This is a genomic window from Streptomyces sp. NPDC032198, assembly GCF_040636975.1.
Classification (GTDB): Bacteria; Actinomycetota; Actinomycetes; order Streptomycetales; family Streptomycetaceae; genus Streptomyces.
Genome location: NZ_JBEZVL010000010.1, coordinates 378,398 through 431,952, shown reverse-complemented (window position 1 = coordinate 431,952; position 53,555 = coordinate 378,398). Strand labels below are relative to the sequence as shown.

Annotated in this window: 53 protein-coding genes (1 of these 53 cut by a window edge); 27 read left to right on the top strand and 26 right to left on the bottom strand. The window is 70.7% G+C overall.

What is annotated here, in order from left to right:
• Positions 1–136 precede the first annotated feature (136 nt).
• Complete coding sequence (locus tag AB0E78_RS27820; protein ID WP_272902837.1) at positions 137–265, top strand: hypothetical protein; 129 nt, start codon at positions 137–139, stop codon at positions 263–265.
• 79 nt (positions 266–344) lie between these two features.
• Complete coding sequence (locus tag AB0E78_RS27815; protein ID WP_361837729.1) at positions 345–971, top strand: nucleoside triphosphate pyrophosphatase; 627 nt, start codon at positions 345–347, stop codon at positions 969–971.
• A gap of 12 nt (positions 972–983) precedes the next feature.
• On the opposite strand, the gene AB0E78_RS27810 is transcribed toward AB0E78_RS27815, so the two are convergent.
• Positions 984–1,460, bottom strand: a complete 477-nt coding sequence (locus AB0E78_RS27810) for a hypothetical protein (RefSeq protein ID WP_361837726.1) — start codon at positions 1,458–1,460, stop codon at positions 984–986.
• 381 nt (positions 1,461–1,841) lie between these two features.
• On the opposite strand from AB0E78_RS27810, the gene AB0E78_RS27805 reads away from it, so the two are divergent.
• On the top strand, positions 1,842–3,614 hold the full coding sequence (locus AB0E78_RS27805; RefSeq protein ID WP_361837723.1) for a biotin carboxylase N-terminal domain-containing protein: 1,773 nt from the start codon (positions 1,842–1,844) through the stop codon (positions 3,612–3,614).
• 104 nt (positions 3,615–3,718) lie between these two features.
• Positions 3,719–4,354, top strand: coding sequence for a TetR/AcrR family transcriptional regulator (locus AB0E78_RS27800; RefSeq protein WP_361837721.1), 636 nt, complete (start codon positions 3,719–3,721; stop codon positions 4,352–4,354).
• Here the strand turns inward: AB0E78_RS27800 and AB0E78_RS27795 are convergent.
• The gene (locus tag AB0E78_RS27795; RefSeq protein ID WP_361837718.1) at positions 4,340–5,317 is read right to left on the bottom strand and encodes a DeoR/GlpR family DNA-binding transcription regulator; all 978 of its coding nucleotides are present in this window, start codon (positions 5,315–5,317) and stop codon (positions 4,340–4,342) included. The two genes, AB0E78_RS27800 and AB0E78_RS27795, sit on opposite strands and share 15 nt — an antisense overlap.
• A gap of 210 nt (positions 5,318–5,527) precedes the next feature.
• The gene (locus AB0E78_RS27790; RefSeq protein ID WP_361837715.1) at positions 5,528–6,976 is read right to left on the bottom strand and encodes an NAD(P)H-quinone dehydrogenase; all 1,449 of its coding nucleotides are present in this window, start codon (positions 6,974–6,976) and stop codon (positions 5,528–5,530) included.
• A gap of 118 nt (positions 6,977–7,094) precedes the next feature.
• Here AB0E78_RS27790 and AB0E78_RS27785 point away from each other — a divergent pair, with 118 nt between their 5' ends.
• From AB0E78_RS27785 to AB0E78_RS27770, 4 genes are all read left to right on the top strand, one after another.
• Entirely contained in the window at positions 7,095–7,532 is a 438-nt protein-coding gene (locus AB0E78_RS27785; protein WP_249588135.1) for a gamma-glutamylcyclotransferase, read from the top strand.
• A gap of 145 nt (positions 7,533–7,677) precedes the next feature.
• Positions 7,678–8,502 carry a purine-nucleoside phosphorylase gene (locus tag AB0E78_RS27780; RefSeq protein ID WP_361837711.1) on the top strand — a complete coding sequence of 275 codons (825 nt, stop codon included), beginning with the start codon at positions 7,678–7,680 and terminating at the stop codon, positions 8,500–8,502.
• Positions 8,503–9,260: 758 nt separating this feature from the next.
• A complete protein-coding gene (locus AB0E78_RS27775) occupies positions 9,261–10,907 on the top strand; it encodes a phospho-sugar mutase (protein WP_361837709.1) in 1,647 nt (548 codons plus the stop codon).
• A gap of 152 nt (positions 10,908–11,059) precedes the next feature.
• The gene (locus tag AB0E78_RS27770) at positions 11,060–12,304 is read left to right on the top strand and encodes a hypothetical protein (protein WP_361837706.1); all 1,245 of its coding nucleotides are present in this window, start codon (positions 11,060–11,062) and stop codon (positions 12,302–12,304) included.
• A 36-nt stretch (positions 12,305–12,340) separates the two neighbouring features.
• Here the strand turns inward: AB0E78_RS27770 and AB0E78_RS27765 are convergent, their stop codons facing one another.
• On the bottom strand, positions 12,341–12,991 hold the full coding sequence (locus tag AB0E78_RS27765) for a PH domain-containing protein (RefSeq protein ID WP_361837703.1): 651 nt from the start codon (positions 12,989–12,991) through the stop codon (positions 12,341–12,343).
• 118 nt (positions 12,992–13,109) lie between these two features.
• Here AB0E78_RS27765 and deoC point away from each other — a divergent pair, with 118 nt between their 5' ends.
• Genes deoC through AB0E78_RS27750 form a run of 3 tightly spaced genes read left to right on the top strand, consistent with a single transcriptional unit; the run spans position 13,110 to position 16,404 of the window.
• Complete coding sequence (gene deoC / locus AB0E78_RS27760) at positions 13,110–14,072, top strand: deoxyribose-phosphate aldolase (protein ID WP_361837701.1); 963 nt, start codon at positions 13,110–13,112, stop codon at positions 14,070–14,072.
• Between the two features lie 3 nt (positions 14,073–14,075).
• A complete protein-coding gene (locus AB0E78_RS27755) occupies positions 14,076–15,524 on the top strand; it encodes an aldehyde dehydrogenase family protein (RefSeq protein WP_361837698.1) in 1,449 nt (482 codons plus the stop codon).
• Positions 15,517–16,404 (top strand): aldehyde dehydrogenase family protein, encoded by an 888-nt coding sequence (locus AB0E78_RS27750; RefSeq protein WP_361837696.1) that lies wholly within the window; start codon positions 15,517–15,519, stop codon positions 16,402–16,404. Before AB0E78_RS27755 ends, AB0E78_RS27750 begins: the two co-directional genes overlap by 8 nt.
• Before the next feature lie 93 nt (positions 16,405–16,497).
• Here AB0E78_RS27750 and AB0E78_RS27745 read toward each other — a convergent pair whose 3' ends face one another.
• Positions 16,498–17,235, bottom strand: a complete 738-nt coding sequence (locus AB0E78_RS27745) for a TetR/AcrR family transcriptional regulator C-terminal domain-containing protein (protein ID WP_361837693.1) — start codon at positions 17,233–17,235, stop codon at positions 16,498–16,500.
• Positions 17,236–17,359: 124 nt separating this feature from the next.
• Here AB0E78_RS27745 and AB0E78_RS27740 point away from each other — a divergent pair, with 124 nt between their 5' ends.
• Both AB0E78_RS27740 and AB0E78_RS27735 read left to right on the top strand, forming a co-directional pair.
• On the top strand, positions 17,360–17,977 hold the full coding sequence (locus AB0E78_RS27740; RefSeq protein WP_361837690.1) for an NAD(P)H-dependent oxidoreductase: 618 nt from the start codon (positions 17,360–17,362) through the stop codon (positions 17,975–17,977).
• A 30-nt stretch (positions 17,978–18,007) separates the two neighbouring features.
• Positions 18,008–19,525, top strand: a complete 1,518-nt coding sequence (locus tag AB0E78_RS27735) for an MDR family MFS transporter (RefSeq protein WP_361837688.1) — start codon at positions 18,008–18,010, stop codon at positions 19,523–19,525.
• A gap of 34 nt (positions 19,526–19,559) precedes the next feature.
• Here the strand turns inward: AB0E78_RS27735 and AB0E78_RS27730 are convergent, their stop codons facing one another.
• Positions 19,560–19,961: a hypothetical protein gene (locus tag AB0E78_RS27730; RefSeq protein WP_361837685.1), complete on the bottom strand. Its 402-nt coding sequence runs from the start codon at positions 19,959–19,961 to the stop codon at positions 19,560–19,562.
• 123 nt (positions 19,962–20,084) lie between these two features.
• Between AB0E78_RS27730 and AB0E78_RS27725 the strand changes: the two genes are divergently transcribed.
• A complete protein-coding gene (locus AB0E78_RS27725; RefSeq protein ID WP_361837682.1) occupies positions 20,085–20,723 on the top strand; it encodes an ATP-binding protein in 639 nt (212 codons plus the stop codon).
• Positions 20,724–20,895: 172 nt separating this feature from the next.
• Here the strand turns inward: AB0E78_RS27725 and AB0E78_RS27720 are convergent, their stop codons facing one another.
• Positions 20,896–21,672, bottom strand: a complete 777-nt coding sequence (locus AB0E78_RS27720) for a SigE family RNA polymerase sigma factor (RefSeq protein WP_361837679.1) — start codon at positions 21,670–21,672, stop codon at positions 20,896–20,898.
• Between the two features lie 212 nt (positions 21,673–21,884).
• Here AB0E78_RS27720 and afsQ1 point away from each other — a divergent pair, with 212 nt between their 5' ends.
• Genes afsQ1 through AB0E78_RS27695 form a run of 5 tightly spaced genes read left to right on the top strand, consistent with a single transcriptional unit; the run spans position 21,885 to position 25,677 of the window.
• Entirely contained in the window at positions 21,885–22,562 is a 678-nt protein-coding gene (gene afsQ1, locus AB0E78_RS27715) for a two-component system response regulator AfsQ1 (RefSeq protein WP_266873095.1), read from the top strand.
• On the top strand, positions 22,559–24,139 hold the full coding sequence (locus AB0E78_RS27710; protein ID WP_361837676.1) for a HAMP domain-containing sensor histidine kinase: 1,581 nt from the start codon (positions 22,559–22,561) through the stop codon (positions 24,137–24,139). Before afsQ1 ends, AB0E78_RS27710 begins: the two co-directional genes overlap by 4 nt.
• Positions 24,136–24,738, top strand: a complete 603-nt coding sequence (locus AB0E78_RS27705; protein WP_361837673.1) for a hypothetical protein — start codon at positions 24,136–24,138, stop codon at positions 24,736–24,738. The genes AB0E78_RS27710 and AB0E78_RS27705 overlap by 4 nt, the downstream gene beginning before the upstream one ends.
• 54 nt (positions 24,739–24,792) lie before the next feature.
• Positions 24,793–25,413 carry a VanZ family protein gene (locus AB0E78_RS27700; RefSeq protein WP_361837789.1) on the top strand — a complete coding sequence of 207 codons (621 nt, stop codon included), beginning with the start codon at positions 24,793–24,795 and terminating at the stop codon, positions 25,411–25,413.
• A 60-nt stretch (positions 25,414–25,473) separates the two neighbouring features.
• Positions 25,474–25,677, top strand: a complete 204-nt coding sequence (locus AB0E78_RS27695) for a PspC domain-containing protein (RefSeq protein WP_361837670.1) — start codon at positions 25,474–25,476, stop codon at positions 25,675–25,677.
• Positions 25,678–25,767: 90 nt separating this feature from the next.
• Here the strand turns inward: AB0E78_RS27695 and AB0E78_RS27690 are convergent, their stop codons facing one another.
• Entirely contained in the window at positions 25,768–26,172 is a 405-nt protein-coding gene (locus AB0E78_RS27690) for an ATP-binding protein (protein ID WP_361837667.1), read from the bottom strand.
• 142 nt (positions 26,173–26,314) lie between these two features.
• On the bottom strand, positions 26,315–27,484 hold the full coding sequence (locus tag AB0E78_RS27685; RefSeq protein ID WP_361837665.1) for an adenosine deaminase: 1,170 nt from the start codon (positions 27,482–27,484) through the stop codon (positions 26,315–26,317).
• Positions 27,485–27,586: 102 nt separating this feature from the next.
• Between AB0E78_RS27685 and AB0E78_RS27680 the strand changes: the two genes are divergently transcribed.
• Positions 27,587–28,351 (top strand): alpha/beta hydrolase, encoded by a 765-nt coding sequence (locus tag AB0E78_RS27680; RefSeq protein ID WP_361837662.1) that lies wholly within the window; start codon positions 27,587–27,589, stop codon positions 28,349–28,351.
• A gap of 6 nt (positions 28,352–28,357) precedes the next feature.
• Here the strand turns inward: AB0E78_RS27680 and AB0E78_RS27675 are convergent, their stop codons facing one another.
• A complete protein-coding gene (locus tag AB0E78_RS27675) occupies positions 28,358–29,356 on the bottom strand; it encodes a LysR family transcriptional regulator (RefSeq protein ID WP_361837659.1) in 999 nt (332 codons plus the stop codon).
• A 62-nt stretch (positions 29,357–29,418) separates the two neighbouring features.
• On the opposite strand from AB0E78_RS27675, the gene AB0E78_RS27670 reads away from it, so the two are divergent.
• Positions 29,419–30,720: an MFS transporter gene (locus tag AB0E78_RS27670; protein WP_361837656.1), complete on the top strand. Its 1,302-nt coding sequence runs from the start codon at positions 29,419–29,421 to the stop codon at positions 30,718–30,720.
• A gap of 108 nt (positions 30,721–30,828) precedes the next feature.
• Positions 30,829–31,836 carry a sigma-70 family RNA polymerase sigma factor gene (locus tag AB0E78_RS27665; RefSeq protein WP_361837654.1) on the top strand — a complete coding sequence of 336 codons (1,008 nt, stop codon included), beginning with the start codon at positions 30,829–30,831 and terminating at the stop codon, positions 31,834–31,836.
• Here AB0E78_RS27665 and AB0E78_RS27660 read toward each other — a convergent pair.
• From AB0E78_RS27660 to AB0E78_RS27615, 10 genes are all read right to left on the bottom strand, one after another.
• Positions 31,723–32,085, bottom strand: a complete 363-nt coding sequence (locus AB0E78_RS27660) for an STAS domain-containing protein (protein WP_361837652.1) — start codon at positions 32,083–32,085, stop codon at positions 31,723–31,725. The genes AB0E78_RS27665 and AB0E78_RS27660 overlap by 114 nt on opposite strands.
• A gap of 130 nt (positions 32,086–32,215) precedes the next feature.
• Positions 32,216–33,493, bottom strand: coding sequence for a thymidine phosphorylase (locus AB0E78_RS27655; protein ID WP_361837649.1), 1,278 nt, complete (start codon positions 33,491–33,493; stop codon positions 32,216–32,218).
• A 109-nt stretch (positions 33,494–33,602) separates the two neighbouring features.
• Positions 33,603–33,992 (bottom strand): cytidine deaminase, encoded by a 390-nt coding sequence (locus AB0E78_RS27650; protein WP_361837647.1) that lies wholly within the window; start codon positions 33,990–33,992, stop codon positions 33,603–33,605.
• On the bottom strand, positions 33,989–35,251 hold the full coding sequence (locus tag AB0E78_RS27645; protein ID WP_361837645.1) for an ABC transporter permease: 1,263 nt from the start codon (positions 35,249–35,251) through the stop codon (positions 33,989–33,991). The genes AB0E78_RS27650 and AB0E78_RS27645 overlap by 4 nt, the downstream gene beginning before the upstream one ends.
• Positions 35,248–36,387: an ABC transporter permease gene (locus tag AB0E78_RS27640; RefSeq protein WP_361837643.1), complete on the bottom strand. Its 1,140-nt coding sequence runs from the start codon at positions 36,385–36,387 to the stop codon at positions 35,248–35,250. Before AB0E78_RS27640 ends, AB0E78_RS27645 begins: the two co-directional genes overlap by 4 nt.
• Positions 36,384–38,105, bottom strand: coding sequence for an ABC transporter ATP-binding protein (locus AB0E78_RS27635; protein ID WP_361837640.1), 1,722 nt, complete (start codon positions 38,103–38,105; stop codon positions 36,384–36,386). The genes AB0E78_RS27640 and AB0E78_RS27635 overlap by 4 nt, the downstream gene beginning before the upstream one ends.
• Before the next feature lie 55 nt (positions 38,106–38,160).
• Entirely contained in the window at positions 38,161–39,216 is a 1,056-nt protein-coding gene (locus tag AB0E78_RS27630; RefSeq protein WP_361837637.1) for a BMP family ABC transporter substrate-binding protein, read from the bottom strand.
• Between the two features lie 211 nt (positions 39,217–39,427).
• Complete coding sequence (locus AB0E78_RS27625; RefSeq protein WP_361837786.1) at positions 39,428–40,477, bottom strand: BMP family ABC transporter substrate-binding protein; 1,050 nt, start codon at positions 40,475–40,477, stop codon at positions 39,428–39,430.
• Positions 40,478–40,718: 241 nt separating this feature from the next.
• The gene (locus AB0E78_RS27620) at positions 40,719–41,981 is read right to left on the bottom strand and encodes a M20 family metallopeptidase (RefSeq protein WP_361837635.1); all 1,263 of its coding nucleotides are present in this window, start codon (positions 41,979–41,981) and stop codon (positions 40,719–40,721) included.
• Positions 41,982–42,302: 321 nt separating this feature from the next.
• Complete coding sequence (locus tag AB0E78_RS27615; RefSeq protein WP_361837632.1) at positions 42,303–42,860, bottom strand: TetR/AcrR family transcriptional regulator; 558 nt, start codon at positions 42,858–42,860, stop codon at positions 42,303–42,305.
• 207 nt (positions 42,861–43,067) lie between these two features.
• Here AB0E78_RS27615 and AB0E78_RS27610 point away from each other — a divergent pair, with 207 nt between their 5' ends.
• Positions 43,068–44,099, top strand: a complete 1,032-nt coding sequence (locus AB0E78_RS27610; protein ID WP_361837629.1) for an NADP-dependent oxidoreductase — start codon at positions 43,068–43,070, stop codon at positions 44,097–44,099.
• Between the two features lie 28 nt (positions 44,100–44,127).
• On the opposite strand, the gene AB0E78_RS27605 is transcribed toward AB0E78_RS27610, so the two are convergent.
• The 4 genes from AB0E78_RS27605 to AB0E78_RS27590 form a co-directional block, all read right to left on the bottom strand.
• Entirely contained in the window at positions 44,128–45,255 is a 1,128-nt protein-coding gene (locus AB0E78_RS27605) for a hypothetical protein (protein WP_361837627.1), read from the bottom strand.
• 69 nt (positions 45,256–45,324) lie between these two features.
• A complete protein-coding gene (locus tag AB0E78_RS27600; protein WP_361837625.1) occupies positions 45,325–46,257 on the bottom strand; it encodes an N-acetylneuraminate synthase family protein in 933 nt (310 codons plus the stop codon).
• 14 nt (positions 46,258–46,271) lie between these two features.
• The gene (locus AB0E78_RS27595; protein ID WP_361837622.1) at positions 46,272–47,567 is read right to left on the bottom strand and encodes an N-acylneuraminate cytidylyltransferase; all 1,296 of its coding nucleotides are present in this window, start codon (positions 47,565–47,567) and stop codon (positions 46,272–46,274) included.
• 71 nt (positions 47,568–47,638) lie between these two features.
• Entirely contained in the window at positions 47,639–48,982 is a 1,344-nt protein-coding gene (locus AB0E78_RS27590; protein WP_361837619.1) for a DUF6716 putative glycosyltransferase, read from the bottom strand.
• 198 nt (positions 48,983–49,180) lie between these two features.
• Between AB0E78_RS27590 and AB0E78_RS27585 the strand changes: the two genes are divergently transcribed.
• The 3 genes from AB0E78_RS27585 to AB0E78_RS27575 are packed head-to-tail and all read left to right on the top strand — an operon-like array spanning position 49,181 to position 52,655.
• Complete coding sequence (locus AB0E78_RS27585; RefSeq protein ID WP_361837616.1) at positions 49,181–50,158, top strand: glycosyltransferase family 2 protein; 978 nt, start codon at positions 49,181–49,183, stop codon at positions 50,156–50,158.
• Positions 50,158–51,516 (top strand): alpha-2,8-polysialyltransferase family protein, encoded by a 1,359-nt coding sequence (locus AB0E78_RS27580; protein ID WP_361837613.1) that lies wholly within the window; start codon positions 50,158–50,160, stop codon positions 51,514–51,516. The genes AB0E78_RS27585 and AB0E78_RS27580 overlap by 1 nt, the downstream gene beginning before the upstream one ends.
• Complete coding sequence (locus AB0E78_RS27575) at positions 51,513–52,655, top strand: acyltransferase (protein WP_361837611.1); 1,143 nt, start codon at positions 51,513–51,515, stop codon at positions 52,653–52,655. The genes AB0E78_RS27580 and AB0E78_RS27575 overlap by 4 nt, the downstream gene beginning before the upstream one ends.
• Here AB0E78_RS27575 and AB0E78_RS27570 read toward each other — a convergent pair.
• Positions 52,636–52,812, bottom strand: coding sequence for a hypothetical protein (locus AB0E78_RS27570; RefSeq protein ID WP_361837608.1), 177 nt, complete (start codon positions 52,810–52,812; stop codon positions 52,636–52,638). The genes AB0E78_RS27575 and AB0E78_RS27570 overlap by 20 nt on opposite strands.
• Positions 52,813–52,821: 9 nt before the next feature.
• Positions 52,822–53,478, bottom strand: a complete 657-nt coding sequence (locus tag AB0E78_RS27565; protein ID WP_361837605.1) for a TetR/AcrR family transcriptional regulator C-terminal domain-containing protein — start codon at positions 53,476–53,478, stop codon at positions 52,822–52,824.
• A gap of 38 nt (positions 53,479–53,516) precedes the next feature.
• On the opposite strand from AB0E78_RS27565, the gene AB0E78_RS27560 reads away from it, so the two are divergent.
• Positions 53,517–53,555, top strand: partial view of an FAD-dependent oxidoreductase gene (locus AB0E78_RS27560; RefSeq protein WP_361837602.1) — the start only. Its footprint extends 1,476 nt past the window's final position; only the first 39 of its 1,515 coding nucleotides appear in the window; the start codon lies at positions 53,517–53,519; its stop codon lies off the right edge, out of view.

Below are 53,555 nucleotides of genomic sequence, written 5' to 3'. Positions count from 1 at the left end.
GACCGCCGGGGGGGGCGCGCCCGACGTGCCCGGGCGCCCCGGGGGGGGCCGCCGCGCTATTTGGGGGGCCGGGGGGGGTGCGCCTGAGTACGCGTACTCAGGCGCACCCGCCGTCGCCGCGCGCAGTATCGGATTCATGCTGTGGTCCGACCCGGAGAACAACCCGCCCAAGGACATGCGGGACATGCAGGCGAAGATGCGCCGTGCGGGACTCGTCCTCGCTCTGGCCATGGTCGTCGCGATGTTCGTCCTGGGCATTCACTGAGGATTCCGCTGAGGCGCCCTCCGAGGCACCCGCTGACGCATCCGCTGAGACATCTCCCGCGGCTCGCTAACCTGACCGCATGAGTGATCAGCCCCGACAGCCCGGACAGCCGCGCCGTTTCGTCCTCGCCTCCAAGTCCCCCGCCCGGCTCGGCCTCCTGCGCCAGGCCGGTCTCGCCCCCGAGGTGATCGTCAGCGGGGTCGACGAGGACGCGATCTCCGCACCGACCCCCGCCGAGCTCGCCCTTGCCCTGGCCGAGGCCAAGGCGTCGGTCGTCTCGGCGCGCCCGGAGGCGAAGGGCGCCCTGGTCGTCGGCTGCGACTCGGTCCTCGAACTGGACGGAGAGGCGCTCGGCAAGCCCGCCGACGCCGAGGAGGCCACCGCCCGCTGGAAGTCCATGCGCGGGCGTGCGGGCGTCCTGCAGACCGGCCACTGCGTGTACGACACCGCGTCCGGCCGGCATGTGTCGGCGGTCGCCTCGACCGTCGTCCGCTTCGGTGACCCCTCGGACGAGGAGATCGCCGCGTACGTGGCGAGCGGTGAACCCCTGCACGTGGCGGGCGCGTTCACGCTCGACGGCCGCTCCGCCCCCTTCGTCGACTCGATCGAGGGCGACCACGGCAACGTCATCGGCCTCTCGCTGCCGCTGCTCCGGCGCCTCCTGGGTGAATTGGGCGTCGGCATCACGGAGTTGTGGGCGAAGTAGGCCCCAGAGGGCTCAGGCGGGCTGTGGGGCGCCGTTCTCCGGCGCGCCGCCGCCCGCTGCCCCGGTTCCGGTGCGCGGCTCGTCGGCGACCTCGTCGGGCTTCTTGTCGTACGCCACCAGCGTCAGGACGATCAGGCCGAGCACGGCCATCATGAAGACGAAGGCGGGCCAGCCCACCAGGCCGACCGAGAACGCCCCGAGAAGCGCGTGCACGACGGCGGCGCTGATCAGCAGCAGCCGGCCGAAGCGGCCCGGCGTGCGGTCGAGTATCGCCGCGCGCAGCATGATGAAGGCGCACAGCGCGAGGTAGAGGCCGAAGAGGCCGCCCGCGATCCACGTCGACACGGACATCGCGTGCGGGTCGAGGCCTGCGAGCGACATGTCCTGCTTGTTCACGACAAGCCCGAGGAACCAGTTGAGCAGCGCGATGCCCACCGCCTCCACCAGGAGCACGATCGCGCCCACCCAGGCAACCGGTCTACGCGCCACGGCGCCCACCCTCTTCCGCTGTTACCGCTAGTACGTCCCAGACATCGCGAACGCTACATGGGGGCACCCCCTGCTCGTTAAGAGCTTGGGGGAGGGTAAACCCGGGGACAAGGGCTCCGCCGTAGGCAAAGAATCATTGGGCCATTCGTAGGGACTCGACAAAGAATGGCCCCCTGCCGCAGCACGCTCTCACAGAGACCTTGGCCACATCGGCGCGTTAGTCTGCCCGCAAGGGACCCTGCGTACCGTGGTGCGACAAGGGATTTCGCGGACGGGCAGGCCCCGGATCACGCTCCGTGTGGGCAAGCTCACCACTGGGGACGGGTCGAAAGGTCGTGTCGGCAGTCCCTAAACTCGGCTTGTTTCAAGGAGGGAGCCATCGTGCGCAAGGTGCTCATCGCCAACCGTGGCGAAATCGCTGTCCGCGTTGCTCGGGCATGCCGGGATGCAGGGATCGCGAGCGTAGCCGTCTACGCAGATCCTGACCGGGATGCTCTGCATGTACGTGCGGCAGATGAGGCGTTCGCGCTGGGCGGTGACACTCCGGCCACCAGCTACTTGGACATTTCCAAGGTGCTGGCAGCGGCCAAGGACGCGGGGGCGGACGCGGTCCACCCCGGCTACGGCTTCCTTTCGGAGAACGCCGACTTCGCGCAGGCCGTCATCGACGCGGGCCTGATCTGGATCGGCCCGCCGCCGCAAGCCATTCGTGACCTGGGGGACAAGGTCGCCGCCCGGCACATCGCGCAGCGCGCGGGTGCCCCCCTGGTGGCCGGTACGCCGGACCCCGTGAGCGGCTCCGACGAGGTCGTGGCCTTCGCCCAGGAGCACGGCCTGCCGATCGCGATCAAGGCCGCCTTCGGTGGCGGCGGACGCGGTCTGAAGGTGGCCCGGAACCTCGAAGAGGTGCCCGAGCTGTACGACTCCGCGGTGCGCGAGGCCGTCGCGGCCTTCGGCCGTGGCGAGTGCTTCGTGGAGCGCTACCTGGACAAGCCGCGGCACGTGGAGACGCAGTGCCTGGCCGACAAGCACGGCAACGTGGTCGTCGTGTCGACCCGTGACTGCTCGCTGCAGCGGCGCCACCAGAAGCTCGTGGAGGAGGCGCCCGCGCCGTTCCTGAGCGAGGCCCAGAACGCCGAGCTGTACGCGGCGTCCAAGGCGATCCTGAAGGAAGCCGGCTATGTCGGCGCCGGCACCGTCGAGTTCCTCGTCGGCACCGACGGCACGATCTCCTTCCTGGAGGTCAACACCCGTCTGCAGGTGGAGCACCCGGTCACCGAAGAGATCACCGGCATCGACCTGGTCCGCGAGATGTTCCGCATCGCCGACGGCGAGGAACTGGGCTACGGCGACCCGGAGATGCGCGGTCACTCCTTCGAGTTCCGCATCAACGGCGAGGACCCGGGCCGCGGCTTCCTGCCGGCGCCGGGCACGGTGACCCTGTTCGCCCCGCCGTCGGGTCCGGGCGTGCGCCTGGACGCGGGCGTGGAGTCCGGCAGCGTGATCGGCCCGGCCTGGGACTCGCTCCTGGCCAAGCTGATCGTCTCCGGTGCGACGCGCCAGCAGGCGCTCCAGCGGGCCGCGCGCGCCCTGGAGGAGTTCACCGTGGAGGGCATGGCCACCGCCATCCCCTTCCACCGCGCGGTCGTCAAGGACCCGGCGTTCGCCCCTGAACTGACCGGCTCCACCGACCCGTTCACGGTCCACACCCGGTGGATCGAGACCGAGTTCGTCAACGAGATCCCCGCGTTCGCCGCGGCGGCCGACACCGAGACGGACGAAGAGCCCGGCCGCGAGACGGTCGTCGTCGAGGTGGGCGGCAAGCGCCTCGAGGTCTCGCTCCCCTCCTCGCTGGGCATGACCATCGCCCGCACCGCGGCGGCGGGCGGCGCCCGCCCCAAGCGGCGCGCGGCGAAGAAGTCGGGCCCGGCGGCTTCCGGTGACACCCTCGCCTCTCCGATGCAGGGCACGATCGTCAAGATCGCTGTCGAGGAGGGCCAGGAGGTGCAGGAGGGCGACCTGGTCGTCGTCCTGGAGGCCATGAAGATGGAACAGCCCCTGAACGCGCACCGGTCGGGAACGATCAAGGGCCTCACGGCGGAGGTGGGCGCGAGCCTGACCTCCGGCGCGGTCATCTGCGAGATCAAGGACTGACACCCCCGCTGAGCGGACCCCGGACGGGCTGGAGGATTCCAGCCCGTCCGGCGTCTTTCTCTTCGGGCAGACTTGAGGCACGCGTACGTTCAGGGAGGCACGCCATGGCAGAGAGCCCGCAAGAGCGCCCTCGCTTGAAGAGAGCCGACGCGCGCCGCAATTACGACCGGCTCCTCGCGCAGGCCCGCGCCGCCTTCGCGGAGCACGGCACGGACGCCTCCCTGGAGGACATCGCCCGCCACGCGAACGTGGGCATCGGCACCCTCTACCGCCACTTCCCCAACCGCCACGCCCTGATGAGCGCCGTCTTCGAAGAGGCGGTGAGCGACCTCCTGGACCGCTCCCGCGCGCTGCTCGACGATCCGCGGCCCTGCTCGGCCCTGGTGACCTGGCTCCGCGCCATCATCACTCATGCGGGTGAGTACCGCGGGCTCTCCCGAGCCCTCATGTCGGCGTCGCACGACGACAGTTCGGCACTCTCCCGATGCAGCAGGCCCATGCGTGAGGCGGGCACGGCCCTGCTCGTACGGGCGCAGCAGGCCGGTGCCGTACGCCCCGGCGTGTCGATCGGCGATCTGATGCAGCTGACCAACGCGATCGCGCTGGCCGCCGAAGAGACCCCGGACGAGCCCGAGTTGGCCGACCGGCTGCTGATGCTGACCCTGCGCGGCCTGAAGCCCGAAGGATCGGCACCCGACGACTGCGGTACCGGGCCGACGGCCGGTTCAGCGGCGGCGTAGATCCGCCACCCGCGCGGCCCGCTCCCCGGGCTGCTGCTCCCCGAGCACCGCACTGCGCAACTGCGCCCCGGGGCTCTGCCCGTGACCGCCGTGGTTACGGCGCTGCCCCGGCAGTGGCACGTCCCGGCGCGGCTGTCGCGCCGGGACGGGATCCACCCCTGGTCCGGAGTTGGGATTCGCGGTCCCGCCCGCGACAGCGATCTGCACTCCCTGGTCCGCCAGGGCCTGCAGTTCGGTGGCCGCGCGGTCGTCGTGCGTGGGCGGTTCGTCCGTGACCAGGCGGGTGATGACGTCCGTCGGCACCGTCTGGAACATCGTGTCGGTGCCGAGCTTGGTGTGGTCGGCGAGGACCACGACCTCGGCCGCGGCCTGGACGAGCGCCCGGTCCACGCTCGCCGAGAGCATGTTGGACGTGGAGAGCCCGCGTTCGGCGGTCAGACCACTGCCCGACAGGAAGGCGCGTGAGACCCGCAGGCCCTGCAGGGACTGTTCGGCCCCGCTGCCCACGAGGGCGTAATTGGAACCGCGCAGGGTGCCGCCGGTCATGACGACCTCGACGCGGTTGGCATGGGCCAGGGCCTGTGCCACCAGGAGGGAATTGGTGACGACGGTCAGACCGGGTACCCGCGCGAGCCGTCGGGCCAGCTCCTGCGTGGTCGTACCCGCCCCGACGACGATGGCTTCGCCTTCTTCGACGAGTCCCGCCGCGAGATCGGCGATAGCCGTCTTCTCGGCGGTCGCGAGATGTGATTTCTGCGGAAAGCCGGACTCCCGCGTGAATCCGCCCGGCAATACCGCACCGCCATGTCTGCGGTCGAGGAGTCCTTCTGCCTCCAGCGCGCGCACGTCCCGCCGTACGGTCACTTCGGAGGTCTGGACGACGCGGGCGAGCTCCCGGAGCGATACCGCTCCGTTGGCCCGCACCATTTCGAGGATCAATTGGCGACGTTCTGCAGCGAACACGAAACTGACAGTAACCCCAACGACCGTCTGCTTTCAGCAGTTTGCGCCGAATTACAGAAGTTGTTCGCACGGCAGGGTGGGAAGTGGTATAGGTGCCTACTCGCCCCGCCTATGCCGGGCGAATGGGCGACAACAGCCCGTGACCTGCGCAGAGTTGATACCCCGTGCGAACCCCGGTCAGTCGGCGTTCAACCGACGATCGGTCCGCGATCAGGCTTCGCCGGCCGACTTGCGCGTGTGGAGCTGGCGCGCGACCTCGGCGATCGAGCCCGAAAGGGATGGATACACGGTGAACGCATTCGCGATCTGCTCGACCGTCAGATTGTTGTCGACCGCGATCGAGATGGGGTGGATCAGTTCCGAAGCGCGCGGTGCGACGACCACACCGCCCACCACGATGCCCGTACCGGGGCGGCAGAAGATCTTGACGAAGCCGTCGCGGATGCCCTGCATCTTCGCGCGCGGGTTGCGCAGGAGCGGCAGCTTGACGACGCGGGCGTCGATCTTGCCGCCGTCGACGTCGGACTGGCTGTAGCCGACGGTCGCGATCTCGGGGTCGGTGAAGACGTTCGACGACACGGTCTTCAGGTTCAGCGGCTGCACCGCGTCGCCCAGGAAGTGGTACATCGCGATGCGCCCCTGCATGGCGGCGACGGAGGCCAGCGCGAAGATCCCGGTCACGTCACCGGCGGCGTACACACCCGGCGCGGACGTGCGCGACACCTTGTCGGTCCAGATGTGCCCCGAGTCCTTGAGCCGGACCCCGGCCTCCTCCAGGCCCATGCCGCTGCTGTTCGGGATGGCGCCCACGGCCATCAGGCAGTGCGTGCCGGAGATGACGCGGCCGTCGTCGAGCGTGACCTCCACGCGGTCGCCCACGCGCTTGGCGGAGGCGGCGCGCGAGCGGGACATGACGTTCATGCCGCGGCGCCGGAAGACGTCCTCCAGGACGGCGGCGGCGTCCGGATCCTCGCCGGGCAGCACGCGGTCGCGGCTCGACACGAGCGTAACGTTCGACCCGAGCGCCTGATAGGCGCCGGCGAACTCGGCACCGGTGACACCGGAGCCGACCACGATGAGCTCCTCGGGGAGCTCGTCCAGGTCGTACACCTGGGTCCAGTTCAGGATCCGCTCGCCGTCGGGCAGCGCGTCGGGAACCTCGCGCGGGTGCCCGCCGGTGGCGATCAGGACGGCGTCGGCGACAAGGGTCTCCTCGGTGCCGTCGACCGCGCGCACGACGACCTTGCGCGAGCCGTCCGTGTCCTGCTGGCCCTCCAGACGGCCACGGCCGCGCAGCACGCGGGCGCCCGCACGCGTGACGGACGCGGTGATGTCGTGGGACTGCGCGAGCGCGAGGCGCTTCACACGGCGGTTGACCTTCCCGAGGTCGACGCCGACGACGCGCGCCGGGGTGTCGATGTGCGGGGTGTCGTCCGCGACGATGATGCCGAGCTCCTCGTACGAGGAGTCGAAGCTGGTCATCACCTCGGCCGTGGCGATCAGAGTCTTGGACGGGACGCAGTCGGTGAGCACCGACGCCCCGCCCAGACCGTCGCAGTCGACGACGGTCACCTCCGCGCCGAGCTGGGCGGCAACGAGTGCCGCCTCGTATCCGCCGGGTCCGCCGCCAATGATCACGATCCGAGTCACGTACTCCATTGTCCCGCACGCTTCAAGGTGCTTCGCCCCGGGGGCTCCATCCGGGCCGTTCTCCCTACGAGAAGGGCACTTCCGTTACGGGAGGGACGCACGCGTCGCCTGCCGTACCCTCGATCACATGTCGCTCTACGCCGCGTACGCCGGCAATCTGGATCCGCGGCTCATGTCACGCCGCGCCCCGCACTCGCCGCTGCGCCAGACCGGCTGGCTGAACGGCTGGCGGCTGACCTTCGGCGGGGAGCACATGGGGTGGGAGGGCGCGCTCGCCACCATCGTGGAGGCGCCTCGCTCGCAGGTCTTCGTGACGCTCTACGACGTCGCCCCCATGGACGAGGACTCCATGGACCGGTGGGAGGGCGTGGGGCTCGACATCTACCGCAGGATGCGGGTGCGCGTGCACACCCTCGACGGCGAGGAACCCGCCTGGGTGTACGTGCTCAACGGGTACGAGGGCGGCCTGCCGTCGGCGCGATATCTGGGGGAGCTGGCCGACGCGGCGGAGACCGCGGGAGCGCCCCACGACTACGTGATGGAGCTCCGCAAGCGCCCCTGCTAGGCGCGCGCCGGGCTGCGGTGAGCCTGCTTCGGGCCGCTGTGACACCTGCCGGCTCACCTCTCGTCGGAAACGACAAGACAACGATCCGAATCCCGTGAGCATCGTCATCTACGCGCGTAGGGCGTGAGCGGCTACTCTCGTCCGCGTGAACGCTTCAGTTATTCCGGACGACATCCAGGGCGACCCCTACGCCGCCGCCGACGCCGCCGCCGCGCGCCTGCGTGAGCTGACGGGCGCCGAGACCCACGACGTAGCCCTTGTGATGGGCTCCGGCTGGGCACCGGCCGTGGACGCGCTCGGTGTGCCCGACGCCGAGTTCCCCGTCACCGAGCTCCCCGGCTTCCCGCCGCCGGCGGTCGAGGGACACGGTGGCCGCATCCGTTCCTTCCAGGTCGGTGACAAGCGCGCCCTCGTCTTCCTGGGCCGCACCCACTACTACGAGGGCCGTGGCGTCGCCGCCGTCGCGCACGGCGTGCGTACGGCCGTGGCCGCGGGCTGCAAGACGATCGTGCTGACGAACGGCTGCGGCGGTCTGCGCGAGGGCATGCGTCCGGGCCAGCCGGTCCTGATCAGCGATCACCTCAACCTGACGGCCACGTCGCCGATCGTCGGCGCGAACTTCGTGGACCTCACGGACCTCTACTCCCCGCGTCTTCGCACCCTCTGCAAGGAGATCGACCCCTCCCTGGAGGAGGGCGTCTACGCGCAGTTCCCCGGCCCGCACTACGAGACTCCGGCGGAGATCCACATGGCCCGCACGATCGGTGCGGACCTGGTGGGCATGTCGACGGTCCTCGAGGCCATCGCCGCGCGCGAGGCGGGTGCGGAGGTGCTCGGCATCTCCCTGGTCACGAACCTCGCCGCGGGCATGACGGGCGAGCCGCTGAACCACGAGGAGGTCCTCCAGGCGGGCCGCGACAGCGCCACCCGCATGGGCGAGCTTCTTGGCCAGGTGCTGGGCCGCATCTAACGGGCGGGGGCGCCTTGAGTGGCGGGGCGTCTTACCCGGCGGGTTCCTCGCTGGGCGGGGCCTTGCCCGGCGGGGCTTTGCCCGGTGGGTTCCTCGCTGTGGGCGGGGCCTTGCCCGGCGAGGCTTTGCCCGGCGGGGGCTTTGCCCGGCGGGTTCCTCGCTGGGCGGGGGCTTGCCTGGCGGAGGGCTTCCCCGGGTGGGGCGCCTCCGCGCTGTGCCTTGCCGACCCGCGGCGCACGCTCCCGCAAGGGCCTTTCCCGCCCACCCACCCGTTTGCCCGGCAGCACCGAGCGGGCGCACAGGCCCTCCCGGGATGGGCGCCCAGGTGGGTGGGCGGGAAGAACCCGCAGGACCGGACGAGCCCCAAAGCCTTCCGACGGCCGGATGCTCCCCTTCGCACCGCGGGTGCTCGGGCGGGTGGGAGAGAAGACCCGCAACACCAGCCCAGCCCGCAAGCCCTTCGCACCGCCGGGTGATCGGGTGATCGGGTGGGTGGGTGGGAAAGTCCGCAGGACCGGGCCGGGCCGGCCCGCAACCCCTTCCCGCCGCCGGGCGCTCGGGCAGGGGCGAGCGAGCCGCCGCGCACCGGCGGTGCAGGAACTGCCCGGGCCGGACCGGCCCGGAAGGTGTGCCCCGTGGGGGTGGGGAAGCTCCCGCAGGGCCGCGCCGGACAGAAAAGCTCCCCACAAGGGCGTACCCCGGGTAGGAGTAACCCGGACGCCCGCCATAGAACTCCGCACACGAGAGGCTGAAGAAACGTGCCGGACGACTCTGAACTCATCGCGCGAGCCCAGGCCTGGCTGGCCGAGGACCCGGATCCCGAGACCCGCGAGGAACTCGCGAAGCTCATCGACGCCGCGGACACCGAAGAGCTGACCGCCCGCTTCAGCGGCACCCTCCAGTTCGGCACCGCGGGCCTCCGCGGCGAACTCGGCGCGGGCCCCATGCGCATGAACCGCTCCGTGGTCATCCGCGCCGCCGCCGGCCTCGCCGCGTATCTCAAGGACAAGGGCCAGGCCGGCGGTCTCGTCGTCATCGGCTACGACGCCCGCCACAAGTCCGCGGACTTCGCGCGCGACACGGCCGCCGTCATGACCGGCGCCGGACTCAGGGCGGCGGTGCTCCCCCGCCCGCTCCCCACCCCCGTACTCGCCTTCGCCATACGGCACCTCGGTGCCGTCGCGGGCGTGGAGGTGACGGCGAGCCACAACCCGCCGCGCGACAACGGCTACAAGGTCTATCTGGGCGACGGCTCCCAGATCGTCCCGCCCGCGGACGCGGAGATCGCGGCGCACATCGACGCCATCGCCACGCTCCACGACGTCCCCCGCCCCGACAGCGGCTGGGAAACCCTCACGGACGACGTCCTGGAGGCCTACCTGGCGCGTACGGACGCCGTCCTGTCCCCGGGCTCCCCCCGTACCGCCCGCACCGTCTACACGGCGATGCACGGCGTCGGCAAGGACACCCTCCTGGCCGCGTTCGCCCGAGCCGGTTTCCCGGCCCCCGCCCTCGTCGCCGAGCAGGCGGAACCGGACCCGGACTTCCCCACGGTCGCGTTCCCCAACCCGGAGGAGCCGGGCGCGATGGACCTGTCCTTCGCGAAGGCGCGCGAGGTGGACCCGGACCTGATCATCGCCAATGACCCGGACGCGGACCGCTGCGCGGCGGCGGTCAAGGACGGCCCGGGCGAGGCGGACTGGCGCATGCTCCGGGGCGACGAGGTCGGCGCGCTCCTCGCGGCCCATCTCGTGCGCCGGGGCGCCACCGGCACGTTCGCCGAGTCGATCGTGTCCTCCTCCCTGCTCGGCCGGATCGCCGAGAAGGCGGGCCTCGCCTACGAGGAGACCCTCACCGGCTTCAAGTGGATCGCCCGCGTGGACGGCCTGCGCTACGGCTACGAAGAGGCCCTCGGCTACTGCGTGGACCCCGAAGGCGTACGCGACAAGGACGGCATCACGGCGGCGCTCCTGCTCGCGGAGCTGGCGTCCGAACTCAAGGAGGAGGGGCGCACGCTGCTCGACCTCCTGGACGATCTGGCCGTGGAGCACGGCCTGCACGCCACCGACCAGCTGTCGGTCCGCGTCGAGGACCTCTCCCTGATCGCGGACGCGATGCGCCGCCTGCGCGAACAGCCGCCGACGGCGCTCGCGGGCCTGCCCGTGACGAAGGCCGAGGACCTGACGCGGGGCACGGACAAGCTGCCTCCCACGGACGGCCTGCGCTACACGCTCGACGGGGCCCGCGTCATCGTGCGCCCGAGCGGCACGGAGCCGAAGCTGAAGTGCTACCTGGAGGTGGTGGTCCCGGTGTCGGCGAAGCCGGGCCTGCCCGCCGCCCGCACCGAGGCGGCGGACCGTCTCGCGGCGATCAAGCGCGACCTGTCCGTGGCCGCGGGCATCTAGCGGTCGCCCGGCGGGCTTTCGGGGCGGGTGGCCGCAGGGCCGCCACCCGTCCGAGTGGTTGAGCCGGCGCAGCTGCCGCAGCGATCCGGTGCGCTGCCGGTCCCCCAGGAAGGGTGACCGGCAGCGCACGATCACGTTCAGGAGCTGCCGCAGTGCCGTACGGACCGACCCCAGAGACCTCGACCGCATCGACGTCCGCCGCCGCACCCCGGATCGTCTCCCCGGCCCGGCGCCCCCGCACCGCTCCGGGCAGTCCCCCGGGCCGCCCCGCACGCGCCGCCCGCGCCCTGCGGCACGCCTCGCCCGCACTCCTCGCGTACGCCGCCGTACGTCTCTTCGGCGCCCTCGTCTTCGCCCTCTGGGCCCGCAGCGAGCACCGGGACGTCTGGCATCTGCTTGCGGAGTCGTGGGACTGCGACTGGTATCTGAGGATCGCCGGCCAGGGGTACGCGCACACCCTGGGCACCCAGGTCGACGCGAACAACCTCGCCTTCTTCCCGCTGCATCCGCTGCTGATCAGGGCGGGCAGCGTGCTCGTCCCGGAGCCGCGCGGGGCCGTGGGGCTCGCGATCGCCGTCGGCTGCTCGTTCCTCGCGGCGTGGGGGATGTTCGCGGTGGGCGACCATCTGTACGGCCGCAGGACGGGCGTCCTGCTCGCCGCCCTCTGGGGTTCGCTCCCCGTCGCTCTGGTGCAGTGGATGGGCTACACGGAGTCGCTCTTCACGGCGCTCACCGCGTGGTCGCTGTACGCCGTGCTCACCGGCCGCTGGGTCTGGGCGGGTGCGCTGGCCGCGCTCTCGGGCCTGACCCGTCCGACGGGTGTGGCGCTCGCGGCGGCCGTCTCCCTGACGGCGCTGCTCACGCTGCTGCGCCGGTGCCGGCCGATGCGCCGGGGAGAGGTCACGCGCCTCCTCCTGGGCGCCCTGCTCGCGCCGCTCGGCTGGCTCTCGTACGTCGGCTGGGTGGGGTTCCGGCTGGGCCGCTGGGACGGCTATTTCGCCGTGCAGAAGCTGTGGCACAACGAGTGGGACGGCGGGGTGGGGACGTGGCGGACCGTGCGGGACCTGCTGTCGGCCAAGGGTCCGCAGCTGTTCCTGATCATGGTGACGGCGACGCTGCTGGCGTCGGTGGCGCTGTTCGTCCTGTCGGTGGGCGACCGGCAGCCGCTGCCGCTGCTGGTCTTCACGGGACTGCTGCTGCTGATCGTGCTCGGCAGCAAGGGGGTCTACTTCCCCCGGGCCCGCTTCCTGCTCCCCGGCTTCCCGCTGCTCCTGCCGCTCGCGGCGGCCCTGGCCCGCGCCCGCCCGCATGTCGCCGTGACGGTGATGGTGACCGCGGCCGTGACGTCGGCGGCGTTCGGGGGCCACATGCTGCTGGCGTGGATGGGCCCGCCGTAGGGACAGGCGCGGGGAGCCGCGTCGGCTCACGTACTCCTAGGCGACGGCGAGGACCACGGCGAGCAGCACCGCTCCGGCCACGGCGGGCGCGATGATCTCGTAGCCCCAGCGCACCACGGGCTCGCCCTGCGCGGACTTCGCCCCGGCGCGCCGCTCGGACAGTTCGCGCAGGTCGTCCATGATCTGGTCCCCCGCGGCGCGCAGGGACTCCGGGTGGGCGGGCCGCCGCGATGCGCCCGTGCCGATGCTCGGGTCGCCCGACGCGACGCCCTGCGTCTTCCTGCGGGCGACCTTCTTGCGGCCGCGGAGGGAGACGGGGACGGCCCAGAGCTGGTACTTGGTGCCGGACTGGGTGAAGACCTCGTTCGAGTACCCGGAGCGCAGCCCCGAGACGGACGCCCACGGCAGCGTGATCGTCCGGAAGGGGTTGCGGATGCGCATCCGGTCGTCGTTGGCGTACACGGCGGGGCGCACCGTGAAGGCGACGACGAGCGGCACCGCGAGGAGCAGTCCGGCGAGCGCGAGCCACGGGGTGCGGCCCTCCCCGCGGATCATCGCGTCGATGCCGAGCCAGCCGCCGAGGGCGAGCAGCAGGACGCCTCCGGCGATACCGCCGGACGACCGGAAGGTCCGGTCCTTGTACTCGGGGTCCTGGGGCTCCGCCATGGGGGGCTCGGGGTGGGTCATGCCCCTGATTCTGCCTGAACCCGCGCGGGGGGCCGCCGGTGCGCCCCCGGAGAGGACGGACAACCCGGTCGGTACCCACCCCCTGTACAGCCGCTACGCGCGTAGATATGCTCCCCTCGTGACCATGCCCACTGCACCCGCAACTCCGCACGCACTGACTGACGCCACCGCGTCGGACCGCACGCTGCGCCGCTTCCTCCACGGGCTGCCAGGCGTCGACACGGTCGGCCTGGAGGCGCGCGCCTCGGCGCTCGGCACCCGTTCGATCAAGAGCACGGCGAAGGCGTACGCCATCGACCTCGCCATCTCGATGATCGACCTGACGACGCTGGAGGGCGCCGACACCCCGGGCAAGGTCCGGGCGCTCGGCGCGAAGGCCGTGAACCCGGACCCGACCGACCGCGGCACACCGAGGACCGCCGCCGTCTGCGTCTATCCGGACATGGTGGCCACCGCCAAGGAGACCGTCGGCGACAGCGGCGTCAAGGTCGCCTCCGTCGCGACCGCCTTCCCCGCGGGCCGTGCCGCCATCGACGTGAAGCTCGGCGACGTCCGCGAGGCCGTCGCGGCGGGTGCCGACGAGATCGACATGGTCATCGACCGCGGCGCCTTCCTCGCGGGTGACTACATGACGGTGTTCGAGCAGATCCGCGCCGTGAAGGAAGCCTCCGGCGAGGCCCGGCTCAAGGTCATCTTCGAGACCGGTGAGCTGTCCACGTACGACAACATCCGCCGTGCCTCCTGGATCGGCATGCTCGCGGGTGCGGACTTCATCAAGACCTCGACCGGCAAGGTCGGCGTCAACGCGACCCCCGCGAACACCCTCCTGATGCTGGAAGCCGTGCGCGACTTCCGCGAGCAGACCGGGGTACAGATCGGCGTGAAGCCCGCGGGCGGTATCCGCACCTCCAAGGATGCGATCAAGTTCCTCGTCCTGGTGAATGAGACCGCGGGCGCGGACTGGCTGGACAACCACTGGTTCCGCTTCGGCGCCTCATCGCTCCTCAACGACCTGCTGATGCAGCGCCAGAAGCTGGCCACGGGCCGCTACTCCGGCCCCGACTACGTGACGGTGGACTGACCCATGACTTCCACGACTTCCGCAGCTTTTGAGTACGCCCCCGCACCGGAGTCCCGCTCCGTCGTCGACATCGCGCCGTCGTACGGCCTGTTCATCGACGGCGAGTTCGTGGAGGCGGCCGACGGCAAGGTCTTCAAGACCGTCTCGCCCTCCACCGAAGAGGTCCTCTCCGAGGTCGCGCAGGCATCCTCCGAGGACGTCGACCGCGCGGTGAAGGCCGCCCGCAGGGCCTTCGAGAAGTGGTCGGCGCTGCCGGGCGCCGAGCGCGCCAAGTACCTCTTCCGGATCGCGCGGATCATCCAGGAGCGCAGCCGCGAACTGGCCGTCCTGGAGACGCTCGACAACGGAAAGCCCATCAAGGAGACGCGCGACGCGGACCTCCCGCTGGTCGCCGCGCACTTCTTCTACTACGCGGGCTGGGCCGACAAGCTCGACCACGCCGGGTATGGCGCGGACCCGCGGCCGCTCGGCGTCGCGGGCCAGGTCATCCCATGGAACTTCCCGCTCCTGATGCTGGCCTGGAAGATCGCCCCGGCTCTCGCGACGGGCAACACGGTCGTCCTGAAGCCCGCCGAGACCACTCCCCTGAGCGCCCTGTTCTTCGCGGACATCTGCCGCCAGGCGGGCCTGCCCAAGGGCGTCGTCAACATCCTTCCCGGGTACGGCGACGCGGGCGCCGCCCTCACCGTCCACCCGGACGTGAACAAGGTCGCCTTCACCGGCTCGACCGCCGTCGGCAAGGCCATCGCGCGCCAGGTCGCGGGCACGGACAAGAAGGTCACGCTCGAACTGGGCGGCAAGGGCGCGAACATCGTCTTCGACGACGCCCCCATCGACCAGGCCATCGAGGGCATCGTCACTGGCATCTTCTTCAACCAGGGCCAGGTCTGCTGCGCCGGTTCGCGTCTCCTCGTACAGGAGTCGGTCCAGGACGAGGTGCTCGACGCCCTGAAGCGGCGTCTGACGACCCTGCGCCTGGGCGACCCGCTGGACAAGAACACGGACATCGGCGCGATCAACTCCGCCGAGCAGCTCGCCCGCATCACCGCGCTCACCGAGACGGGCGAGGCGGAGGGCGCCGAGCGCTGGTCCGCCCCGTGCGAGCTGCCCTCCTCCGGTTACTGGTTCGCGCCGACGCTCTTCACGAACGTCACGCAGGCGCACACCGTCGCCCGCGACGAGATCTTCGGCCCGGTGCTCTCGGTCCTCACCTTCCGCACGCCGGAAGAGGCCGTCGCCAAGGCCAACAACACGCAGTACGGCCTCTCCGCCGGCATCTGGACGGAGAAGGGCTCGCGCATCCTCGCGGTCGCCGACCGCCTGCGCGCGGGCGTCATCTGGGCCAACACGTTCAACAAGTTCGACCCGACCTCGCCCTTCGGCGGTTACAAGGAATCGGGTTACGGCCGCGAGGGCGGCCGCCACGGCCTGGAGGCTTACCTCGATGTCTGAGCGACTCACGGTCTTCAAGACCTACAAGTTGTACGTCGGCGGGAAGTTCCCGCGTTCCGAGAGCGGCCGGGTGTACGAGGTGACCGACTCAAAGGGCAAGTGGCTGGCCAACGCCCCGCTCTCGTCCCGCAAGGACGCGCGTGACGCGGTCGTCGCCGCGCGCAAGGCGCAGGGCGGCTGGGCGGGTAAGACGGCCTACCTGCGCGGTCAGATCCTCTACCGCGTCGCGGAGATGCTGGAGGGCCGGGGGGACCAGTTCGTCCGCGAGGTCGCCGAGGCGGAGGGCCTGTCCAAGTCCAAGGCCGCCGCGGTCGTCGACGCGGCGATCGACCGCTGGGTCTGGTACGCGGGCTGGACCGACAAGATCGCCCAGATCGTGGGCGGCGGCAACCCGGTCGCGGGCCCCTTCTTCAACCTCTCCTCGCCGGAGCCGACGGGTGTGGTGACGGTCGTCGCCCCGCAGAAGTCGTCGTTCCTGGGCCTGGTCTCGGTGATCGCCCCGGTGATCGCGACGGGCAACACGGCCGTGGTGATCGCCAGCGAGGACTCCCCGCTCCCGGCGCTCTCGCTGGGCGAGGTGCTCGCCACCTCCGACCTGCCGGGCGGCGTCGTGAACATCCTGTCCGGCAGGACGGCGGAGATCACCCCGTCGCTCGCCGCGCACCAGGACGTGAACGCGATCGACCTCGCGGGCGTCGAGGACGACGTACTGGCCAAGGAGCTGGAGGTCGCCGCGGCGGACAACCTCAAGCGCGTCGTCCGTCCACAGCCTGTGGACTGGTCGGCGGATCCGGGCACGCACCGTCTGACGGCCTTCCTGGAGACCAAGACGGTCTGGCACCCCACGGGTTCGCTCGGCGCGTCCGGCTCCTCGTACTGAGGCCCGCCCGCACACCGGACCACTCCCCGCACGACGAAGCCCCGGCCCTCCTCCGTCCAGGAGGGCCGGGGCTTCGCCCTTTTTCGTCCCGGGTCAGATGCCGAACCGTGCCGCGATCCCGTCCAGGACGCATGCGAGGCCCGTCTCGAACATCCAGGTGGCGTCGTCCTTGCGGCGCGCCCGCAGGCCGTAGCGCCGGTAGGTGGGGTAGCGGCCGGTGCCCATGAGGTACGTCATCTGCGGCGCGAGGCCCATCCGGGTCTCGTCGCCCGACGACCAGCCCTCGGCCTGCGTCCACTCCCGCAGGGCCGTCTCGGACGAGGCCGCGCCGTGCGCGTAGGCGCTGACCGTACGGAAGACCGTCATCATCGTGTCCTCGTCGAGCCCGAGGCCGTCGAGCGCCGCCAACTGCCGCTCGGCGATGGCCATCCGGCCCGGCGTGAGCACGAACAGAGCCGTCGGCAGCTGACCCACCCACGGGTGGCGCAGCATCATCTCCCGCGTCAGCACGGCGAAGGCGTGCAGCACCTCACGCCATTCGGTCAGCTCATCGGGGATCCGGTGCTCGGCCGCCACCCGCTCGGCCATCAGCGCCCACAGGTCGTCCTTGCCCGAGACGTGCCGGTACGCCGCCATGGGCGCGACCCCCAGCTCGGTGGCGAGCCGTCGCATGGTGACGGCGGCGAAGCCCTCCGCGTCGGCGACCCGCACCGCCACGGCGCCGATCCGCTCCAGGGACAGCGAGGCGCGGGGCGCGGCGGCGGGCTGTTCGAGGCGCTCCCAGAGCGACTTGTCCGGTGCCGCCTTGCCGTCCTTCTTCTGGCCAGCCACAGCCGGGCTCCTCTCGTCGAAGGATGAGCGTACAACGTATCCCTCTGTAGACGCTGTACACATTGCGCGTGTACGTTGTACGCAGCTCGATACGCCGTACACATCCGCGTTCCAGGGGGTCCCCATGTCCAGCGCCAGTTCCCGCACCAGTTCCAGCAGCAGTCCTCTTCGCGTGGCCGTCGTCGTCGCCAGCACCCGCGAGGGCCGGTTCGCGCCCGTCGTCACCCGGTGGCTCACGGGACACCTCGACCAGCGCGACGACATGACCACCGATGTCGTCGACCTCGCCGAGACCCCGCTGCCGACCGTCTTCCCGGCCTTCGGACAGCCGCCCGCACCCGGCACCGAGGAGGCCCTCGCCCTGGTCTCGCCGCGCCTCGCGGCGGCCGACGCGTTCCTCTTCGTCACGCCGGAGTACAACCACAGCTTCCCGGCGTCCCTGAAGAACGCCGTCGACTGGCACAACACGCAGTGGCACGGGAAGCCGATCGGCTTCGTCTCCTACGGCGGCCTCTCCGGGGGCCTGCGCGCGGTGGAGCAACTGCGCCTGGTCATGGCCGAGTTGAACGCCATGACCATCCGCAACACGGTCAGCTTCCACAACGCCTTCGGCAGCTTCGGCGAGGACGGCGCCGTCGACGACCCCATGGTCGACACCGCGGCCAAGGCGCTCCTCGACCAACTGGCCTGGTGGGCGCACGCCCTGCGGGACGCCAGGGCCCACACCCCGTACGCCGCCTGACCCGACGCCGCTTCACACCAGGGGGGACCCATGACCCGGACCACGGCCGCGACGCACACCCCGGGCGCCGATCCCACGGGCGCCGGACCACCGCCCACGGACGAGGGCGGGCCGTCGAAGCTCGTCCTCTTCGGGCTGCTGCTCGGCCTGATGCTCGGACTGCTCGACGGCACGATCGTGGGCACCGCCCTGCCCACCATCGTCGGCGACCTCGGCGGCCTCGACCACCTCTCCTGGGTGGTGACGGCCTATCTGCTCACCGCCTCGGTCTCCACGCCCATCTGGGGAAAGCTCGGCGACCTGTACGGACGCAAGGGCGGTTTCCTCTGGTCGATCGCGGTGTTCCTCGCGGGCTCGGTCCTCTCCGGGCTCGCCCAGGACATGGGGCAGCTCATCGCCTTCCGCGCCGTGCAGGGCCTCGGCGCGGGCGGTCTGATGGTCGGCGCCATCTCGATCATCGGCGTCATGCTGCCGCCGTCGCAGGCGGGCCGCTCGCAGTCGATGGTCGGCGCGATGATGCCCGTGGCCCTGGTGGGCGGACCCCTGCTCGGCGGTTTCCTCACCGACCAGCTGGACTGGCGCTGGGTCTTCTACGTCAACGTGCCCCTCGGCGGGCTCGCCCTGCTCATCATCGGCCTGTGCCTGGACCTGCGCACCGAGCGGGTCACGGCCCGCATCGATATCGCGGGGGCCGCCCTCCTCTCCACGGGCATCCTCGCCCTGACCCTGCTCGGCAGTTGGGGCGGGACGACGTACGGCTGGTCGTCGCCGCAGATCCTCGGGCTCGGCGTGCTCGGCGCGGGCTCCCTGGCCTGGTTCGCGCGGGTGGAGCGGCGGGCGGCCGAACCGATCATCCCGCCCCGGCTCTTCGCCGACCGCAACTTCACGCTCGCCCAGGTCCTCAGTTTCCTGGTGGGCGCGGCCATGCTCGCGGCGTCCTCGTACCTGCCGCAGTACATGCAGTTCGTGCGCGGCGCCTCGTCCACGGCCAGCGGCATGCTGCTGCTCCCGCTGATGGGAGGCATGTTCGGGGCGCAGCTCCTGCTGGGCCGGATCACGGCCAACGGCGGCGGCTATCGCGCGTACACCATCGTCGGGGGCGCGTTGACGGCCGTGGGCGGCCTCGCGCTGCTCGCGGTCGGCGCGGACACTCCCACCGCCGTGCCGTCCGTGCTGACGTTCGTGCTCGGCGCGGGCATGGGCTTCCTGATGCAGAGCACCCTGCTCATCACGATCAACAGCGCGGAGCCCCGCGACATGGGCGCCGCCACCGGCACCACCACACTCCTGCGCACGATCGGCGGCTCACTGGGCATCGCCGTCATGGGAGCCGTCTATGCGAGCCGCCTGGCATCGGGCGGCATGCCGGAGGGCGGCACTTCATGGACCCCGGAAGCGGTCGGGACGATGCCGGAAGAGGTGCGGGAAGCGGTGCGCACGGCGGTCACCGGCGGCATGCACGGTGTGGTCCTGGGCGCCGCACTCCTCGGCGCGGCGGCCTTCGCGGTGGCGTGGCTGGTGCGGGAAGTCCCCCTGCGGAAGGAATGACAGAAGGAATGGCAGGGGGATTCCGCGTCAGGGGCTAGCCGGGCAGCAGCGCCGCGGCCGAGCTCACCACCGGCAGGTCGCCCAGCGACGCGCCCTTGGTCAGCGGGGCCGTCAGCGGCGCCGTGGAGATCGGTTTGAAGTCCGCGATCTGGGTGCCCAGGGCGTTGTCCAGCGGGTCGGACCCCGTACCGGCGAGCGGGTTGAGCTTCAGGTCCTTGGTCGGTCCGAGCCCGCCCGCCGCGACCTCCTGCACCGCACGCAGTACGCCCTGGCCGGCCGCGGGCAGGTTGTCGGACGCCGGGGGCACCGGGGCGGGGGCGGCGCTCGCCGTGGCCGCGCCGCCGATGCCGAGCGCCGTGCCCGCGACGGTGACCGTGAGGCCCGCGCGCAGCAGGGCGCGGGAGAGGTGCTTGGAGGCTGTTGCGTGCCGTGCCATGGGTACCGCCCATATCGTCTTGAGTAATCAGATGTACACGTAGCGTAGTTGAGGCGGGTTGCGGGCAGCAAAGCCCTACCCGTCGGGTCGCCTGGGCGGCGCAATGCAGCACACTGGTCTCTCGTGAGTTCCCATCCCCCGATACCCACCCGAGTCGTGCTGCTCGCCGGTCCCTCGGGTTCAGGCAAGTCGTCGTTCGCCGCCCGCTCCGGGCTGCCCGTCCTGTGCCTCGACGACTTCTACAAGGAATGTGACGACCCGACGCTGCCGCAGGTCCCCGGCAGCACGGACATCGACTGGGACTCGCCCGCGTCCTGGGACACGGATGTCGCCGTCGCCGCCATCGACGAGCTGTGCCGTACGGGACGTACCCGCGTCCCCGTCTACGACATCGCCACCAGTTCGCGTACGGGCGAGTCCACGATGGACATCGAGCGCACGCCCGTCTTCATCGCGGAGGGGATCTTCGCGGCGGACATCGTGGAGCGGTGCCGGGAGATCGGTGTGCTCGCCGACGCGATCTGCCTCCGGGGGCGGCCGTCCACCACGTTCCGGCGGCGGCTGCTGCGGGATCTGCGCGAGGGGCGCAAGTCCGTGCCGTTCCTGCTGCGGCGCGGGTGGCGGCTGATGCGGGCCGAGCGCGCGATCGTCGCCCGGCAGACCGCGCTGGGCGCCCACCCCTGCGGGAAGGACGAGGCCCTGGGCCGGCTCGCGGCCGCTGCCGCCGGCCGGTGCGCCAAGGCTCGCGCCGAGGCCGCGTAACTCCGTACGCAGGAAGGGGATCGCGGGAAAAGGAGCGGACACAGCAGAAGGACCGGAAAGACCCCCCGGCCTTCCGGTCCCGCCACTTGATTCCCCCGTGATCCCCGTTTCCCCCGTGGATCCCCCCTGCTACCGCCACTTCCCCCCGGGAGCGGCGGCCCCCCCATGATCCCTAGGCGACCAACTCGCCGAAGGACTCTTCCTGGTCACGGCCGAAGCTGAGGACGTCGTCCTCGCGCATCCGGCGCAGGGAGCGCCAGATGCTGGACTTCACCGTGCCCACGCTGATGTCGAGGATGTCCGCGATCTCGGGGTCCGTGCGGCCCTCGTAGTAACGAAGGACCAGCATCGTCCGCTGCAGTTCGGGGAGGCGGGCCAGGGCCTGCCAGAGAACCGCGCGGAGTTCGGTGCCACGCATCGCGTCCGTGTCGCCCGCCGTCTCCGGCAGCTCCTCGGTCGGGTATTCGTTGAGCTTGCGGCGCCGCCAGGCGCTGATGTGCAGGTTGGTCATGGTGCGGCGGAGGTACCCGCCTACCGCGGCCTTGTCGCTGATCCTGTCCCAGGCCCGGTACGTCGAGAAGAGGGCGCTCTGTAGCAGGTCCTCGGCCTCGAAACGGTCACCGGTCAGGTGATAGGCGGTTGCGTACAGGGAGGCACGACGCTCCTGGACGTAGGCGGTGAACTCCGCCTCCGACACCGATGTGCGCTCCCCCGTGTCCTCCCTGTACGCGGCTCCCCCGTGAGCCCTTTCGCTTCCCCCGTTGTCCCCGCGGGTCTCCCCCGGGAACACGTCAACCACCGTCATGTACGCGGTGTGCTGACGTCCGGTGCCGCGAGCGCACCCCCGCCCGCTCACGGCACCGGACTTCTCGTGCCTCTCGGCAGGCCGGATCACGTCGTGGAGACGCGTGATTACTGCGCTTGAGCTGGTGCTGTGCAGTGTGTTCATCTCGCGCCCCCCGTCGGTGGTGTCCGGCTTTTCCGTGTGACCAGAACTCTGCCCGACCCACTTCATGACGGTGTCCGCCGACTGTCACAGGCCTGCAACAGGCGTTCCATGTGTAGGGGAGATGTGAGGATGGGGCCCCTCCCGGCCCTTTCAGGGCCCGGGGGAGCTCCAACAGTCGAACTGTGCCCCTGCCATGGGACAGAATGACGTCCGTGCCTTCCCTGTTGCTGATCGAGGACGACGACGCCATCCGTACGGCCCTTGAGCTTTCGCTCACCCGCCAAGGGCATCGGGTGGCTACTGCTGCCACCGGCGAGGACGGCCTGAAGCTGCTCAGTGAGCAGCGGCCGGACCTGATCGTGCTGGATGTGATGCTGCCGGGCATCGACGGGTTCGAGGTGTGCCGTCGCATCCGGCGCACCGACCAGTTGCCGATCATCCTGCTGACCGCGCGCAGCGATGACATCGACGTGGTCGTCGGGCTCGAGTCCGGTGCCGACGACTATGTCGTGAAACCCGTGCAGGGACGGGTGCTCGACGCCCGTATCCGTGCGGTTCTTCGCCGCGGTGAGCGCGAGGCCAATGACGCGGCGGCGTTCGGTTCGCTCGTCATCGACCGTGCCGCGATGACCGTCACGAAGAACGGCGAGGACCTGCAGCTCACACCGACCGAGCTGCGGCTGCTCCTGGAGCTGAGCCGCAGGCCCGGACAGGCGCTGTCGCGGCAGCAGTTGCTGCGCCTGGTGTGGGAGCACGACTATCTCGGCGACTCCCGGCTCGTCGACGCGTGTGTGCAGCGGCTGCGCGCGAAGGTGGAGGACGTGCCGTCCTCGCCGACGCTGATCCGTACGGTGCGTGGGGTCGGCTACCGGCTGGACACTCCTCAGTGACCAAACCGCAGGACAAGCTCCGCGGTTGGGCCGCGGCGCGCAAGGCGATAATGGCGGGGCTTCGCTTCACGAGCCTGCGGCTTCGGCTGGTCGTGGTGTTCGGTCTGGTGGCACTGACCGCCGCCGTGACGGCTTCCGGGATCGCCTACTGGCTGAACCGCGAGGCGGTCCTGACCCGCGCGCAGGACGCGGCGCTGAAGGACTTCCAGCAGGAGATGCAGACCCGCGCCGGCGCGCTGCCGCCCAATCCGACCCAGGACGAACTGCAGCAGGCCGCGGGGACGATGGCCAACAGCAGCCAGCGCTACAGCGTGCTCCTGATCGGGGAGAACAACGACGGCGACACGATCGTCGGCTACTCCGACCTGGACGCCTTCACGCTCGCCGATGTGCCCAAGTCGCTGCGCAAGACGGTGAACAAGGAGCAGCCGCTCACCTCGAGCAACAAGAGTCCGTATCACCTGTACTGGCAGCGGACCGTCGACAGCGGCACCCCGTACCTCGTGGGCGGCGCCAAGGTCATCGGCGGCGGCCCGACCGGTTACATGCTCAAGTCGCTCGAACCGGAGGCGAAGGACCTGAGTTCGCTCGGCTGGTCCCTTGCGATCGCCACGGGACTCGCGCTGATCGGTTCCGCGCTGCTCGCGCAGGCCGCGGCGACCACCGTGCTCAAGCCCGTGCACCGGCTCGGTGTTGCCGCGCGGCGGCTCGGCGAGGGCAAGCTGGACACGCGCCTGAGGGTGTCGGGCACGGATGAACTCGCCGATCTGTCACGGACGTTCAACCGGACCGCGGAGAGCCTGGAGAAGAAGGTCGACGACATGAGCGCCCGTGACGAGGCGTCGCGGCGCTTCGTCGCCGACATGTCGCACGAGCTGCGTACGCCGCTGACCGCGATCACCGCGGTGACGGAGGTGCTCGAGGAGGAACTGGACGCGGAGACCGGTTCCGTCGACCCGATGATCGAGCCGGCCGTGCGTCTGGTGGTCAGCGAGACCCGCAGGCTGAACGACCTGGTGGAGAACCTGATGGAGGTCACCCGCTTCGACGCGGGCACGGCCAGGCTCGTCCTGGACCACGTCGACATCGCCGACCAGATCACGGCCTGCATCGACGCCCGTGCCTGGCTGGACGCGGTGGAGCTGGACGCGGAGCGCGGCATCATGGTGCGGCTCGACCCGCGCCGTCTGGACGTCATCCTGGCGAACCTGATCGGCAACGCGCTGAAGCACGGCGGCTCCCCGGTGGAGGTCTCGGTGCGGCTCGCGGGCGAGAAGCTGGTGATCGCGGTGCGTGACGGAGGCCCCGGCATCCCCGAGGACGTACTGCCGCACGTCTTCGACCGGTTCTACAAGGCGAGCGCGTCCCGGCCGCGGTCGGAGGGCAGCGGTCTCGGGCTCTCCATCGCTTTGGAGAACGCCCACATCCACGGCGGGGAGATCACCGCCGCGAACTCGCCCGAGGGCGGTGCGGTGTTCACGCTGTGGCTGCCGCGCGATCCGTCGGAGCTGCTGCCGGAGGACGAGGCCGCGGAGGGCACGGACGGCGACGGCGCCGTCGAGGGAGAGGCACGATGAACCGCCGAAGGCTTCGTGGCGCGCTGCTCGCCGCCGTGCTGACCGCGACCCTGGCGGGCTGCGGGATCCGCTCGACGGAGGTGCCGACGGACTTCGGTCCCGGCCCCTCACGGGTGCCCTGTGTGATGTCCGGGTCGAGCATCGCGTCGCAGTCCACCAGCGGGGTGCCGGTGCAGGTCTTCCTGGTGTGCGCGGCGCAGCTGGTGACCGTCGACCGGTCGGTGCGGATCTCCACCGAGAAGGCGACGACGGACCGGGTCCGGATCGCGCAGGCCCTCCTCGACGAGCTGGCGCACCCGCCGTCGGCGCCGGAGAAGCAGGCGGGCTTCGCCACGGACGTACGTGCCGGGACGGTCGTCAGCGGCCCCGGGAAGGGGGACCCGGATGACGCGCTGCGGTTCAGTACGTCCCCGGAGGACCTGTCGGCGTTCGCACTGGCACAGCTCGTGTGCACGTTCGCGGACAGCGCGGCGGCGGGCGACGACCGTGAGGTGATCATGGGTGGCCCCGGCAGTGATCCGCTGCGCCGCTACGAATGCACCCAGGCGGTCCGCCAGCGGCCCGGGACGGTGGCTCCGCCCACCGAGACGGTGAAGTAGCCGAACAAGACAGTCACGGTGTGCGATCAGGACAGTGCCGCGTACCGGGAGGAGATGCGCGGAACCGATCCTGCCGCCAGGCGCGTCTTGGGGGGCGTGCGTCAAGGCTCGGGCGGCCACGGGGCCGCCATCCGCTTCCGTGCGACAGGAGGATTCCTCCTCGTCGCGCATCTTCTGTTCGTCGGATGGTTCACGCTGCGTCCACTGGACGTGCCCTGGGTCAGCGCGGCGAACCTGCAGCCGTTCGCCGGCATCAAGGCGGATCTGGCGCTCGGTCCCCTGCAGGCCGCCCGGCAGATAGGCGGTGGTGTGCTCCTCCTCGCACCGCTCGGTGTGCTGCTTCCGCTCGCCGGTGGGAGGGTTCACGTGTCACCGCTGGGTTCGCTCGTGCGGACGGTCGCGGCGGGCGCGCTGATCTCGCTCGGCATCGAGCTGCTGCAGACCGGGGTGCCCGGGCAGGTGGTCGACATCGACTCGCTGTTCCTGAACGCGGTGGGCGTGGCCCTCGTGCATCTCGCCGTGGTACCCGCGGCCAGGGCCAGGCTCCGCCGCCGTACCGACGTGGAGCATCGTGCGACCCTCCTGCGGGAGGACGCGTCTCAGGGTCCGACCCCGACGATTCCCAGGGTCGGTATCGCACCCTGGAGCGACGCTTCGCCCGCTTCGCGAACGTAGCTTTGAGTCATCGGGGAAACGCCCCCGGACCTCACAGCACCGGTTCACGAAGGAGCCACCATGACCGCCCTTGCCCGCCCCACCCACGGCCGGATGATCGGCGGAGTGTGCGCCGCCCTCGCCCAGCGTTTCGGTACGTCGGCGACCACGATGCGCGTGATCTTCGTGCTCTCGTGCCTTCTTCCCGGCCCGCAGTTCCTGCTCTACATCGCGCTCTGGGTCCTGTTGCCCTCCGAGGGCAAGGCCAGGCAGGCCGCCTGGTGATCCGGCGGCCCTCGCTGCCACCCGCGTACGCCGATGGGGCGCACCCCTGAGAAAGGGGTGCGCCCCATCGGCATGTGCGCGAGGCCGTGGTCAGCCGAGCGGCAGACCGTTCACGGGCAGGCCCTGCAGGGGCAGCCCCTGCGTGGGCAGGGCGCCGGCGAGCGGCAGGCCGCCGAGCAGCCCGGAGACCGGGTCGCCCGCGGCGGGCTTGCCCCTGTCGGAGGCGTCCTGCATGCTCTGGCCGAGCTTGTCGACGGTCGGCGCGGAGGCCTGCAGGGTGCTGCCGAGCGCGTTCTGGCCCGCGGAGACCGCCTCGGGGCCGCCGGCGGGCAGGTTGTCGGCGACCTGGTCCACGGGGAGCACGGCGGTGGCGGAACCCAGTGCGTCCGTGGCGTCGGGCAGGGCCGGAGCGGCGCTGGCGGCACCCGCGCCCACGGCGGCGAAGGCGGCACCGAGAGCGGCGACACCGAGGGTCTTGGCGGCAGACTGCTTCATCTTCTATGCGTCCTTGATGACGGGGACTTTTGAGCGGCCCACGACCGTAAACATGTGAAGGGGCAGTCCGCAAACAGCGAAACAGCGAAAACGCGGCCGGGAATTAATGTTCCCGGCCGCGCCCATTTTGCTTCAATTGCTGTTACACGTCGACAGAAGCCCTGGTGGAAGCGGTCTGACGGAACAGCCATTCGGACTTCAGCTCGGCATATCCGGGCTTGATCACGTCATTGATCATGGCCAGGCGTTCATCGAAAGGAATGAACGCTGATTTCATCGCATTGACTGTGAACCACTGCATGTCGTCGAGCGTGTAGCCGAAAGTACCGACCAGGTGCTCGAATTCGAGGCTCATGCTGGTGCCGGACATCAGTCGGTTGTCGGTGTTCACCGTGGCCCGGAAGTGCAGTTTGCGGAGCAGACCGATGGGGTGCTCGGCGTACGAGCTCGCGGCGCCGGTCTGGAGGTTCGAGCTGGGGCACATCTCCAGGGGGATGCGCTTGTCGCGCACGTAGCTGGCGAGGCGGCCGAGCTTCACCGTGCCGTCGTCGGCGACCTGGATGTCGTCGATGATGCGCACGCCGTGCCCGAGCCGGTCGGCGCCGCACCACTGCAGGGCCTGCCAGATGGACGGGAGACCGAAGGCCTCGCCCGCGTGGATGGTGAAGTGGTTGTTCTCGCGCTTGAGGTACTCGAACGCGTCGAGGTGACGGGTGGGCGGGAAGCCCGCCTCCGCGCCCGCGATGTCGAAGCCGACGACGCCGAGATCGCGGTAGCGGTTGGCGAGTTCGGCGATCTCCAGGGCGCGAGCCGCGTGCCGCATGGCGGTGAGCAGCGCGCCCACGCGGATGCGGTGACCGCCCGCCTTCGCGCGCCGCTCACCCTCCCGGAAGCCTTCGTTGACGGCCTCGACGACCTCTTCGAGGGTGAGGCCCTGCTCCAGGTGCTGCTCGGGGGCGTACCGGATCTCGGCGTAGACGACGCCGTCCTCGGCGAGGTCCTCGGCGCACTCGGCCGCCACGCGCTTGAGGGCGTCCTTCGTCTGCATCACCGCACAGGTGTGCGCGAAGGTCTCCAGATAGCGCGGCAGCGAACCGGAGTCGGCGGCCTCCCGGAACCAGATCCCCAGCTTGTCGGGGTCGGTCTCGGGCAGACCCTCGTACCCGGACTCGCGGGCGAGGTCGACGATCGTGCCGGGGCGCAGGCCGCCGTCGAGGTGGTCGTGCAGGAGCACCTTCGGGGCGCGGCGGATCTGTTCGGCGCTGGGCGTTTCGCGGTCCGTCTGACCGGCTTTGGTGGTCTGGCTCGTCATCTCGGCACTCTAGCGCCTACGCGCGTAGATCTCACGGGTCGATACGTAACAGTGACCCCGCGGACGGGTGGCGTACACCATCGCTTCTGACACTGTTCTGTCATGGCACAGCAAGCGACGCCCGATTCCGCGCGCGCGGCCAGGCTCGGACGCGTGATCGGCACCCGTCCCTCGGCGGTCAGCGGCGCGGTGCTGCTGCTCCCCGGCGGCCACGAGACCTCCGCCCGCAAGCCGTCGCCGTTCGCCGCCGCCTCGCTGCGCGCGCTCGGCCGCAGACTCGCCCAGGACGGCCGGGAGGAGGGGCTCGCCGCGCATGTCGTGCACTACCGCTGCCGCGGGTGGAACGGCGCCCAGGCGGAGCTCGCGCGGGACGCGGAGTGGGCGGCGGACGAGATCGTCCGGCTGTACGGCGATGTCTCGATCTGCCTCGTCGGCAGGGACATGGGCGGTCGGGCCGCCTTGCGGGCCAGTGGCCACGACGCGGTCAACTCCGTTCTGGCGCTGGCGCCTTGGCTGCCCGAGGACGACGTGGCCGCCACACCCGAGCCGGTGAAGCAGCTCGCCGGGCGCCGAGTCCTGATCGTGCACGGCACGACCGACGAGCGGACCGATCCCGAGCTCTCGTTCCGTCTCGCGGAGCGGGCGAAGAAGGCGAACCGGGAGGTGTGCCGGTTCGAAGTCCATTCCGACGGCCACCGGTTGCAGCAGCACCGGTCCGAAGTCCAGGCCCTGGCATCGGACTTCGTCATGGGCTCCCTGTTCGGACATGCGTACGCGCGCCCCCTGGAGGACGCGCTGGCGGCCCCGCCGCCCCTGGGTCTTCGCATGCCGCTCGCCGCGGGGTTCGGGGATTCGTTACGGCACTGAGGGCCGCTACTCCGGCAGCAGCCGCCCCCTCCTCCCCAGCAGGAACTTCTTGAACGCCGCCACGGGCGGGGTGTCCGGATGGCCGTCGAGCCAGGCCACGCCGATCTCGCGGACCGCCCGCTGGCCCGTCACCGTCAGTTCGACGACTCCCGGGCGGGGAACGGCCGGTGGTGGCAGGAGGGCGACCCCCAGGCCCGCCGCGACCAGGCCCCGCAGCGTCTCCGCCTCCTCCCCCTCGAACGCGATGCGCGGCTTGAAGCCCGCCTCCTGGCAGAGGTCGTCCGTGATGCGCCGCAGGCCGTAGCCCGGTTCGAGGGTCACGAAGGCCTCGTCCGCCGCCTCCGCGAGGCGGACCCTCTTGCGCCCCGCGAGCCGGTGGTCGTCGGGCACCACGAGGCGCAGCCGCTGCTCGTCCAGGCGCCGGGCCACGAGGTCGGGGGCGTCCGGCACGGGCGAGGTGAGGCACAGGTCGAGCTCCCCCGCGCGCAGCCGCTCGATCATCGCCTCCCCGTAGTTCTGTACGAGGCTGAAGCGGATCCTCGGATGGTCCGCGCGGAAGGCGCGGATCAGGCCGGGCACGGTCTCCGAGCCCATGGTGTGGAGGAACCCGAAGGCCACCTTGCCCGACGCCGGGTCCGCGTCCGCCCGTACGGACTCGGCGGCCCGCTCCACCTCGCCGAGCGCCCGCTCCACGGAGGCGAGGAACGTGCGGCCCGCCGGGGTCAGGGACACCGTCCGGCCGTGCCGTGCGAACAGGTCGACCCCCAGGTCCTGTTCGAGGCGTACCAGCGCACGGGACAGCGTCGACTGTGGCACCTGCATCTCCTGCGCGGCCCGCGTCACGTGCTCCGTCCGCGCGACCCCCGCGAAGTACGCGAGCCGCGGCGAGAGCAGCGCGGACCACGACTCCGGGGTGAGCCCGGCGGGCGCCGCGGCGGCCGTCCCGATGTCTCCTACGTAACTGCTCTGCGACAGACGCCGCTCTGAACTGCGCTCATGCACCATGGGAACGATTATGGCCAATCCATGCATTGGACGGATGAGTCGTGTGTGCCTACGTTCGATGCATGCCTCCTGCCAGTAGCGGGGCGTCCGCCACCCACGCGGCCGCCCTCACCCCGTCGTCCCCTCTCTCTGATCTCACTGATCCCGCCGGCACCCGCCTGACCCCCGGTGGTCCGGGCTACCGCCGGATGAGCTTCGCCCTCTTCCTCGCGGGTGTCGCCACGTTCGCCCTCCTCTACTCGACGCAGGCGCTGCTCCCCCTGGTCTCCGCCGACTTCGGCGTGAGCGCGAGCTCGGCGAGCTGGACGGTGTCGGCGGCCACGGGCGCGCTGGCCCTCTTCGTGCTGCCCCTGAGCGCGCTCAGCGAACGGTTCGGTCGGCGGACGCTGATGACGGCGTCGCTGACCGTCGCCGTGACCGTGGGGCTGCTCGTGCCCTTCGCGCCGTCCATCGGGGCGCTCATCGCACTGCGCGCCGTGCAGGGCGCGGCGCTCGCCGGGCTCCCGGCGTCCGCGATGGCCTTCCTCGCGGAGGAGGTCAGGCCCAAGGCGCTGGTCGCCGCGATCGGCATGTTCGTGGCGGGAAACTCGATCGGCGGCATGAGCGGGCGCATCATCACCGGCTGGGTCGCGCAGGCATGGGGCTGGCGCGTGGCCGTGGGCGTGGTGGGTGTCGTGGCCGTCCTGTGCGCCCTCGCCTTCCGCGCACTGCTGCCCGCACCGCGCCACTTCACGGCCGGGTCGCTCAACCCCAAGGCCCTGGGCCGGACGATCCGTTCACACCTCTCCAACCCGCTGCTGTGCCGCCTGTACGCGATCGGCGCGCTGTTCATGACCGTGTTCGGCGCGGTCTACACGGTGATCGGCTACCGCCTCACCGAGGCGCCGTTCTCGCTCCCGCAGGGCATCATCGGCTCGATCTTCCTGGTCTACCTCGTCGGTACGGTCTCGTCGGCCGCCGCGGGGAAGCTGGTGGCGCGGCTCGGCAGGCGCGGGGCGCTGTACCTGGCGGTGAGCACGACGGCCGGCGGGCTGCTGCTCTCCCTGTCCGACGCGCTGGTCATGGTGCTGCTCGGGCTCGTCCTGATCACCGCGGGCTTCTTCGCCGGTCACGCGGTCGCCTCCTCGTCCGTGAGCCGTACGGCCACCGCGGGGCGGGCGCAGGCCTCGGCGCTCTACCAGTCCGCGTACTACCTGGGCTCCAGCGCGGGCGGCACGCTCGGTGCGGTCGCCTTCCACGCGGGGGGCTGGGCGGGGACGGTGGGCCTGGGGCTGCTCGCGGTGTCCGGCGTCGTCTCCCTCACCGTCTGGGGGTCGCACGCGGCTCGCGTCCAGGAGCGGCGGGGGCTCGTGGCCGCGCACTGAGCCACCCCTCTCGCCTGTGGGTTTTCCTACTCCAGGGGCCGTTGTCAGTGGGCTGCGGTAGCTTCCGAAGTGCTGGGACTTTCGTGGCAGCCGCAGGGGTGGGTTGGGATGACTGACATCGCAGGGACGACGTCGGAACTGGACGTCACGCTGGAGAAGCACCGGGTCGAGCTGACCGGGTACTGCTATCGCATGCTGGGCTCGGCCTTCGAGGCCGAGGACGCGGTGCAGGACACGATGGTCCGCGCCTGGCGGAGCTACGAGAAATTCGAGGGCCGCTCCAGTCTGAGGTCGTGGCTGTACCGCATCGCGACGAACGTCTGTCTGGACATGCTGAACGCGGGCAACCGCCGCGCCCGTCCCATGGACCTGACCGCGGCGGCGCCGCTGGCCCAGGCCGCACTCACTCCGCGCCCCGACAACGTGTGGCTGGAGCCGATGCCGGACGCCCGCGTGCTGCCCTCCCCCAGCGACCCCGCCGAGGCCGCCGTCGCGAAGGAGTCGGTGCGGCTCGCGTTCGTCGCCGCCCTGCAGCAACTGCCGCCCAAGCAGCGGGCGGTGCTGATCCTGCGCGAGGTCCTCGCCTGGAAGGCCAGCGAGGCGGCCGAGCTCCTCGACACCTCGGTGGCCTCCGTCAACAGCGCGCTGCAGCGGGCGCGGGCGACGCTCGCCGAAGGTCCGGCCGACGACACCGCCACGTCCGACCCGCTCGACGAGGAGCAGCAGAAGCTCCTCGAGCGGTACGTGGCGGCGTTCGAGGGCTATGACATGGCGGCGCTCACCGCCCTGCTGCACGAGGACGCCATCATGACGATGCCCCCGTTCGACCTGTGGCTGCGGGGCACGGACGACATCACCGGCTTCATGTCGACCATCGGCGCGTCCTGCGCCAACAGCCGTCTCATGCCGGTCGACGTCAACGGCGCGCCGGGCTTCGCCCACTACAAGCCCGACCCGGAGAAGGGTGGGTTCGCGCCGTGGGCGGTTCAGGTCATCGAGATCTCAGAGGGGCGGATCGCGGGCTTCCACTGCTTCCTGGACACGCCCCGGTGGTTCCCGCTGTTCGGCCTGCCGCTCCACCTCGACCTCAATGGGGAGCCCGACGAGGTCCAGTAGCTCGCGCAGGTGCGGGGCCGGGTTCCGCAGGCGGATCCGGCCTCCCGCTCGACGGGCGGTGAGCTGGAGTCGGGCGAGGGCGTCTATCGCCGCCAGGACGGGCGGGCCCACGCCCGCGACGTCGCAGACCAGGACGTCTTTCGCGCCGGTCGCTTGCAGCAGGGTTCTGGCCTCCTCGCAGAGGCGGTGTGTTGCTTCTCGGTCGAGGGTGCCGGTGAGGGTGAGGGCGGGGTTCTGGTCTGCGTCCATGTTGGGGGGACTGGGCGGAGGGCCGGAACTCATCGGTTCGTCCTCAAACGCCGGACGGGCTGAAAGACACCGGCCGGGCTGGATATATCCAGCCCGGCCGGTGTGTGAGGCCATCTTGTGCGGGGTGTGCCTACGCGATGCGGTCCAGGACGATCGGCGTGGCCGAGAAGCCCGTGCCCTCGGGGGCGATGTCGAAGGAGCTCTCCACTGACTGCAGGGCGTACTCGAAGCGCTCCGGGGTGTCCGTGTGCAGGGTCATGAGCGGCTGGCCCGCGCTGACCCGAGCGCCCGGCTTCGCGTGGAGCTCGACGCCCGCGCCCGCCTGGACCACGTCCTCCTTGCGGGCACGGCCGGCGCCCAGGCGCCAGGCGGCGACGCCGACGTCGTACGCGTCGAGGCGGGTCAGGACGCCGGACGACGGTGCCGTCACGACGTGCGTCTCGCGGGCCACCGGCAGCGTCGCGTCCGGGTCGCCGCCCTGGGCGGAGATCATCCGGCGCCATACGTCCATCGCCGAGCCGTCGGCCAGTGCCTTCGCCGGGTCGACGTCCTTGAGGCCCGCGGCGTCCAGCATTTCGCGCGCCAGGGCGAGGGTCAGGTCGACGACGTCCGCCGGGCCGCCGCCCGCGAGGACCTCGACCGACTCGCGGACCTCGAGCGCGTTGCCCGCCGTCAGGCCGAGCGGCGTGGACATGTCCGTGAGCAGGGCCACCGTGCGTACGCCGTGGTCCGTGCCCAGGCCGACCATCGTGGAGGCCAGCTCGCGGGCGTCCTCCAGGGTCTTCATGAAGGCGCCGGTGCCGACCTTCACGTCCAGGACCAGCGAGCCCGTACCCTCGGCGATCTTCTTCGACATGATCGAGGAGGCGATCAGGGGGATGGCCTCCACCGTGCCCGTCACGTCGCGAAGGGCGTACAGCTTCTTGTCCGCGGGGGCCAGGCCGTCGCCCGCGGCGCAGATGACCGAGCCGACGGAGTCCAGGACCGAGAGCATCTCCTCGTTGGAGAGGAGGGCCTTCCAGCCCGGGATCGACTCCAGCTTGTCCAGGGTGCCGCCGGTGTGGCCGAGGCCGCGGCCCGAGAGCTGAGGCACCGCCGCGCCGCACGCGGCGACCAGCGGGGCGAGCGGCAGCGTGATCTTGTCGCCGACACCGCCCGTGGAGTGCTTGTCGGCCGTGGGGCGGGACAGGGACGAGAAGTCCATGCGCTCGCCGCTCGCGATCATCGCGGCGGTCCAGCGGGCGATCTCGCCGCGGTTCATGCCGTTCAGCAGGATCGCCATGGCGAGAGCGGACATCTGTTCGTCGGCGACCACGCCGCGCGTATAGGCGTCGATGACCCAGTCGATCTGCTCGCCGCTCAGCTCGCCGCGGTCCCGCTTCGTACGAATCACGGAGATGACGTCCATGGCATAACCCCTCTTTGCGCCTAAAACGGTGATCGCGACTCTACGCGCATAGAGCCACGAGATGAAGACGGCCCCCACCCGGCCTGAGGCAACGGGCAGGGGCCGAACGTCAGTTGAGGTGCTCCGGCCCGAACGGGTCCGGCAGCATCTCCCCCAGGGTCCGGATGCCCGCGGCCGTCTCCAGGAGGAGCGTCGCCCCGCCGAACTCGTAGAGGAGCTGGCGGCAGCGGCCGCACGGCATCAGGATCTCGCCCTTGGCGTCGACGCAGGTGAAGTGCGTCAGACGGCCGCCCCCGGTGAGCTGGAGCTGCGAGACGAGGCCGCACTCCGCGCACAGGCCGAGGCCGTACGAGGCGTTCTCTACGTTGCAGCCGGAGACCGTGCGGCCGTCGTCCACGAGGGCCGCGGCGCCGACCGGGAAGCCTGAGTAGGGCGCGTACGCACGGGACATGGCCTCGCGCGCAGCATCCCGCAGCGCGTCCCAGTCGGTATCCGTCACGTTCCTTGTCCCTTTCGGTAGGGCTGGCCGTCCGCCTTCGGCATGCGAAGCCGCTGGGCGGAGAGCGAGAGCACGAGCAGCGTGACGACGTACGGCGTCGCGGTGACGACCTGGTTGGGCACCTCGTCGGTCAAGCCGTACCACGCGAACATCAGCGCCGAGACGGCCGCGGTGATCGCCGCGGGCACGTAACGCTTGCGCCAGACGAGGTAGGCCGCGCCGATGACCAGCAGGATCGCGAGCAGCAGGAGCAGTGCGTGCACGTTCGTGCCGCCGCCCCGGAGCTTCAGGCTGTCGGTGTAACCGAACAGTCCGGCACCGAGCGCGAGTCCGCCGGGCATCCAGTTGCCGAAGATCATGGCGGCGAGGCCGATGTAGCCGCGCCCGCCGGTCTGGCCCTCCAGGTAGATGTTGGAGGCGACCAGGGAGAGGAACGCGCCGCCCAGGCCCGCCAGACCACCGGAGATGATCACCGCGAGGTACTTGTACTTGTAGACGTTCACACCGAGGGACTCGGCGGCGACCGGGTTCTCGCCGCAGGAGCGCAGCCGCAGGCCGAACGACGTGCGCCACAGGACCCACCAGCTCAGCGGCACCATCGCGACGGCGATGACGGTGAGCGGCGAGAGGTCAGTGAACAGGCCGCCGAGCAGGCCCGCGAGGTCCGAGACGAGGAACCAGTGCTTCTCGTTCAGGTCCTGCAGCCAGTCGGAGAGACCCGGCACGGAGAAGCTGCCCAGCGAGTCCACCGGCGGCGACTGCTTGGACGTGCCGCCCTCCTTGCCCTCGAAGGCGAAGGTGGAGAGGTAGCGGGTCGCGCCCAGGGCGAGGATGTTGAGGGCCACACCGGAGACGATGTGGTTGACGTTGAAGGTGACCGTGACGATCGCGTGCAAGAGACCGCCGAGCGCGCCGCCGAGTATGCCGAAGAGGATGCCGACCCACGGGCCCCACTGGTAACCGGCGAACGCGCCGAACCAGGTGCCGAGGATGAGCATGCCCTCGAGGCCGATGTTGACCACGCCCGCGCGCTCGGCCCACAGGCCGCCGAGGCCCGCGAGGCCGATCGGCACGGCGAGCCGCAGCGCGGTGGCCATCTGCCCGGTGGAGGTGATGCCGTCCGCGCCGGTGATCAGCCGGACCACGGACGTCAGGGCGAGGACGCCCGCGATGATCAGCAGGAGGACGGGGAGCGAGATGCGGCGGCGGCCCGGCGCGGGCTGCTTGGCCGGGGGCTTGGCTACGGTTGCCGAGCTCATCGGGCAGCCACCTCCTTCACGGTGTCGTTGTTGCCGTTGCCGTTGGCACGGGCTGCCGCGGCCAGTTCCTCACCGACGCGCTGCTGCTGGCGGCGGAGCCCCCAGCGGCGTACGGCCTCGTAGGAGACGACGACCGCGATCACGATGAGGCCCTGCATGATCACCGCGATCTCCTTGTCGTACGCGACCGGGGTCGCGTAGTCGAGGGCGGGTGACGCCTTGTCGAGGAAGGCGATGAGCAGCGCGGCGAAGGCGATGCCGACCGGGTTGTTGCGGCCGAGCAGGGCGATGGTGATGCCGGTGAAGCCGAGGCCGGTGGGGAAGCTGAGGCTGTAGGTGTGGACATCGCCCAGCAGGATCGGCATGCCCGCCAGGCCCGCGACCGCGCCGGAGATCAGCATCGCGCTGAGCACCATGCGCTTGGCGTTGACGCCGGAGGCCGCGGCGGCCGACTCGGAGGCGCCGGTGGCGCGCAGGTCGAAGCCGAAGCGGGTGCGGTTGAGGATCAGCCAGTACAGGACGCCCGCGAGCGCGGCGATGATGACGAAGCCGTAGATCTCGCCGGACTCGCCCATGCTGATGCCGGGGAACCAGCCGGACTTGGACATCTCGCCGGTGGTCTGGTTGTTGCCGACCGGGACACCGAAGTTCTCGGTGAGGGTCATGTAGCCGATGACGCTCGTCGCGATGGCGTTGAGCATGATCGTCGCGACGACCTCGCTGACCCCGCGGGTGGTCTTGAGGATGCCCGCGACGCCGGCCCAGAAGGCGCCGGTGAGCATGGCGACCAGGATCAGGAGCGGGATCTGCAGGGGGGCCGGGAGCGCCACGTGCGCGCCGACGACGGCGGTGGCCATCGCGGCGAGGCGGTACTGCCCGTCCACGCCGATGTTGAAGAGGTTCATCCGGAAGCCGACGGCGACCGCGAGCGCGGCCAGGTAGTACATGCCGGCCTGGTTGATGATCAGGACCTGGATGTCGGAGAAGGTGGCCTGCTCGAACATCAGGCTGTACGGCTCGAACGGGTTCTTGCCCGAAGCGACCAGGACGACCGAGGTCAGTGCCACGGCCGCGATGAGGGCGATGACCGGTCCGGCCACCGCGAGGAGCACACGCTCCTTGTCGAACTTCTTCATCGGGTCTCGTCCTCCTCGGAGCCGTCACCGGACTCGACGTGTTCCAGGTGTCCGGACGCGGCACCGGTCATCGCCGAACCCAGTTCCTCCGGCGTGATGGTGGCCGGGTCGGCGTCCGCCACGAGCCGTCCGCGGTAGATCACGCGGAGGGTGTCGGAGAGGCCGATCAGCTCGTCCAGGTCGGCGGAGATCAGCAGTACGGCGAGTCCCTCGCGGCGGGCCTCGCGGATCTGGTCCCAGATCTGGGCCTGTGCGCCGACGTCCACACCGCGGGTGGGGTGGGCGGCGATCAGGAAGCGCGGCTTGTGGCTCATCTCGCGGCCGACGATCAGCTTCTGCTGGTTGCCGCCGGAGAGGGACGCGGCCGTCACGTCGATGCCCGGGGTGCGGACGTCGTACTGCTCGACGATGCGCCGGGTGTCGGCCTGCGCGCCCTTGGGGTCGAGCCAGAAGCCGCCCTTGCCGCGGGAGTTGGGCTTCTCGGTGACGTGCCCGAGGATGCGGTTCTCCCAGAGCGGCGACTCCAGGAGGAGGCCGTGGCGGTGGCGGTCCTCGGGGATGTAGCCGACGCCCTGCTCGCGGCGGTGGCGCGTGACCATGGCGGTGATGTCCTGGCCCGCCATGCGGATGACGCCGGAGTCGGCGTGCTTGAGGCCGATCAGTGCGTCGATCAGCTCGGTCTGGCCGTTGCCCTCGACGCCCGCGAGGCCGAGCACTTCGCCCTCGTGGATGGTGAAGGAGATGTCGTCGAGGAGGGCGCGGCCCGACTCGCCGTCGGCGAGCAGCTTGAGCGCGTCGACCTCGATCATCGGCCGGTCGGTGACCGTCGACTCGGCGGTCTCCGGCGTCGGCAGCTCGCTGCCGACCATCAGCTCGGCGAGCTGGCGCGGGGTCGTCTCGGACGGGACGGCCGTGCCGACCGTCGTGCCGCGCCGGATGACGGTGATGTCGTCGGCCACGGAGAGGACTTCGCCCAGCTTGTGGGAGATGAAGATGACGGACAGGCCCTCGGACTTCAGCTCGCGCAGGTTGTCGAAGAGCGCGTCGACCTCCTGCGGCACGAGGACCGCGGTCGGCTCGTCCAGGATCAGCGTGGTGGCGCCGCGGTAGAGGACCTTGAGGATCTCCACGCGCTGCCGGTCGGCGACGCCGAGGTCCTCGACCATCGCGTCGGGGCGCACCCCGAGGCCGTAGCGCTCGGATATCTCCGCGATCTGGCGGCGGGCGGCGCCGCCGATGCCGTGCAGCTTCTCGCTGCCGAGAACGATGTTCTCCAGGACCGTGAGCTGGTCGGCGAGCATGAAGTGCTGGTGCACCATGCCGATGCCGCGCGTGATGGCGTCGGCGGGGCTGGAGAAGGTGACCTGCTCGCCGTCGACCGTGATGGTGCCCTCGTCCGGCTTCTGCATGCCGTAGAGGATCTTCATCAGGGTCGACTTGCCCGCGCCGTTCTCACCGACGAGGGCGTGCACGGTGCCCTTGCGGACGGTCAGGCGGATGTCATGGTTGGCCACGACGCCCGGGAAGCGCTTGGTGATGCCGTCGAGTTCGACGGCAACGGCCTGGGCCGTGGTCTTGCCCTTGTCAGGGCTGGTGGACGCGTCGATGGCGCACTCTCCTCGGGAATCCTCAGGAAAGGGGCCACCTACGCGCGTAGCGCCCCTGGTTCGACGGGAGTTGAGCAGTCGGCCGCGCGAACGGGGCGCGGGGGAAACCATCGTCCCCCACACCCCGTTTCGCGGCCGTGACTTCGCTGTTGCAGCGCAGTCGTGATTACAGCGCGGTCTTGACCTTGATCTTGCCGCTGACGATGTCCTGTTCGGCCTTCTTCAGGGCGGCCTGCAGGTCCTTCATGTTCTTGAACTCGGGGTTCGAGTCGGCAAGCGCGACACCGCCGGACGCCAGGTCCGCACGGACCACGCCGCCCTTGGCCTTGTCATCCTGGACCGACTTCGTCAGGTTGTACACCGCTCCGGCCACGTCCTTGGTCGCCGAGGTCAGGATGTACTTCTTGTACTTGGCGAGGGCCTTCTGCTTGTACTGGTCGGAGTCGACACCGATCGCCCAGACCTTCTTGGCGGCGGCCGCCTCGATGACGCCCTGACCCGAGAGACCCGCGGCGTGGTAGACCACGTCGGCACCGCCCTCGATCTGGCCGCTGGCGCCCTCCTTGCCCTTGTCCGGGCTGGAGAAGCCGCCGTCCTCGGCCTTCTCGGTGAGGAACTGGCGCTTGATCTTGACCGACTTGTCGGTGGCCTGGACGCCCTGGACGAAGCCGGCCTCGAACTTGCGGATCAGCGGGTTGTTCACGCCGCCGATGAAGCCGACGCTCTTCTTCTTGGTGGCCTTGGCCGCGACGACGCCGGCCAGGTACGAGGACTGCTCCTCGTTGAAGACCAGGTCGGAGACGTTGTCCGCCTTGATGGTGGCGTCGTCGACGATGCCGAAGGTGGTCTTCGGGAACTTCGCGGCGACCTCCTTCACGGCAGGCGCGTAGGCGTAGCCGATGCCGATCACCGGGTTGTAGCCCTGCTTGGCGAGCTCGGTGAGGCGCTGGGCCTTGTCGGCGTCGGACTCGCCGTCCGTCGGCTCGACGGCCTTCTTGCCGATCTTCAGGTCCTTGGCGGCCTTGTCCATGCCGGCGGTCGCGGCGTCGTTGAAGGACTGGTCGCCCTTGCCGCCGACGTCGTACGCGATGGCGACGCCCTTGTCCTTGCCGTCGCTCTTGGAGCCTGCGGCGTCGCTGGACGTGCCGCCGCAAGCGGTGGCGGATACGGCGAGTGCGGCGGTCGCGATGCCCGCAGCGGCGATTCGGGAAACCCGGCGCATAGAGAGGAACTCCTTATGTACAAGCAAGCACAAGCACGTACGAGCGCCTCACCTGGCGCTGATTTCGCCGCAGCGTAACGCGCGTAGACCTGACATAAGAACCCTTCTGTCCCGTCCGTTATCGAGCTGTGGCCGCGGGGTTGCGGGAGCATGTACGCAGTGTGGGGCGCCCCGCACACAGCGGGGCGCCCCACGGGCATCACAGGTCCGGCTACGGAACGGTCTTGACCGTGACCTTGCCGTCGATGATGTCCTTCTTGGCCTTCTCCACGGCGGCGACCACGTCCTTCATCGCCGTGTACTTCGGATTCGTGTCGGAGAACCCGACGCGTCCCGACTTCAGGTCGTAGCGCTGCTCGCCCGCCATCGGCTTGCCCTCGACGACCGACTTGGTGAGGTCGTAGACGGCGCCGCCGACGTCCTTGAGGGCCGAGCCGAGGATGTAGTCCTTGTACTTGGCCAGGGCCTTCTGCTTGTACTGGTCGGAGTCGACGCCGATCGCCCACACCTTCTGCGAGCCCGCCTCCTGGATCACGCCCTGGCCGGAGAGCCCCGCCGCGTGGTAGATCACGTCGGCGCCCGACTCGATCTGGCCGCTGGCCGCGTTCTGTCCCTTGTCGGGGCTGGAGAAGCCGCCCTCCTCGGGCTTCTCGGTCAGATACCGCTTCTCGATCTTGATCTTCGGGTCGACGGACTTCACGCCCTGCACGAAGCCGGCCTCAAACTTGTGGATGAGGTTGATGTCGACGCCGCCGATGAATCCGACGTGGTCGGCCTTGGTGGCCTTGGCCGCGGCGACACCGGCGAGGTACGAGCCCTGCTCCTCGTGGAAGACGAGGTCGGCGACGTTGTCCGCCTTCACCGTGTTGTCGTCGATGATGCCGAAGGTGGTCTTCGGGAACTTCTTGGCGGCTTCCTTCACGGCGGGCGCGTAGACGAAGCCGACGCCGATCACCGGGTTGTAGCCCTGCCGCGCCAGCTGCTCAAGGCGCTGCACCTTGTCGGCGCTGGACTCGCCGTCGCCCGGCTCCATGTCGACGCCGCCGACCTTGAAGTCCTTGCGGGCCTTGGAGTAGCCGGAGTACGCGGCGTCGTTGAAGGACTGGTCGCCCTTGCCGCCGATGTCGTACGCCAGGCCTATGCCCTTGCCCTTGTACTCCGAGGACCCCGAGGACTTGTCGTCCTTGGTGTCGTCCTGCGAAGCCTCGTTGCTGGTCTTGCCGCACGCCGAGGCCGCGAGGGCGAGGGACGCCACCACCACGGCCACTCGGGAAAGCCTCGATCCACGAGATCCGTGGATTCCACGAGATCCACCACGAAGACGCATAGGACGCACCCCTCACGATCCCCAAAGCACCGTTGACGGCACTGATTTCGGCGCACAGTAACGCGCGTAGAAAGGGAGGGGAACGGGGTTTCGCACGGCCGTTACCTATTCGTGCCGAGGGCCGGTTACGTCCGGGTGAACGGGTCCGTCGTAACCGGCCGATAGCGGTGGTTACCTACCGGGCGCCGTCGAGCAGTGCCGCGGCGGTGAAGAGCTCGACGCCCGCCGTGATCGCCGACTCGTCGGCGTCGAAGTCGCCCTGGTGCAGATCGCGGACGGTGCGCTCGCCCGGCGTGCGGACGCCGAGGCGGGCCATGGCGCCCGGCACGTGCTCCAGGTACCAGGAGAAGTCCTCGCCGCCGAGGCTCTGTTCGGTGTCCTCGACGGACTGCGGTCCGCGCCGCAGCTCCATGGACTCGCGCAACAGCTCCGTCACATCGGGGTCGTTCACCACGGGCGGCACCCCGCGGATGTAGTTCACCTCGGACTTGGCGCGGTACAGGTCGGCGATCTCCTGGATGGCGCCGTGCACCAGGTCGGGCGCCTTCCGCCAGGCGGTGAGGTCCAGGCAGCGGACGGTGCCGGAGAGTTCGGCGTGCTGCGGGATGACGTTGCAGGCGTGGCCGGACTCGATGCGGCCCCAGGTCACCGCGAGCCCCGAGCGGGCGTCGATGCGGCGGGCCACCAGGGCGGGGACCTCGGTGACGACCTTGGCGGCGGCGGTCACGAGGTCGGTGGTCAGGTGGGGGCGCGCGGTGTGGCCGCCCGCGCCGTCCAATGACACTTCGAGCCGGTCGCAGGCGGAGGTGATCGCGCCGTGCCGCAGCCCGATCTTCCCGGCGTCGACGCGGGGGTCGCAGTGCACGCCGATGATGCGGCCCACCCCGTCGAGCACACCCGACTCGATGGCGTCGGGCGCGCCGCCGGGCAGGACCTCCTCGGCTGGCTGGAAGATCAGCCGTACGGGGCAGGGCAGTTGCCCCTGCTGCGCGAGCTCGGCGAGGACGAGCCCGGCGCCGAGCACCACGGTGGTGTGCACATCGTGCCCGCAGGCGTGGGCGCGGTCGGGCACGGTGGAGCGGTACGGAACGCCGAGCTTGGTGTCCGGGATGGGCAGCGCGTCGATGTCGGCACGCAGCGCCAGCATGGGGCGCACGCCGTCCCACTCTTCGGTGCCGATGTCACAGACGAGTCCCGTGCCGATGTCGAGTACGCGGGGTTCGAGACCCGCGCGCTCCAGCCGGGCCTTGAGCGCCGCGGTGGTGCGGAACTCCTGGTTTCCGAGCTCGGGGTGCATGTGCAAGTCGCGGCGGAAGGCGATGAGTTCGGCGCGCAAGGAATCCGGGAGCGCACCGGGGAGTGCTGCTTCCCCGGGGGCGTCCCCCGCTGTTTCCCCGGGCAGATCAGCCCCGGACCCTTGCTCGGACTCTCGTGACATCAGTTGGTTCACCCTCTGAAGAGTAGGGCGGCGCGGGGGCCAACTGACCCACGATCAACAAAAGTTCAGCCCGATAGGGTAAGAAAAAGTGGCCGCGTGGCGCATGGGTGCTGGTCGCGCTGGGTATTCTTTCGCGCCCCATCAGGGAGGCGGACGAGGCCACAGGGGCCGCGGACGAGGTCACCGGGGCCGCGGACGAGGTCGCCGGGGCTCCCCGGAGGCCCATAGGCCGGGATCCGGCCTATGGGAAATCCACCGTCGCAGACATCCGACACACGACCGGCCGCGCCTCCCGGCGCGCCTGCGGTGAGCCCGGCCGTTTCAGCTGGTCCCCGCGCGCGTCAGGAGCGCGCTCGCGACCACCCCGAAGAGGCGCTCGGCGCGTGGCGCGAGCGAGGGCTGATCACCGAGCCAGGCCAGCATGGCCACCAGCGCGAACACATCGGAGCCGTCGATGTCGCCGCGCGCCGTGCCCGCGGCCTGGGCACGGGCGAGGAGCCGCGCACCGGCCGCGCGCAGGGTGACGCACGAAGCGTGGAGCGCGGATTCGGGGTCCTCGATGGCGGCCGCCATCAGGACGGTCACGCCCCGGTACTCGGTGGTCCACACGACGCAGTCGCGCAGCCACGAGACCAGGGCGTCGTCGGGCGCGCTCGACGTCTCCAGCTCGCCCGCCTTGGCCGTCAGCTCGTCGAAGCTCGTGCGGAGCAGGGCGTCGAGCAGCGCCTCGCGGGTCGGGAAGTGGCGCAGCAGCGTCGCGAGTCCGACGTCGGCCCTGCGCGCGATGTCGCGCAGGGACACCTCCACGCCCTGCTCGGCGATGGCGGTGCCCGCTACGGCGAGCAGGTGGTCGCGGTTCTTCTGGGCGTCGGCCCGCATGTCTTCCCTCTTGACTGTCCCGGCACGGCTGTCCCGGCACGGCTGTCCCGGCACGACTGTCCCGGCATGACTGTCCGAACCGGCTGTACGGCTCGGCGCTCCCGCTTGACGATCCGGATCAGTGGTCCATATATTCGGATCAGTGGTTCACTTATGTGGATCGCCGATCCGAATAAGCGTATCCCGCCACGCGAGCAGGAGAAAACGATGCCGACACAGCTGACACAGCCGACACAGCCGACGATGAGGGCGGTCCGGCTCCTGGAGCACGGCGGGCCCGAGGTCCTGCGCTACGACGAGGTGCCGATGCCCGAGCCGGGGCCGGGCGAGGTGCTCGTCCGCGTGCACGCGGCCGGCATCAATCCCCCCGACTGGTACCTGCGCGACGGGATGTCCAACCTGCCTCCGGAGACCAGGCCGAGGTTTGAGCTGCCCGTGATCCCGGGGACGGACCTCTCCGGCGTCGTCGAGGCGGTCGCCGCGGATGTGGACGGCTTCTCCGTCGGCGACGAGGTCTTCGGTCTGCTGCGTTTCCCCAGCTTCGAGGGCCACGCCTACGCCGAGTACGTGGCCGCGCCCGCCTCGGACCTCGCGCTCAAGCCGGCCGGCATCGATCATGTGCACGCCGCCGGGGCGCCCATGGCCGGGCTCACCGCATGGCAGTTCCTGATCGAGCTCGGGCACGATCACCCGTCGCCCTTCCAGGCGGCGCGGCATCGTCCGGTGCCGCTCGGCGCCGACACGACGGTGCTCGTCAACGGAGCCGCGGGCGGCGTGGGGCACTTCGCGGTCCAGCTCGCGAAATGGCAGGGCGCCCATGTCATCGCGGTGGCTTCAGGTACGCATGAATCGTTCCTGCGCGAGCTCGGCGTCGACGAGTTCATCGACTACACGAAGGGGCGCCCCGAGGAACTCGTGCACGACGTCGACGTCGTCCTCGACGCCGTCGGCGGCCCCGACAGCAGGCGCTTCCTGCGCACGCTCAAGCGCGGCGGCTCCCACTTCCCCGTGTTCTTCGGCGCGTTCGACGAGGAGGAGACCGCGAAGCTCGGCGTCACGGTCACGGGCACTCAGGTCCGCTCGAACGGCGCGCAGCTCGCCGAACTGGGGCGCCTGCTCGACGCGGGCACCGTCCGGGTCGCGATCGACAGCACGTTCGCGCTCGCGGACGCCCGGGCCGCGCACGAACGCGCCGCCCGAGGTCACATCCAGGGCAAGATCGTGCTCACGGTCCCGTAGAGGCCCAGCAAGCTCCGTGGAGCGAGCGTCACGCCGTGGCGCCGGCCGCCGCCCCCGCCACTCCCGGTGCGCCCGCCGCCACCGAGGCCAGACGGTGTACGTCGCGGGCCGTGCCCGTGACGCCCGACAGGAAGCCCTGGGCCCGCGGTGAGGCGGTCTCCGTCAGCCAGGCCGGGTCGATGTCGCAGACCGCCACGCGGACCTCCGTGCCCGCGAGGGCGAGCGGAAGGGTGTGGACGACCGTCGACGGGAAGCTGAGGATCGTCCGGCCGATCGGGCCGCGCCGCGCGATGAGTTCCAGCGGCAGGTCCGGGCGGACCACCTGCAGGCCCGTCTCGACCGCGAGACGGTGGAGTTTGTCGGAGCTCTCGCGCCGGTGCGCGAAGTAACGCGTCGCACCGTGGGCGCGGGCCAGGCCGCGGACCGCCTCGACATAGCGGTCCAGGTCCACCACGCCGGTCTCCACGAGGGAGGTGCCGACCAGGTCGGCGCCCTTGGAGACGCGCGGCGGGCCGAAGCGGTCGCGCGTCCAGGCGAAGGTGTTCGTGGTGATCAGGACGCCGTCCGGGGCCGATTCGATCGGCATGGAGGAGAAGACCTCCACCGTGCGCTTGCCGCCGGGCGTCAGGCGACGCCGGGCGGAGGCCGAGATCGGGGCGAAGGCGATGTCGCGGGCGCCGGGACGGCCACCGCGGCGGTGCCAGCGCACCAGGCGCTCACCGGCGGCCAGTTGGGCCACGAACTCCATCGTGGCCGTGCCGTCGTCCACGACCACGAGGGAGCGGGCCCGCGTGATCGTCAGGAGCAGCTGTACATAGCGCGAGAACGGGTCACCGATCACGATCCGGTCCGCCCCGCGCAGCGCGCCCGTCAGGCCGCCGATGGTCTGGAAGGGGGCCGCGGCTCCGCCGCGCGCCTCCTCCCAGCGGACGTTCAGGCCCTCGTCACGGGCCAGCTGGGCCATCCGGCGCAGCTGGCCGCGGGTCATGGGGTCGTTCGGGGAGAGGACGACGACGGTGAGTCCCCCGGCCGGGCCGGTCGCCCCTGCCGAATGCGCCCACTCAAGGACGTTGAGCAGCTGCACAGGGCTCTCCACGAACGCCAGGGTGGTGGGCGCCGCGGTGGTGGGGGCCTTCGGCCCGGGTCGGGGACTCATCGTCGTATGACCGTGTCCTGTCCTGGTAAGGGGACCTGGTGAGGGGTCCCGTCAAGAGCGTCCGCGCGCTCAGACCGCGACCGGCTCGCGCTCGGCCGCGTCGGCCTCGGCGACGACGCCCGCTACACGGCGGAGCTTCTTCATCGGGCCGAGCTCCGACTCGTAGACCTTCTTGACGCCGTCACCGAGGGAGGCCTCGATGGTGCGGATGTCGCGGACGAGGCGGGTGAGGCCCTGGGGCTCCACCGACGCGGCCTGGTCCGAGCCCCACATGGCGCGGTCGAGGGTGATGTGGCGCTCCACGAAGGTGGCGCCGAGGGCGACCGCGGCGAGCGTGGTCTGCAGGCCCGTCTCGTGGCCGGAGTAGCCGATCGGGACGTTCGGGTACTCGCCCTGGAGGGTGTTGATGACGCGGAGGTTGAGCTCCTCGGCCTGCGCCGGGTACGTCGACGTGGCGTGGCACATCAGGATGTTGTCCGAGCCGAGGACCTCGACCGCGTGACGGATCTGCTTCGGGGTCGACATGCCGGTCGAGAGGATGACCGTGCGGCCCGTGGCGCGCAGGGCGCGGAGCAGCTCGTCGTCCGTGAGGGAGGCCGAGGCCACCTTGTGGGCCGGGACGTCGAACTTCTCCAGGAAGGCGACGGCCTCGGTGTCCCACGGGGAGGCGAACCAGTCGATGCCGCGCTTCTTGCAGTGCTCGCCGATGGCCTGGTACTCGGCCTCGCCGAACTCCACGCGGTGGCGGTAGTCGATGTACGTCATCCGGCCCCAGGGGGTGTCGCGCTCGATGTCCCACTGGTCGCGCGGGGTGCAGATCTCCGGGGTGCGCTTCTGGAACTTGACCGCGTCGCAGCCGGCGTCGGCGGCCACGTCGATCAGGGCGAGGGCGTTGTCGAGCTCGCCGTTGTGGTTGATGCCGATCTCGCCGGTGATGTAGACGGGCCGGCCGGGACCGGCGGTCTTCGAACCGAAGGTGCGCAGACGGGAGTTGGAGCTCATGACAGGAACTTTCCTTACTTGTTGAGGGAGGGGCCGAGGATCCATGCGGCGATCTCTCGGATCGCGCCGTCACCGCCGGGGAGAGCGGTGACCGCGCGTGCGGCGCCGCGTACGACGTCGTGGGCGCTCGCGACCGCCACGGGCCAGCCGACGAGGCCGAAGCACGGGAGGTCATTGACGTCGTTGCCGACGTAGAGCACGCGCTCGGGAGCGATGCCCTGCTCCTCGCACCACTGCTTGAGTGCGAGGTCCTTGCGGTCGATGCCGTGCAGGACCGGGATCTTGAGCTTCCTGGCCCGGGCGGCGACGACCGGGTTCTGTTCCGTGGACAGGATCAGCAGCGGGATGCCCGAGTCACGCAGGGCGGCGATGCCGAGTCCGTCCCCGCGGTGCACGGAGACGAACTCCCGTCCGTCGGAGTCGATCAGCACCCTGTCGTCGGTCTGGGTGCCGTCGAAGTCGAGTACGACCGCGTCGATGTCGTCGCGGGTCGGAAGGGCGTCGGCCCGGCCGGAGTCGAAGAGCGGCGCGAGCGCCCGGGCGCGGGCGAGGTCGTGCGGGTCGTCGATCTCCAGGACGCGCGCGGGGTCCGTGCGGACCAGCTCCGTGCGGCCGAAGAAGCGGTGCTTGTGCTCGCGGAAGCCGGCCACGTCCATGGCGTAGACCGCGCCGGTCTCCAGGAGGTCCTGGGGGCGGTCCTGGCGGCGCGGGCGGAACGACTTGTCGTGGTTGACGCCGTAACCGCCGTCGGTGGCCGTCGCGTTGGCGACCTTCGTGGTGCCGCCGACCTCGCCGGTGCGGCGGGCGTCGAGGGCCGCGGGCTCGTCGTCGGCGTCCCGCCACACGAAGCCGTGGAAGGGCGCGACGGTCAGTGCCGTGTCCGCGCCGCCGTCCACGATCGAACCGACCACGCCGTCGACGTCCTCGCGGACGATGAAGGGGCTGGTGCACTGCACGAGCAGGACGACGTCCACGGAGGTGCCGTGCAGCGCCTCGTGGGCGTCCATCGCGTGCAGCACCGCTGCCTCGCTGGTCGCGGTGTCCCCCGCGATCGCCGCGGGCCGCAGGACCACCTCGGCGCCGGCCGAGCGGGCGGCCTCGGCGATCACGTGGTCGTCCGTGGAGACGACGACGTCCGTGACGAGCCGCGACGCCAGGCACTCGCGGATGGCGCGCGCCACCAGGGGCACACCGCCGACCGGGGCCAGGTTCTTGGCGGGCACGCCCTTGGAGCCGCCGCGGGCCGGGATGACGGCCAGGACGCGGCGCACCGGCTGTACCGGGGTTCCCGCTGGGTGGGGGTGGGACATGGGGGCTCCTTGAGGGCCAGGAAGAGGGCCTTGAGCAGGTCGGGGGCCGTGCGAGGGCCCTTGCGGGGGGATCACAGCTCGCCCATCCGCCGGATGACGGGGGCCACGCGCTGCACCCCGTGCCGGTAGGCGCCGCGGGCCGCGCTGCGCACGGCCTGGCGCACGGGGCCCGGCTCGCGGTCCGCCGCGGGGGCGCCGGGGAGCGGGGCTCCGTCCGGGCCGAGGTGGTGGCGGGCCAGGATGCCGGGGAGGTATCCGGGGGCCGTGGTGAGGCTGTAGTACGGGGCGATGGGCGGCAGTTGGGGCTGTGCGAGCAGGTCCGCGACGCGCTGACGTGCCGCGTCGAACGCCGTGGCGTACGTCCCGTCGGGTGCCACGCCCTGCCGCGCGACCCACTCCGGAGCGGCCTCGGGGCTGTGCCCGGCGTCGATCTCGTCCCAGGACGCCAGGCATCCGGAGCCGATGAAGTGGTGGTTGCCGAGCGCCTCGCGCACCCCGAGGTCGGTGAGGACCACGGTGGGGATGCGGCGGTGCAGGGATTCGAGCGCGGCGGTGGAGCTGATCGTGACGAGCAGGTCCGTGCGGTCCAGGACCTCGCCCATGTTCCCGTACACGAGGCGGCAGTTGGGCGGCAGGTCCTCGCCCTTGGCGAGCTTCTGGTAGGGCAGTTCCTCGATGTGCGTGGTGTGTTCGCCGGGCTTGCTGCGCAGCTTGATCAGGACCTCGCGGTCCGGGTGCATCCGGGCGTGCTGGACCATGCGGCGCAGCAGGTACGTCCGGTGTGCGCGGCTGTCCGGCACGGAGGGCTGCGCGGCGAAGACGACCGTGTACGGGTCGTGCTTCTGGTCCTTTCCGAGGTAGGAAGCTCCGCCGAGGAACGGCAGCGCGCTCTCCACGACGCCCGACGCGTCGGCGCCGACACCCTCGTACACGGCGCGGAAACGTTCCGCGTCCTGCCGGGAGTTGGCGAGGACGACGTCCGCGCCGTGCCTCAGCAGCAGGCCGTCGGCGAGCTTCTCGTAGACGACGCCGACATAGCCGGTGACGACGACGGGCCGCTTCTTGCCCGCGGCGCCCTCCGCTATGCGGGCGAGTCCGTGCAGCACCGCCTGGACCGCGCCGCCCACGAGGGCGAGCACGATCACGTCGGGCGCCTCGCGCTCCACCTCGCGCAGGAATTCCACGGCGGTGACCTCGCGGAGCGAGTCCGCGCGCACTCCGACCTCTTCGAGCTGACGGACGGTGGGCGTGGCCCGGCCCCGGAGGAGGCGTCCATCGAGGTGCGTGTCCGCTCCCTCACCCGAATCCGCCCCCTCACCGGCGAGGCGGCTCGCGGTGAGCGCACCCCATTTCCACCGGGTGTCGGAGTCGGCGAGCACGGTGATCCGTGTCGTCCCGCTGTTGCTTACTGGCACAGCCAAGACGCTAGGAAGGCATTCCGATTGGCGGCCCAACTCAGGTGCAACAAACGGTTAACAGCATGCCGACGAATGGCGAATCAGCCCGGGAATCCACCGGCGGGCAGGCGGGTTAACCATTCCGCCATGCGTCGTTCACCTGGCATCTCACCTTCGGCCAAGACGAATGCCGGGCCGACACCTAACGTCACCCACGTGGTTAAGCTCTCCGTCATCGTGCCGTTCTACAACGTGCAGCAATACGCGCCCGACACCTTGAAGAGTCTGCGAGCGAACGCACGCGACGACTTCGAATTCATTCTCGTCGACGACTGTTCGAAGGACGAGACTCCAGAGATCCTGGAGCGTGCCGCGCGCGAGCTGCCCGGCGCCGTCCATCTCAGACATGAGACGAACGGCGGTCTGGCGACCGCCCGCAACACAGGCCTTGACGCGGCGCGCGGCGAGTACCTCACCTTCCTGGACGGTGACGACTGGCTCGCGCCCGGTTATTACGCACAACTCGTGGCCGCCATAGAGCAGTTGGGCTGCGACTTCGTGCGCACCGACCATGTGCAGTGCACCGCTCGGGCCCGCAGCATCCACCGTGTCCCGCACGGCAGGCGCGGTGTCGTCATGCCGCCGCGGGACGTCATCCTGCCCGCCGACCGTTCGACGTCCGTCGACTACGCCTACGCCTGGGCGGGCATCTACCACCGGCGCCTCGCCGACCAGGGCCTGCTGCACTTCACGGACGGCCTGCGTACCGCGGAGGACCGGCCGTGGATCTGGCGGCTGCACCGCGAGGCGGAATCCTTCGCCGCGGTGGGTCTGCTCGGCGTGTTCTACCGGCGCGGGGTCGCCTCGTCACTGACGCAGATCGGCGACGTACGGCAGCTCGATTTCATCCGGGCATTCGACCAGGTGGTCCGTGAAACTGCCGAGGACCGGGACGCGGACAAACTCCTGCCGAAAGCAGTCCGCACCTACTGCGCGATCATTTCCCACCATCTGGGATCCATCGAAAGGTTCGAGCCACAAGTGGCGCGGAAATTGAAGTCACGGAGCGCGGCCGCCCTGAAGCGGATGCCGCAGGGTGTTCTCGACGACGCCCTCGACTCCATGGACATACAGCGGGCGACGCGCCTGCGCCGTCTTCGCCGGCGACCGGTGTCGGCGGAGGTGGCCGCGTAATGGCGACGACGCAGATCTTCCTCGCGTCCACGCTGTACGGCACCGCGACGCTGGCCGCGGCGATCGACGCCGACCGCTTCGGTCCCGCCGACCGGCGGCTGCTGCTCGTCAGCAACAACGCGGCGACGCCCGAGACGACGCCGTCCGTGGACGAGATGCCGGGTTTCGCACGCCTGCGGGACCGCTTCGACGACGTACGGTCGTGGAACGAGGCCATCTCCCCCTTCCACCCGGGCGGTTGGGCCCCCCGGGCGGACGACATCCCGATGTGGGAGCGGTACATCCGGCTCCTGTGGGACCTCGGTGACGACGACATCGAGCTGGCCGTCGAGTCGATCCAGGTCAACCCGGCCCTGGCCCTCACGCAGATCTTCACGGGCGCGCCCGTGGACGTCTACGCGGACGGCCTGATGAGCTACGGCCCGACCCGCAACAAGATCGACCCGCTGGTCGGCACCCGGGTCCGCAGGCTGCTGCACCTGGACCTCGTGCCCGGCCTGACCCCGCTGCTCCTGACCGAGTTCGGCGTCGAGCCGGAGATCGTGCCGACCGAGGCGTTCGTGAAGGTCCTCGACCGCCTCGCCGAGTCCGACGCGGACGTCCCCGACGTCCCCGACATCGCCGAGCCCGCCCTGCTCCTGGGCCAGTACCTCTCCGCCCTCGGCATCCTGACCGCCGAGGAAGAGGAGGAGCTGCATGTGCGCATGGTGCGCGGCGCCGCCGAACTCGGCCATACGCGCGTGGTGTTCAAGCCGCATCCGACGGCCCCGGCCCGCTGGTCGCGCCTCCTGGAGAAGGAGGCGGAGGCGATCGGCGTGGAGCTGACCGTCCTGGACTCGCCGGTCCTCGCCGAGGTCCTGTACCAGCGGATGCGTCCCGCGCTCGTCGTCGGCTGCTTCTCGACGGCGCTCCTCACCGCGTCCGCGCTGTACGGCCTGCCCGTCGCCCGCACCGGCACGGAGACCCTCCTGGAGAGGCTCGCGCCCTACCAGAACAGCAACCGCGTCCCGGTCACCATCGTGGACGCGCTGATCCCCGACCTCGCCGACAAGGGCGCGGTCACCGGGCGGCAGCCGGGCATGCCGGTCGCCGACCTGGGCGAGCTGCTCGTCGCCGTCGGCTTCGCCATGCAGCCGCAGATCTACCCGCGCCGGCGCACGGCCGCCGAACGGTATCTCTCGACGCACCTCACCCCGCACACCTGGCGCTACTTCAAGCGGCGCCGCCTCACCGCCCTCGCCCTGCCCGGAGCGCTGCCCTCGCAGCTCGCGTTCATCCCGCGCAACGCGGCCGTACGCCGGGTCGCGCGCCGCGCCCGCTCGGTCCAGCGCTCCATCAAGCGGACCGCACTCGGATGACCTCTCCCGGAACCACGCTCCCGCAGCACTCGGGGGCTCAGGCCCTCACGCGCTCGATACCGGCCCCGGCCGCCAAGCGTGCGCGGCCCCGCCTCAGGGCGCTCGACGGGCTGCGGCTCATCGCGGCCCTGATGGTGGCGGCCTACCACTACGGCGGCCGGGACGGCGAGATCAGCGAGGCATGGGGCAGCTCGCCGCAGGTCCAGTTCCCCACCGCGCACAGCTGGTTCGCCTACGGCTGCCTCGGCGTGCAGATCTTCTTCGTGATCAGCGGCTTCGTGATCTGCATGAGCGGCTGGGGCCGTCCGCTGCGCGCGTTCTTCGCATCACGCGCCTCGCGGCTGCTGCCCTCGTACTGGGCCGCGATCATCCTGGTGACGGCGGTCTTCGCGCTGCCCGTCGTCGCGTACAAGGCGGTCTCGCCCAGCGACGCCCTGGTGAATCTGACCATGCTCCAGCAGCCGCTGGGCGTGGACCGCGTCCTCGGCGTCTGCTGGACGCTCTGGGCGGAGCTGCGCTTCTACGCGCTGTTCGCGCTCTTCGTGGTGATGCCGGGCGCCAACCGGGCCCGCGTGATCCTTTTCTGCGCGGTATGGACGCTGGCCGCGGTCGTCGCGGAGGGCGCGAACGAGCCGCTGCTCGACCTCGTCCTGATGCCCGAGTACGCGCCCTTCTTCGTCGGCGGCATCGGCATCTACCTCCTGCACCGCGACCGCAGGGACCTCACGGCCTGGGGCATCGTGGGGGTGAGCTGGCTGATCGGCCAGCACTACGCGGTCTCGCGCCTGTGGCACGCGCCGAACCCCGACTTCTTCTCCTACCGCACGTCCTTCGGCATCATCGCGGTCGTGACGGCGGGCTTCGCGGCGGTGCTCCTGATCGGGCTCGGCGCGCTGCACCGGGTCGACTGGAAGTGGCTGACGGTGGCGGGCGCCCTGACGTACCCGTTCTACCTGGTGCACGAGCACCTGGGCTGGGTGACGGTGGGCGTACTGCACCAAAAGCTCGGGCTCCCGTCCTACGCGACCTTCGGTCTCACAATCGCGGCCATGCTGCTGCTCGCGTGGCTGCTGAACCGTTTCGTCGAGGAGCGGCTCACGCCGCTGATCCGCAACGGGCTCATGACCGCTCGGAAGTAGCTCCGCCGGCTTCGGTGGTGGTCCTGGCGGTGTCGGTGGAGTCGTCGGCCGACACCGCGCGGGCTATGTCCATCGCCTCGCCCATGGCGACCTCGGCCTCCCCCATCGCGTCCACCAGTTCCTGGACCAGCCGCTCCAACGTCTCGCCTTCGTTCATGGGGCAAGACTAGGCTCCCGGCGCGTCCCGCATCGTCGCCCCGATCCCGGCGACCACCGCGGCAAGGCCCTTCTCGAACCCCGCGTCGTAGTCACGGAACATCTCGTCGCCCGCCGCCGCCGCGAGCGGGTACGCGGCGAGGCGATCGGCCCGCGCCGCCAGGTCGTAGCCGCCCCCCTCCTTCGCGGGGTCGGGGCCCATGGACTGCTCCTCGATCACGTAGCCGATCGTGTAGCTGTACCCCGTGAGCCAGGCGCGGGCCGCCGCACCCGGTGTGAAGCCGCCGCCGGTGAGCATGCGCAGGTGGGCCTCCATGGGGGCGGCGTACGACATGTCCGTGAAGCGCGTACCGCTGTAGACCTTCGCGCCGTCGCGGTACATCAGCAGGTGCCGCCGCAGGCCCCGCAGCGCCGCGGAGAGGGCGTCCGGCCACTCGGCGCCGGTCGGCGCGTCCGCCGCGAGCTCCTCGCTCATGCGGCGCAGCATCTCCGTCGCCATCTCGTCGAGCAGCGCCTGCTTGTCCTTGAAATGCCAGTACAGGGCGGGCGCCTTGACGTCCAGCTCCTTGGCGATGGCGCGCAGGGAGAGCCCTTCGAGGCCGGTCTCGTTCAGGAGCTTGAGGGCGGCGCGCGCCACACGGGTGCGGTCCAGGGGTGTCGTAGCCACCTTGACAATTTAACACTGTTAAGCGCAGGCTCTGGGACATGGAACTTAACAGCGTTAAGGACAACATCGAGAGCTCC

Excerpts from the sequence above, each read along its gene's own strand:
- AB0E78_RS27820 (WP_272902837.1), top strand. The coding sequence starts at position 137 with ATGCTGTGGTCCGACCCGGAGAACAACCCGCCCAAGGACATGCGGGAC.
- AB0E78_RS27815 (WP_361837729.1), top strand. The coding sequence starts at position 345 with ATGAGTGATCAGCCCCGACAGCCCGGACAGCCGCGCCGTTTCGTCCTC.
- AB0E78_RS27800 (WP_361837721.1), top strand. The coding sequence starts at position 3,719 with ATGGCAGAGAGCCCGCAAGAGCGCCCTCGCTTGAAGAGAGCCGACGCG.
- AB0E78_RS27790 (WP_361837715.1), bottom strand. The coding sequence starts at position 6,976 with ATGGAGTACGTGACTCGGATCGTGATCATTGGCGGCGGACCCGGCGGA.
- AB0E78_RS27785 (WP_249588135.1), top strand. The coding sequence starts at position 7,095 with ATGTCGCTCTACGCCGCGTACGCCGGCAATCTGGATCCGCGGCTCATG.
- AB0E78_RS27765 (WP_361837703.1), bottom strand. The coding sequence starts at position 12,991 with ATGACCCACCCCGAGCCCCCCATGGCGGAGCCCCAGGACCCCGAGTAC.
- AB0E78_RS27755 (WP_361837698.1), top strand. The coding sequence starts at position 14,076 with ATGACTTCCACGACTTCCGCAGCTTTTGAGTACGCCCCCGCACCGGAG.
- AB0E78_RS27750 (WP_361837696.1), top strand. The coding sequence starts at position 15,517 with ATGTCTGAGCGACTCACGGTCTTCAAGACCTACAAGTTGTACGTCGGC.
- AB0E78_RS27740 (WP_361837690.1), top strand. The coding sequence starts at position 17,360 with ATGTCCAGCGCCAGTTCCCGCACCAGTTCCAGCAGCAGTCCTCTTCGC.
- AB0E78_RS27735 (WP_361837688.1), top strand. The coding sequence starts at position 18,008 with ATGACCCGGACCACGGCCGCGACGCACACCCCGGGCGCCGATCCCACG.
- AB0E78_RS27730 (WP_361837685.1), bottom strand. The coding sequence starts at position 19,961 with ATGGCACGGCACGCAACAGCCTCCAAGCACCTCTCCCGCGCCCTGCTG.
- AB0E78_RS27720 (WP_361837679.1), bottom strand. The coding sequence starts at position 21,672 with ATGAACACACTGCACAGCACCAGCTCAAGCGCAGTAATCACGCGTCTC.
- AB0E78_RS27705 (WP_361837673.1), top strand. The coding sequence starts at position 24,136 with ATGAACCGCCGAAGGCTTCGTGGCGCGCTGCTCGCCGCCGTGCTGACC.
- AB0E78_RS27700 (WP_361837789.1), top strand. The coding sequence starts at position 24,793 with ATGCGCGGAACCGATCCTGCCGCCAGGCGCGTCTTGGGGGGCGTGCGT.
- AB0E78_RS27695 (WP_361837670.1), top strand. The coding sequence starts at position 25,474 with ATGACCGCCCTTGCCCGCCCCACCCACGGCCGGATGATCGGCGGAGTG.
- AB0E78_RS27690 (WP_361837667.1), bottom strand. The coding sequence starts at position 26,172 with ATGAAGCAGTCTGCCGCCAAGACCCTCGGTGTCGCCGCTCTCGGTGCC.
- AB0E78_RS27685 (WP_361837665.1), bottom strand. The coding sequence starts at position 27,484 with ATGACGAGCCAGACCACCAAAGCCGGTCAGACGGACCGCGAAACGCCC.
- AB0E78_RS27680 (WP_361837662.1), top strand. The coding sequence starts at position 27,587 with ATGGCACAGCAAGCGACGCCCGATTCCGCGCGCGCGGCCAGGCTCGGA.
- AB0E78_RS27675 (WP_361837659.1), bottom strand. The coding sequence starts at position 29,356 with ATGGTGCATGAGCGCAGTTCAGAGCGGCGTCTGTCGCAGAGCAGTTAC.
- AB0E78_RS27670 (WP_361837656.1), top strand. The coding sequence starts at position 29,419 with ATGCCTCCTGCCAGTAGCGGGGCGTCCGCCACCCACGCGGCCGCCCTC.
- AB0E78_RS27665 (WP_361837654.1), top strand. The coding sequence starts at position 30,829 with ATGACTGACATCGCAGGGACGACGTCGGAACTGGACGTCACGCTGGAG.
- AB0E78_RS27660 (WP_361837652.1), bottom strand. The coding sequence starts at position 32,085 with ATGGACGCAGACCAGAACCCCGCCCTCACCCTCACCGGCACCCTCGAC.
- AB0E78_RS27655 (WP_361837649.1), bottom strand. The coding sequence starts at position 33,493 with ATGGACGTCATCTCCGTGATTCGTACGAAGCGGGACCGCGGCGAGCTG.
- AB0E78_RS27645 (WP_361837645.1), bottom strand. The coding sequence starts at position 35,251 with ATGAGCTCGGCAACCGTAGCCAAGCCCCCGGCCAAGCAGCCCGCGCCG.
- AB0E78_RS27640 (WP_361837643.1), bottom strand. The coding sequence starts at position 36,387 with ATGAAGAAGTTCGACAAGGAGCGTGTGCTCCTCGCGGTGGCCGGACCG.
- AB0E78_RS27635 (WP_361837640.1), bottom strand. The coding sequence starts at position 38,105 with ATGGTTTCCCCCGCGCCCCGTTCGCGCGGCCGACTGCTCAACTCCCGT.
- AB0E78_RS27630 (WP_361837637.1), bottom strand. The coding sequence starts at position 39,216 with ATGCGCCGGGTTTCCCGAATCGCCGCTGCGGGCATCGCGACCGCCGCA.
- AB0E78_RS27620 (WP_361837635.1), bottom strand. The coding sequence starts at position 41,981 with ATGTCACGAGAGTCCGAGCAAGGGTCCGGGGCTGATCTGCCCGGGGAA.
- AB0E78_RS27615 (WP_361837632.1), bottom strand. The coding sequence starts at position 42,860 with ATGCGGGCCGACGCCCAGAAGAACCGCGACCACCTGCTCGCCGTAGCG.
- AB0E78_RS27610 (WP_361837629.1), top strand. The coding sequence starts at position 43,068 with ATGCCGACACAGCTGACACAGCCGACACAGCCGACGATGAGGGCGGTC.
- AB0E78_RS27605 (WP_361837627.1), bottom strand. The coding sequence starts at position 45,255 with ATGAGTCCCCGACCCGGGCCGAAGGCCCCCACCACCGCGGCGCCCACC.
- AB0E78_RS27600 (WP_361837625.1), bottom strand. The coding sequence starts at position 46,257 with ATGAGCTCCAACTCCCGTCTGCGCACCTTCGGTTCGAAGACCGCCGGT.
- AB0E78_RS27595 (WP_361837622.1), bottom strand. The coding sequence starts at position 47,567 with ATGTCCCACCCCCACCCAGCGGGAACCCCGGTACAGCCGGTGCGCCGC.
- AB0E78_RS27580 (WP_361837613.1), top strand. The coding sequence starts at position 50,158 with ATGGCGACGACGCAGATCTTCCTCGCGTCCACGCTGTACGGCACCGCG.
- AB0E78_RS27575 (WP_361837611.1), top strand. The coding sequence starts at position 51,513 with ATGACCTCTCCCGGAACCACGCTCCCGCAGCACTCGGGGGCTCAGGCC.
- AB0E78_RS27570 (WP_361837608.1), bottom strand. The coding sequence starts at position 52,812 with ATGAACGAAGGCGAGACGTTGGAGCGGCTGGTCCAGGAACTGGTGGAC.